The 55484-nt window shown below is 72.0% G+C and carries 54 protein-coding genes, 1 tRNA gene and 1 riboswitch (1 of these 56 running past the window's edge); of the genes, 28 read left to right on the top strand and 27 right to left on the bottom strand.

The features are described 5' to 3' along the window. Positions 1-75: 75 nt before the first annotated feature. Both ACFWWU_RS22345 and ACFWWU_RS22340 read left to right on the top strand, forming a co-directional pair. Entirely contained in the window at positions 76-969 is an 894-nt protein-coding gene (locus tag ACFWWU_RS22345) for a DUF5336 domain-containing protein (protein ID WP_384147576.1), read from the top strand. Positions 970-1084: 115 nt separating this feature from the next. Then, on the top strand, positions 1085-2095 hold the full coding sequence (locus ACFWWU_RS22340; RefSeq protein WP_384147575.1) for an LLM class F420-dependent oxidoreductase: 1011 nt from the start codon (positions 1085-1087) through the stop codon (positions 2093-2095). 2 nt (positions 2096-2097) lie between these two features. Here ACFWWU_RS22340 and ACFWWU_RS22335 read toward each other — a convergent pair whose 3' ends face one another. From ACFWWU_RS22335 to ACFWWU_RS22320, 4 genes are all read right to left on the bottom strand, one after another. Then, positions 2098-2643, bottom strand: coding sequence for a hypothetical protein (locus tag ACFWWU_RS22335; RefSeq protein WP_384147574.1), 546 nt, complete (start codon positions 2641-2643; stop codon positions 2098-2100). Positions 2644-2749: 106 nt separating this feature from the next. After that, a complete protein-coding gene (locus ACFWWU_RS22330) occupies positions 2750-3844 on the bottom strand; it encodes a prenyltransferase (protein ID WP_384147573.1) in 1095 nt (364 codons plus the stop codon). Next, a complete protein-coding gene (locus tag ACFWWU_RS22325) occupies positions 3841-4587 on the bottom strand; it encodes a class I SAM-dependent methyltransferase (RefSeq protein WP_384147572.1) in 747 nt (248 codons plus the stop codon). The genes ACFWWU_RS22330 and ACFWWU_RS22325 overlap by 4 nt, the downstream gene beginning before the upstream one ends. A gap of 73 nt (positions 4588-4660) precedes the next feature. Further along, entirely contained in the window at positions 4661-5995 is a 1335-nt protein-coding gene (locus ACFWWU_RS22320; RefSeq protein WP_384147571.1) for a glycosyltransferase family 4 protein, read from the bottom strand. Positions 5996-6233: 238 nt separating this feature from the next. Here ACFWWU_RS22320 and ACFWWU_RS22315 point away from each other — a divergent pair, with 238 nt between their 5' ends. Next, on the top strand, positions 6234-6872 hold the full coding sequence (locus ACFWWU_RS22315) for a TetR family transcriptional regulator (protein ID WP_384147570.1): 639 nt from the start codon (positions 6234-6236) through the stop codon (positions 6870-6872). 163 nt (positions 6873-7035) lie between these two features. Here the strand turns inward: ACFWWU_RS22315 and ACFWWU_RS22310 are convergent, their stop codons facing one another. The 4 genes from ACFWWU_RS22310 to ACFWWU_RS22295 all read right to left on the bottom strand — a co-directional run bounded on the left by ACFWWU_RS22310 (position 7036) and on the right by ACFWWU_RS22295 (position 10926). After that, positions 7036-7560 carry a hypothetical protein gene (locus ACFWWU_RS22310; protein WP_384147569.1) on the bottom strand — a complete coding sequence of 175 codons (525 nt, stop codon included), beginning with the start codon at positions 7558-7560 and terminating at the stop codon, positions 7036-7038. A 142-nt stretch (positions 7561-7702) separates the two neighbouring features. Next, positions 7703-7936, bottom strand: coding sequence for a ferredoxin (locus ACFWWU_RS22305; protein ID WP_329623745.1), 234 nt, complete (start codon positions 7934-7936; stop codon positions 7703-7705). After that, entirely contained in the window at positions 7936-9405 is a 1470-nt protein-coding gene (locus ACFWWU_RS22300; RefSeq protein ID WP_384147568.1) for an aldehyde dehydrogenase, read from the bottom strand. Before ACFWWU_RS22300 ends, ACFWWU_RS22305 begins: the two co-directional genes overlap by 1 nt. Before the next feature lie 285 nt (positions 9406-9690). Then, positions 9691-10926 (bottom strand): hypothetical protein, encoded by a 1236-nt coding sequence (locus tag ACFWWU_RS22295; RefSeq protein WP_384147567.1) that lies wholly within the window; start codon positions 10924-10926, stop codon positions 9691-9693. A gap of 254 nt (positions 10927-11180) precedes the next feature. Here ACFWWU_RS22295 and ACFWWU_RS22290 point away from each other — a divergent pair, with 254 nt between their 5' ends. The 8 genes from ACFWWU_RS22290 (at position 11181) to ACFWWU_RS22255 (ending at position 20398) form a co-directional block, all read left to right on the top strand. Continuing rightward, a complete protein-coding gene (locus ACFWWU_RS22290; RefSeq protein WP_384147566.1) occupies positions 11181-12218 on the top strand; it encodes an MBL fold metallo-hydrolase in 1038 nt (345 codons plus the stop codon). A gap of 282 nt (positions 12219-12500) precedes the next feature. Further along, a riboswitch (cobalamin riboswitch) is annotated at positions 12501-12578 on the top strand. 96 nt (positions 12579-12674) lie between these two features. Further along, complete coding sequence (locus ACFWWU_RS22285) at positions 12675-13928, top strand: prenyltransferase/squalene oxidase repeat-containing protein (protein ID WP_384147565.1); 1254 nt, start codon at positions 12675-12677, stop codon at positions 13926-13928. Continuing rightward, positions 13925-14650, top strand: coding sequence for an SCO2322 family protein (locus ACFWWU_RS22280; RefSeq protein ID WP_384147564.1), 726 nt, complete (start codon positions 13925-13927; stop codon positions 14648-14650). The genes ACFWWU_RS22285 and ACFWWU_RS22280 overlap by 4 nt, the downstream gene beginning before the upstream one ends. Continuing rightward, positions 14647-15777: an energy-coupling factor transporter transmembrane component T gene (locus ACFWWU_RS22275; RefSeq protein WP_384147563.1), complete on the top strand. Its 1131-nt coding sequence runs from the start codon at positions 14647-14649 to the stop codon at positions 15775-15777. The genes ACFWWU_RS22280 and ACFWWU_RS22275 overlap by 4 nt, the downstream gene beginning before the upstream one ends. Beyond that, positions 15774-17522, top strand: coding sequence for an ABC transporter ATP-binding protein (locus ACFWWU_RS22270; RefSeq protein WP_384147562.1), 1749 nt, complete (start codon positions 15774-15776; stop codon positions 17520-17522). The genes ACFWWU_RS22275 and ACFWWU_RS22270 overlap by 4 nt, the downstream gene beginning before the upstream one ends. Continuing rightward, the gene (locus ACFWWU_RS22265; protein WP_384147561.1) at positions 17519-18391 is read left to right on the top strand and encodes an ECF transporter S component; all 873 of its coding nucleotides are present in this window, start codon (positions 17519-17521) and stop codon (positions 18389-18391) included. The genes ACFWWU_RS22270 and ACFWWU_RS22265 overlap by 4 nt, the downstream gene beginning before the upstream one ends. A gap of 286 nt (positions 18392-18677) precedes the next feature. Next, positions 18678-19079 carry a transglycosylase SLT domain-containing protein gene (locus tag ACFWWU_RS22260; RefSeq protein ID WP_384147560.1) on the top strand — a complete coding sequence of 134 codons (402 nt, stop codon included), beginning with the start codon at positions 18678-18680 and terminating at the stop codon, positions 19077-19079. 173 nt (positions 19080-19252) lie between these two features. After that, positions 19253-20398 carry an NAD(P)H-dependent flavin oxidoreductase gene (locus tag ACFWWU_RS22255; RefSeq protein ID WP_384147559.1) on the top strand — a complete coding sequence of 382 codons (1146 nt, stop codon included), beginning with the start codon at positions 19253-19255 and terminating at the stop codon, positions 20396-20398. Between the two features lie 16 nt (positions 20399-20414). Here ACFWWU_RS22255 and ACFWWU_RS22250 read toward each other — a convergent pair whose 3' ends face one another. Further along, complete coding sequence (locus ACFWWU_RS22250) at positions 20415-21593, bottom strand: steroid 3-ketoacyl-CoA thiolase (RefSeq protein ID WP_384147558.1); 1179 nt, start codon at positions 21591-21593, stop codon at positions 20415-20417. Positions 21594-21834: 241 nt separating this feature from the next. Here ACFWWU_RS22250 and ACFWWU_RS22245 point away from each other — a divergent pair, with 241 nt between their 5' ends. The 3 genes from ACFWWU_RS22245 to ACFWWU_RS22235 all read left to right on the top strand — a co-directional run bounded on the left by ACFWWU_RS22245 (position 21835) and on the right by ACFWWU_RS22235 (position 25002). After that, entirely contained in the window at positions 21835-23082 is a 1248-nt protein-coding gene (locus ACFWWU_RS22245) for a cytochrome P450 (RefSeq protein WP_384147557.1), read from the top strand. Between the two features lie 136 nt (positions 23083-23218). Beyond that, the gene (locus ACFWWU_RS22240; protein ID WP_384147556.1) at positions 23219-24337 is read left to right on the top strand and encodes a DUF2330 domain-containing protein; all 1119 of its coding nucleotides are present in this window, start codon (positions 23219-23221) and stop codon (positions 24335-24337) included. Beyond that, on the top strand, positions 24334-25002 hold the full coding sequence (locus ACFWWU_RS22235; RefSeq protein ID WP_384147555.1) for an O-methyltransferase: 669 nt from the start codon (positions 24334-24336) through the stop codon (positions 25000-25002). Before ACFWWU_RS22240 ends, ACFWWU_RS22235 begins: the two co-directional genes overlap by 4 nt. Here the strand turns inward: ACFWWU_RS22235 and ACFWWU_RS22230 are convergent. Then, on the bottom strand, positions 24999-26177 hold the full coding sequence (locus ACFWWU_RS22230) for a serpin family protein (RefSeq protein WP_384147554.1): 1179 nt from the start codon (positions 26175-26177) through the stop codon (positions 24999-25001). The genes ACFWWU_RS22235 and ACFWWU_RS22230 overlap by 4 nt on opposite strands. A 155-nt stretch (positions 26178-26332) precedes the next feature. On the opposite strand from ACFWWU_RS22230, the gene ACFWWU_RS22225 reads away from it, so the two are divergent. Continuing rightward, positions 26333-26665: an antibiotic biosynthesis monooxygenase gene (locus tag ACFWWU_RS22225; protein ID WP_125748044.1), complete on the top strand. Its 333-nt coding sequence runs from the start codon at positions 26333-26335 to the stop codon at positions 26663-26665. Positions 26666-26694: 29 nt separating this feature from the next. Beyond that, positions 26695-27180: a GNAT family N-acetyltransferase gene (locus tag ACFWWU_RS22220; RefSeq protein WP_384147553.1), complete on the top strand. Its 486-nt coding sequence runs from the start codon at positions 26695-26697 to the stop codon at positions 27178-27180. A 33-nt stretch (positions 27181-27213) separates the two neighbouring features. Here the strand turns inward: ACFWWU_RS22220 and ACFWWU_RS22215 are convergent, their stop codons facing one another. Next, complete coding sequence (locus tag ACFWWU_RS22215) at positions 27214-28002, bottom strand: hypothetical protein (protein WP_384147552.1); 789 nt, start codon at positions 28000-28002, stop codon at positions 27214-27216. A gap of 108 nt (positions 28003-28110) precedes the next feature. Beyond that, positions 28111-30180, bottom strand: coding sequence for an MFS transporter (locus ACFWWU_RS22210; protein ID WP_384147551.1), 2070 nt, complete (start codon positions 30178-30180; stop codon positions 28111-28113). A gap of 759 nt (positions 30181-30939) precedes the next feature. On the opposite strand from ACFWWU_RS22210, the gene ACFWWU_RS22205 reads away from it, so the two are divergent. Next, positions 30940-31677, top strand: coding sequence for a peptidoglycan-binding protein (locus tag ACFWWU_RS22205; RefSeq protein WP_384147550.1), 738 nt, complete (start codon positions 30940-30942; stop codon positions 31675-31677). 144 nt (positions 31678-31821) lie between these two features. After that, positions 31822-32490: an HAD-IA family hydrolase gene (locus ACFWWU_RS22200; RefSeq protein ID WP_384147549.1), complete on the top strand. Its 669-nt coding sequence runs from the start codon at positions 31822-31824 to the stop codon at positions 32488-32490. 124 nt (positions 32491-32614) lie between these two features. Here ACFWWU_RS22200 and ACFWWU_RS22195 read toward each other — a convergent pair whose 3' ends face one another. After that, positions 32615-33394 carry an ABC transporter permease gene (locus tag ACFWWU_RS22195; protein WP_384147548.1) on the bottom strand — a complete coding sequence of 260 codons (780 nt, stop codon included), beginning with the start codon at positions 33392-33394 and terminating at the stop codon, positions 32615-32617. Positions 33395-33614: 220 nt separating this feature from the next. Between ACFWWU_RS22195 and ACFWWU_RS22190 the strand changes: the two genes are divergently transcribed. The 3 genes from ACFWWU_RS22190 (at position 33615) to ACFWWU_RS22180 (ending at position 35962) form a co-directional block, all read left to right on the top strand. After that, entirely contained in the window at positions 33615-34265 is a 651-nt protein-coding gene (locus ACFWWU_RS22190) for an HNH endonuclease family protein (RefSeq protein WP_384147547.1), read from the top strand. Between the two features lie 186 nt (positions 34266-34451). Beyond that, a complete protein-coding gene (locus ACFWWU_RS22185; protein ID WP_384147546.1) occupies positions 34452-34934 on the top strand; it encodes a DoxX family protein in 483 nt (160 codons plus the stop codon). A gap of 404 nt (positions 34935-35338) precedes the next feature. Further along, positions 35339-35962: a VTT domain-containing protein gene (locus ACFWWU_RS22180; protein WP_329625718.1), complete on the top strand. Its 624-nt coding sequence runs from the start codon at positions 35339-35341 to the stop codon at positions 35960-35962. Here ACFWWU_RS22180 and ACFWWU_RS22175 read toward each other — a convergent pair. Beyond that, positions 35922-36182 (bottom strand): DUF2277 domain-containing protein, encoded by a 261-nt coding sequence (locus ACFWWU_RS22175; protein WP_384147545.1) that lies wholly within the window; start codon positions 36180-36182, stop codon positions 35922-35924. The two genes, ACFWWU_RS22180 and ACFWWU_RS22175, sit on opposite strands and share 41 nt — an antisense overlap. 123 nt (positions 36183-36305) lie before the next feature. After that, a complete protein-coding gene (locus ACFWWU_RS22170; RefSeq protein WP_384147544.1) occupies positions 36306-36527 on the bottom strand; it encodes a hypothetical protein in 222 nt (73 codons plus the stop codon). Positions 36528-36725: 198 nt separating this feature from the next. Between ACFWWU_RS22170 and ACFWWU_RS22165 the strand changes: the two genes are divergently transcribed. Then, positions 36726-37484, top strand: a complete 759-nt coding sequence (locus ACFWWU_RS22165; RefSeq protein ID WP_384147543.1) for a GntR family transcriptional regulator — start codon at positions 36726-36728, stop codon at positions 37482-37484. Here ACFWWU_RS22165 and ACFWWU_RS22160 read toward each other — a convergent pair. Then, positions 37426-38235, bottom strand: coding sequence for an MBL fold metallo-hydrolase (locus ACFWWU_RS22160; RefSeq protein ID WP_384147542.1), 810 nt, complete (start codon positions 38233-38235; stop codon positions 37426-37428). The genes ACFWWU_RS22165 and ACFWWU_RS22160 overlap by 59 nt on opposite strands. Before the next feature lie 123 nt (positions 38236-38358). On the opposite strand from ACFWWU_RS22160, the gene ACFWWU_RS22155 reads away from it, so the two are divergent. After that, positions 38359-38808, top strand: coding sequence for a lamin tail domain-containing protein (locus ACFWWU_RS22155; RefSeq protein ID WP_384147541.1), 450 nt, complete (start codon positions 38359-38361; stop codon positions 38806-38808). Between the two features lie 57 nt (positions 38809-38865). Here ACFWWU_RS22155 and ACFWWU_RS22150 read toward each other — a convergent pair whose 3' ends face one another. Together ACFWWU_RS22150 and ACFWWU_RS22145 are read right to left on the bottom strand one after the other, a co-directional pair. After that, positions 38866-39399 carry a DUF4231 domain-containing protein gene (locus ACFWWU_RS22150; protein WP_384147540.1) on the bottom strand — a complete coding sequence of 178 codons (534 nt, stop codon included), beginning with the start codon at positions 39397-39399 and terminating at the stop codon, positions 38866-38868. Positions 39400-39589: 190 nt separating this feature from the next. After that, positions 39590-39664 (bottom strand) — tRNA-Val (locus ACFWWU_RS22145). 176 nt (positions 39665-39840) lie between these two features. On the opposite strand from ACFWWU_RS22145, the gene ACFWWU_RS22140 reads away from it, so the two are divergent. The 3 genes from ACFWWU_RS22140 to ACFWWU_RS22130 all read left to right on the top strand — a co-directional run bounded on the left by ACFWWU_RS22140 (position 39841) and on the right by ACFWWU_RS22130 (position 42650). Then, positions 39841-40596 (top strand): DUF4097 family beta strand repeat-containing protein, encoded by a 756-nt coding sequence (locus ACFWWU_RS22140; protein ID WP_384147539.1) that lies wholly within the window; start codon positions 39841-39843, stop codon positions 40594-40596. A gap of 129 nt (positions 40597-40725) precedes the next feature. Beyond that, the gene (locus tag ACFWWU_RS22135; protein WP_384147654.1) at positions 40726-42051 is read left to right on the top strand and encodes a hypothetical protein; all 1326 of its coding nucleotides are present in this window, start codon (positions 40726-40728) and stop codon (positions 42049-42051) included. A 377-nt stretch (positions 42052-42428) separates the two neighbouring features. Continuing rightward, positions 42429-42650: a zinc ribbon domain-containing protein gene (locus ACFWWU_RS22130; protein WP_384147538.1), complete on the top strand. Its 222-nt coding sequence runs from the start codon at positions 42429-42431 to the stop codon at positions 42648-42650. A gap of 18 nt (positions 42651-42668) precedes the next feature. Here the strand turns inward: ACFWWU_RS22130 and ACFWWU_RS22125 are convergent, their stop codons facing one another. From ACFWWU_RS22125 to ACFWWU_RS22115, 3 genes are read right to left on the bottom strand one after another with little or no spacing between them, the layout of a single operon-like run. Next, positions 42669-43502: an HAD family hydrolase gene (locus ACFWWU_RS22125; RefSeq protein ID WP_384147537.1), complete on the bottom strand. Its 834-nt coding sequence runs from the start codon at positions 43500-43502 to the stop codon at positions 42669-42671. Next, on the bottom strand, positions 43499-46213 hold the full coding sequence (locus ACFWWU_RS22120) for a phosphoribosyltransferase domain-containing protein (RefSeq protein WP_384147536.1): 2715 nt from the start codon (positions 46211-46213) through the stop codon (positions 43499-43501). Before ACFWWU_RS22120 ends, ACFWWU_RS22125 begins: the two co-directional genes overlap by 4 nt. An 18-nt stretch (positions 46214-46231) precedes the next feature. Further along, the gene (locus tag ACFWWU_RS22115) at positions 46232-47428 is read right to left on the bottom strand and encodes an HpcH/HpaI aldolase/citrate lyase family protein (protein ID WP_384147535.1); all 1197 of its coding nucleotides are present in this window, start codon (positions 47426-47428) and stop codon (positions 46232-46234) included. Positions 47429-47614: 186 nt separating this feature from the next. Here ACFWWU_RS22115 and ACFWWU_RS22110 point away from each other — a divergent pair, with 186 nt between their 5' ends. Then, the gene (locus tag ACFWWU_RS22110; RefSeq protein ID WP_384147534.1) at positions 47615-48505 is read left to right on the top strand and encodes a TerD family protein; all 891 of its coding nucleotides are present in this window, start codon (positions 47615-47617) and stop codon (positions 48503-48505) included. A gap of 129 nt (positions 48506-48634) precedes the next feature. Here ACFWWU_RS22110 and ACFWWU_RS22105 read toward each other — a convergent pair whose 3' ends face one another. From ACFWWU_RS22105 to ACFWWU_RS22080, 6 genes are all read right to left on the bottom strand, one after another. Beyond that, a complete protein-coding gene (locus ACFWWU_RS22105; protein ID WP_384147533.1) occupies positions 48635-49372 on the bottom strand; it encodes a Tellurium resistance in 738 nt (245 codons plus the stop codon). A gap of 108 nt (positions 49373-49480) precedes the next feature. Further along, positions 49481-50638, bottom strand: a complete 1158-nt coding sequence (locus ACFWWU_RS22100; protein ID WP_384147532.1) for a DUF475 domain-containing protein — start codon at positions 50636-50638, stop codon at positions 49481-49483. A 29-nt stretch (positions 50639-50667) separates the two neighbouring features. After that, positions 50668-51243, bottom strand: coding sequence for a TerD family protein (locus ACFWWU_RS22095; protein WP_384147531.1), 576 nt, complete (start codon positions 51241-51243; stop codon positions 50668-50670). A gap of 82 nt (positions 51244-51325) precedes the next feature. Continuing rightward, positions 51326-51901 (bottom strand): TerD family protein, encoded by a 576-nt coding sequence (locus ACFWWU_RS22090; RefSeq protein WP_317594642.1) that lies wholly within the window; start codon positions 51899-51901, stop codon positions 51326-51328. 136 nt (positions 51902-52037) lie between these two features. After that, on the bottom strand, positions 52038-52496 hold the full coding sequence (locus ACFWWU_RS22085; protein WP_384147530.1) for a peroxiredoxin: 459 nt from the start codon (positions 52494-52496) through the stop codon (positions 52038-52040). A 124-nt stretch (positions 52497-52620) separates the two neighbouring features. Next, entirely contained in the window at positions 52621-53043 is a 423-nt protein-coding gene (locus ACFWWU_RS22080; RefSeq protein WP_329623697.1) for a DUF3052 domain-containing protein, read from the bottom strand. Between the two features lie 438 nt (positions 53044-53481). Here ACFWWU_RS22080 and aceE point away from each other — a divergent pair, with 438 nt between their 5' ends. Continuing rightward, positions 53482-55484 carry the 5' portion of a pyruvate dehydrogenase (acetyl-transferring), homodimeric type gene (gene aceE, locus ACFWWU_RS22075; protein WP_384147529.1) on the top strand. It continues 730 nt past the right edge of the window, so 2003 of the gene's 2733 nt are visible here — the first part of the coding sequence; its start codon is at positions 53482-53484; its stop codon lies off the right edge, out of view.

Here is a 55484-nt window from a genome sequence, read left to right as displayed (position 1 = left end):
CGCCCCCGTGCCACGACCTTGAGCGCCACCCCGACGCGACGACGACGCGACGACGACCCGACGAAGGACTCTTACGTGAATATCCGCTCCCTCACCCGAGGCGATGGCGTGCTAATCGGTGCAGCGGTGGTGCTGTTCATCGCTTCTTTCCTGGACATCTCCGGCTGTGACGCCGCTCCGGCCATCTGCGACCAGGTGCCGTCCACGAACTCCTGGGAGGCCTCGCCCCTCGGCTGGGGCGCCTTCTTCCTCGGCATCGCCGGCGCCGCGCTGGTCGTCGCCTCCCGTGCCCTGCCGCAGCCGCGCAAGGTGGCCGGTCTGGAGCTGGGCCAGGTCGGTGCCGCCTTCACCATCGCGTCCGCCTGGACCCTGCTCATGTGGATCTTCGAGGCGAACAACGCCGGCGCCGGCCTGATCCTCGGCCTGATCGCCTCGCTCGTGGTCGCCGGTGCCGCCATCGCCGGTCCGATGGTGCCGGCCCTCAAGGCCCCGCTCGTGGGCGCGCCGCGTCCGCAGACCCCGCAGCCGTACGGCATGCAGCCCGGCCAGCCGGGTCAGCCGGGCGTCCCCGGTGGCTACGGCTACCCGGGTGCGCAGCAGCAGTTCGGCGGCCCGCAGGACCCGTCGCAGGGTGCCGGCCAGCCGTTCGGCGCGCAGGGCGCCCCGCAGTCGCACGCTCCCCAGCCGCACGCCCCGCAGCAGCCGGAGCCGCAGGCCGCCCAGGCCCAGGCCCCGGCCCCGCAGCCGCAGGGCGCGGCGCAGCCGGCCGCGGACTTCGCGCCGTTCTGGTTCGCGGTCCCGGTCGCCCGCGCGCTGTACGCGGAGGACGGCTCGCAGGCGCCGATCGCCGAACTGGCCCCCGGTACCTGGTACCTGGCGGTCGAGCAGCGCGGTCCGGCCCTGGTGGCCCAGACGCAGGACGGCCGCCGCGGCGTCCTCCAGGACACCACGGGCATCCAGCGCGGCTGATCCGCCCGGCACAGCACCTTCGACGGCCCCTCGACCGGAATCCCTTCCGGGCGGGGGGCCGTTGGCGTACAGTCCGGGAAAGCGATCTGACGGACCGTCAGAAGGGTTGCACGGCATGCGCCTCGGACTCGCCCTCGGCTACTGGGGCCGCGGCCCCTCCCCCGCCCACCTGGACCTCGCCCGTGAGGCCGAGCGGCTCGGGTACGACTCCGTGTGGACGGCGGAGGCCTGGGGCTCCGACGCGTTCACCGCGCTGACCTGGATCGCCGCGCACACCTCGCGGATCCGGCTCGGGACCGCCGTCGCGCAGATGGCCGCCCGCACCCCGACCGCGACCGCCATGCACGCGCTGACGCTCGACCACCTGTCCGGCGGGCGCATGATGCTCGGACTCGGCCTGTCCGGGCCGCAGGTCGTCGAGGGCTGGTACGGCCGCCCCTTCCCCCGCTCCCCGCTGACCGCCACCCGCGAGTACGTGGACGTGATCCGCCAGGTCCTGCGCCGCGAGGCGCCCGTCCGGCTCGACGGACGGCACCACTCCCACCCGTACACCGGCGAGGACGGCACCGGCCTCGGCAAGGCCCTCAAGCCGATCACCCACCCGCTCCGGCCGGACCTCCCGATCCTCCTGGGCGCCGAGGGCCCCAGAAACATCGCGCAGACCCTCACCATCGCGGACGGCTGGCTGCCCCTCTACTGGTCCCCGGAGCGCTGGGCCGAGGTGTACGCGCTCCCCGACCGCCTCCCGGAGGGCTTCCTGGTGGCCCCCATGGTCCGGGCGCAGCTCTGCGACGACGTGGCGGCCGGGCTGCTGCCCGTCAAGGCGATGCTCGGCTTCTACATCGGCGGCATGGGGCACGCCGCCCGCAACTTCCACGCCGACCTCATGGGGCGGATGGGGTACGCGAAGGAGGCCGGCCGCATCCAGGAGCTGTTCGCGGCGGGGCGGCGCGAGGAGGCGGTGCTCGCCGTACCGGACGCCTTCGCCGACGAGATCTCGCTCGTCGGCCCCCGGGAGCGGATCGCCGAGCGCCTCGACGCATGGCGGCGGGGCCCGGTGACGGACCTCCTGATCACCTCACCGGACCCCGCCACGCTCCGCGTACTCGCGGAACTCAACTCGTAGCGTCAACCGCCCAGTTCCGACGTGCTGGGCACCTTGTCGACCACCTCGGCGCCGGCGCTCTTGCCGGCGTCCTTGACGCTGTTGATGACGGACTCGAAGGCGCCGACGTCCGCGTCGCCGACCTCGCCCTTGCGGAGCTTCGTCCCGAGGTTCTTGAGCGACTCGATCCCGGCCGTGAGCGGCGCGACCGCCTTCGAGAGCAGCGGGTCGCCCTTGGCGTTGTTCACCGCCGCCTTGAGCCGGTTGTACGTGAACGCACCCGCGAGACCCGCCTTCACGAGGGCGAAGGTCCGCCCGTCCGCGCCCTTCGTGAACTTGCCCGCGCGGTACGGCTTCACGATCCACTGGTACGTGGCACCGGCGGCGAGGCCCGCGTTGGCCACGAACCGGGTCTTCGCCAGCTTCTGCTGCTCGAAGGTGCCGGTGCTCGTCGGCGTCGCCGCGCTGCTCGCGTTCTGCGTGTCGTCGCCGCCGCACGCCGCGGTGGTCAGCAGCAGGACGCAGGACAGCAGCAGCGCGACGACAGCGCGCGAAGGACTTCTGGGCACGACGGGACCTCCCTGGGGCTTGTGGCGCCAGCCTCACCCCGGTCCCCCACGTCCGCCACCCGGGCGACTCCGTACGGGTCCCGCGACCCGGTCCCCCGGTCCGTGGTCAGACCGACCCGCAGCAGTCCGGTTCGAGGCCCGTGGGGAGGCGTTCGCCACCGAAGACGGCCACCGTGGCCTCTTCCCCGCCGAGCGCCGCCACCGCGAGCAGCAGGGAGCCGGCGGTCCAGGCCGTCTGCTCCTCCGGCCACATGGCCTTGTCGCTTTCCGCGTCGCCCTCGAAGACGTACCCCGTCCAGTACATGCCGTTCGCCGCGCGCAGGTGCTGGATGTCCTGGAGGATCGTGAGGGCCCGGTCCGATTCGCCCATCGCCCAGAGGGTGAGGGCGAGTTCGCAGGACTCGCCGCCGGTGACCCAGGGGTTCGGGATCACGCACCGCACGCCGAGGCCGGGCACGACGAACGCGTCCCAGTCGGCGTCGATACGGGCCAGCGCGTCCGGTCCGGTGATCGCGCCGCCGAGGACCGGGTAGTACCAGTCCATCGAGTAGCGGGACTTGTCGAGGAAGCGCTCGGGGTGCCGGCGGATCGCGTGGCCGAGCGCGCCCGTCGCCAACTCCCAGTCGGGCTGCGGCTCTTCGCGGGCCTCGGCGATGGCGAGGGCGCAGCGCAGCGCCTGGTGGATGGAGGACGAGCCGGTGAGGAGCGCGTCGTTCACGGATTCGCCGGAGGGCTCGCGCTTCCAGCCGATCTGGCCGCCGGGCTGCTGGAGTCCGAGGACGAACTCGACGGCCGCGTAGACGACGGGCCACATCCGGTCGAGGAAGGCGTCGTCGCCGGTGGACAGGTAGTGGTGCCAGACGCCGACGGCGATGTACGCGACGAAGTTGGACTCCCGGCTCCGGTCGGTGACGTCGTCGGGGTCGCCGTCGTGGTAGGCCGCGTACCAGGAGCCGTCCGCGTTCTGGTGGCGGGCGAGCCACTCGTAGGCGCGGGCCGCGGCGGCGTGCTCGCCGGCCGCGTCGAGGGCCATGGCCGCCTCGGTGTGGTCCCACGGGTCGAGGTGGTGGCCGCGGAACCACGGTATGGCCCCGTCCTCGCGCTGGACCGCGAGTATCCCGGTGACGGTCTCGGCGGCCTGCTCGGCCGTGAGCACCCCGGACAGGACGAGGTGCTCGGCGATCCGCTCGGGGCTCGTCACTTGGCGGCGTCCGAGGCAGCGGCCTTCGGGAGGTGCGGCTTGGTCGCGTACGCCACGAAGCTCTTGCCCACGACCGGGTTGAGCAGCTGCTCGGTGACCCGGGTCAGGGCGGGCTTCTTCATGATGTCCCAGACCAGGAGCTTGTGGTAGGCGCGGACCGGCAGGGCCTTGTCGTTGTCGACGCCGAAGGCGCACTTCAGCCACCAGTACGGCGCGTGCAGGGCGTGCGCGTGGTGGGTGCCGTACGGCTTGAGGCCGGCCTGCCGGATCCTGTCGAGGAGCTCGTCGGCCTTGTAGATGCGGATGTGGCCGCCCTCGACCTCGTGGTACGCGTCGGAGAGCGCCCAGCAGATCTTCTCGGGGCCGTAGCGGGGCACGGTGATCGCGATCCGGCCGCCCGGCTTGAGGACGCGGACCATCTCGGCGAGCACGCCCTTGTCGTCCGGGATGTGCTCCATGACCTCGGAGATGATCACGACGTCGAAGGACTCGTCGGGGAACGGCAGGTTGAGGGCGTCGCCCTCCATCGCGGTGGCGGTCGCCCCGGCGGGGGCCTCCCCGGCCTCCTTCATCGCCGCGAACCACTTGGCGACCTCGCGGATCTCCTCGCCGTTCTGGTCGAGGGCCACGACCTGGGCGCCGCGCCGGTAGCACTCGAAGGCGTGCCGGCCCGCACCGCAGCCCAGGTCGAGCACGCGGTCGCCGGGGGCGAGCGGGAAGCGGGTGAAGTCGACGGTCAGCACGAGGGCCTGCCTTCGCGGTCGGGACGGGGGTGATGCGCGTACGTGTGGTGCGGGTGTCGCGCGAGCGGGACGGTCACCTGCGGACGCCCTGACGGGCGCCTTGCCTGGCCACGGCCTCGCGGTAGAGGTCGGCCGTGCCTTGGGCCGCGCGGGCCCAGGTGAAGCGCTCCAGGACCCGGACCCGGCCCGCGGCACCGAGGCGGGCCCGCAGCTCCGCGTCGCCGAGGACCCGCCCGAGCGCCGCGGCCAGCGCCCCCGCGTCGCCCGGCGGCACCGCGAGGCAGGTCTCGCCGTCGGCTCCCGCGACCTCGGGGATCGCGCCGCCGGTGGTGGCGACGAGCGCCGTCCCGGTGGCCATGGCCTCGGCGGCGGGCAGCGAGAAGCCCTCGTACAGTGAGGGCACGCAGGAGACCTGGGCGGAGCGCACGAGGTCGACGAGCTCGGCGTCGCTGATGCCCTTGACGAACTCGACGGCGCCGGCCAGCCCGTACCGCTCGATGGCCTGGGCGACGGGGCCGTCCTCGGCGCGCTTGCCGACGACGACGAGGTGGGCGTCGGGGTTCTCGGTACGGAGCTTGGCGAGCGCCTCGATCAGGTGGACGAGGCCCTTGAGGGGGACGTCGGCGCTGGAGGTGGTGACGATCCGGCCGGGGACCTCGGCGACGGCCGGGTCCGGGGACCAGAGCGTGGTGTCGGCGCCGATGTGGACGACCCGGATGCGGTCCTCGCGTACGCCGAGGTGCTCGACGATCTCCTGGCGGGAGGTGCCGGAGACGGTGAGGACGGACGGCATCCGGCGGGCGACGCGCTTCTGCATGCGGGTGAAGGCGTACCAGCGGCGGACGGAGGCGCGGCGCTTCCAGTCGGCGGCGGCGTCGAGTTCGAGCTGCCGGTCGACGGTGATGGGGTGGTGGATCGTGGTGACGAGCGGCGCGCCGAGGGCCCGGGGGCCGCCGAGGAGGCCGTAGCCGAGGGTCTGGTTGTCGTGGACGACGTCGAAGTCGCCGCGGCGGGCGGCGAGCATGCGCCGGGCCCGCAGGGAGAAGGTGAGCGGCTCGGGGAAGCCGCCGGTCCACATGGTGGCGACTTCGAGGCCGTCGATCCAGTCCCGGTACTCGTCGCGCTTCGGCGTCCGGAAGGGGTCCGGCGAGCGGTAGAGGTCGAGGCTGGCGATCTCGGTGAGCGGCACGCCCTCGTCCAGCGTGGGGTACGGCTGGGAGCCGACGACCTCGACGGTGTGGCCGAGGCGGGCGAGCTCACGGGAGAGGTGGCGGACGTAGACGCCCTGGCCGCCGCAGAAGGGGTTCCCCTTGTACGTGAGGAGAGCGATCCGCAACGGGCTGTCACCGTCCGCGGTGGCGCCCTGCCGGGGGCTTGCCGGGCTTGCCTCTATGGCTTCCGCGGTCATGCGCGACCCCCTTCGAGCGTGTTTCGCCGGAGCGTAACCGCTCGCGCTAATCTAGAACAAGTTACAGACTTGATCGTTCTCGATCTTCTTGCATGATCTTCCTGATCGCTCAAGGAGGACAGAATCTACCGGCAGGTAGCTCCCTGGTGAGAGCCGGAACAGGTGATTCGCGCCACGACGGCCGGACCGCGATACTCTCGCTCCCCACCTCCGCTCCCACCGCACGGAACGGGAACCCATGACCGCAGACAACAGGGCGGACCTCGGCCCTTCGGCGCCGGCCCTCACGGAGCGCCAGGAGGCGCGGCGGCGCCGCATCCTGGACGCCAGCGCGCAGCTCGCGGCGCGGGGCGGCTTCGACGCCGTACAGATGCGGGAGGTCGCCGAGGCGGCCGGGGTGGCCCTCGGCACGCTGTACCGCTACTTCCCGTCCAAGATCCACCTGCTGGTCGCGACGATGCAGGACCAGCTCCAGCACATGCACACCACGCTGCGGAAGCGGCCGCCCGCGGGCGCCGACCCGGCGGAGCGGGTCGCGGAGACCCTGATGCGGGCCTTCCGGGCGCTCCAGCGGGAACCGCAGCTCGCCGACGCGATGGTGCGGGCGCTGACCTTCGCGGACCGCGGGGTGAGCCCCGAGGTCGACACGGTCTCGCGGCTGACGACCGCGATCATCCTGGACGCGATGGGGGCGGAGCACCCGAGCCCGCAGCAGCTGTCGGCGGTGCGGGTCATCGAGCACACCTGGCACTCGGCGCTGATCACCTGGCTGTCCGGGCGCGCCTCGATCGCGCAGGTGAAGATCGACATCGAGACGGTCTGCCGACTGATCGAGCTGACGGCGCCGGGCGCGCCGACGCCGAGGACGGCCGGCTGAGAGCGTCCGCCCTCAGGCGCCGAGGACGGCCGACTGAGGATGTCCGCCCCCACCCCCGGCCGAGGCCGCGCCGGGGGCGGAGGCGGTCCCGCCTTTCCGGAAAGTCCCGCCTGAGCCGCGGCTCCCGCCCTCCGGGCAGCCGGCGCTACTTTCCGGACACGGCTCAGGGCTGCGCGGGCTTCTTGTTGTCGGCGGCGATCTTCGCCGCGCACTCCGGACCGCTGTCCGCGGCGATGAACATCACCATCTTCAGCGGGCCCTGGGCGTGGTTGCTGGCCTGGAGCGTCCAGCCGCTCTTCTGCAGGGACTTGATCACGGAGCCGCTCTGCTCGTGGCTCCGCAACTCCTTCCAGCCGCCGGCGGTCAGGGCCGCGACGGTGGCCCCGTAGGACTTCACCGGGTCCGCGGCCTTCTCGGCGTCGGCCGTCCAGCTGACCATGCAGTCCTTGAGCTCCGGCGCGATGTCCTCGCCCGAGGCGTCCTGCGTGAAGCCGGCCCCCGTCGCCGCGGCCTCGACCTCCTTGGTGACCGCGGCCCCGTCGAGCCGCTCGCCGCCCGACCCCGAACCGCCCGTGGCGGCCGAACCCGCGGACGACGAACCACCCTTGTCCGAACCGCCCTCGCTACCGCAACCAGCGACCAACAGCACCACACCGGCGGCCGCGGCCACCCACTTCGCCTTGCGCACAACACTCCCAAATACGCATGTACGAAGGCCCCTTGCCCCCGTGACCAAGGGCCTAGTTTTGCACAAGGGAACGACAGCACGTCACGATCCGGGCGCCGACGGGCCGACCACGAGCGCCACCTCCCGCCGGGCCGGGCCCGCTCTACTCCTCCGGCGGGAACACCGGTTCTCCTCCGTCCGCGAGGGCGATCAGGATGGCCTCCACCGGGCAGCCCTCGGCCGCCGCGAGCAGCGTCTCCCCCGCGTCCACCTCCGGTTCCACCGGATGGGACTGGCGGGCCGTGTCGAGACGGAAGGCGGTCGGGGCGTGGTTGACGCACATGCCGGAGCCGATGCAGACGCTCCGGTCGACCTCGACGTGCCAGCGGTCCCCCATCACTCCCCCGCCGGGGACTCGTACCCGCCGGGCAGGTGGATCATCTTGTGCTCCAGGTACTCGCCGAAGCCCTCGGGGCCGAACTCCCGTCCCAGACCGGAGTTCTTGTAGCCGCCGAAGGGGCCGAGCATGTCCAGGCTGAAGGTGTTGACGTTGAACGTGCCCGTGCGCACGGACCGGGCGAAGCCGATGCCGTGCTCCACGTCCCCGGTCCAGACGCTGCCGCTGAGCCCGAAGTCGGAGTCGTTGGCGATCCGCAGGGCCTCGGCCTCGTCCCCGTACGGCAGAAGGCAGATGACCGGGCCGAAGATCTCCTCGCGGGCGATCCGCATGGAGTTGTCGACGCCGCCGAAGAGCGTGGGCTCGACGTACCAGCCGCGGTCGAGGGAGGCCGGGCGCCCGCCGCCCGCGAGGACCTTGGCGCCCTCCGCCTGGCCGATGCCGATGTAGTCGAGGGAGCGCTGCTGCTGGCGCCGGGCGACGAGCGGGCCGACCTGGGTGGCGGGGTCGAGCGGGTCGCCGACGACGAGCGCGTCGGCCGCCGCCGCGAAGGCCTCGGCGATCTCCTCGTAGCGGGAGCGCGGGGCGAGGATACGGGTCTGGGCCACGCACGCCTGGCCGTTGTTCATCCAGGCGGCGGGGACGATCCCGGCGACGGCGGTGTCCAGGTCGGCGTCCGGCAGGATCACCGCGGCCGACTTGCCGCCGAGTTCGAGGGTGACGCGGGTGAGGTTGCGGGAGGCGACCTCCATCACCCGCTTGCCGGCCGCGACCGAGCCGGTGAAGGACACCTTGTCGACGCCGGGGTGGCCGACGAGGTACTCGCTGACCTCGCGGTCGGCGGGCAGGATGCTGAGCACGCCCTCCGGCAGCCCGGCCTCGGTGGCGATCTCGGCGAGGATGTACGAGTCGAGGGGCGACTCCGGCGAGGGCTTGAGGACCACCGTGCAGCCGGCGAGCAGCGCCGGCCCCAGCTTGGCGGCGGCGGTGAACTGCGGCACGTTCCACGGGATAACGGCCGCGACCACGCCCACCGGCTCGCGCCGGACGAGCAGCGGGCCGAGGACGCCGCCGCGCCGCTCCTCGAAGGCGAAGTCCCGGGCGACGGTGATTGCCGCGTCCCAGACCATCATCGCGCCGAGCGCCTGGGCGAGGACGGACCAGGAGTACGGGGAGCCGTTCTGCGAGCTGATGGAGCGGGCGATCTCCTCGTACCGGACGGCGATCGCGTCCTTGATGCGGGTGACCACGGCGATCCGCTCCTCGACCGTCATCCGCGGCCAGGGCCCCTCGTCGAAGGCCCGGCGGGCGGCGGCGACGGCCCGGTCGACATCGGCGGCGGAGGCGTGCGGGACGCGCCCGATGACCTCCTCGGTGTGCGGCGAGATCACCTCGATGACCGCATCGCCCAGCGGATCGGTCAACTCCCCACCGATGAACAGCTTTCCGTGCTCCACAAGCTCGGTCATGACCGCAGCCTCCCGGGGGGACGAGTATTCTGACGATGCCTCAGAACTGATACCAGTTCTAGTTATAGGGAGCAATGCAGCGGACGAAAAAGGCCCCCACCAGCCGCTTTGCTGCCGGTGGGGGCACCGCCATGCCCCAGGGCCGCTCCCGGGCCACCCCGGGCCGCTCCCAGGCCACCCGGGGGCCGCCCGGGCCGCTCCTGGGCCGTCAGCCGCCCCGCCGGCCCTCCGACCGCATGCCGTCGACGGCGTCCGCGTGCGACTCTCACCGCTCGGCATCAAGCACTAGGGATCCACTCTGTACTCGACGCTGTGCGTCACCCCGCGACTGCGTCGATAGGGGTCGATGCTCTCGACCTGCGCAGCAGCGTCTCCCTTACTCCACCAGGAAGTCGGCACGAATTCCGCCTCCAGGAGAGGCACGGGGATACCGTTCTTCGGGTCGTGGTGGCGAAACTTCACGCGCGCTACCGGACGGTCGCCGAGCAGGTCCCGAATGAGGCTTTCCTGAGGCAATTTCACTTCGAGGCATTCATCGAGCGCCCCGAAACCGGCTTTACATTCGGTGAACTTCCCCAAAGAGTTCGAACCGTGCATGATGAAATAGAGGAAAACAGTCAGTCGCACACTCTTCAGCGAGTCGTTCTTGACATCGAATACGAATGATGTCTCGTTTTTCTGCCCCGGGGTGAAGTGGCCTCCGTTGCGAATCAGGCGACCAACCTTGAGCAGCCCCCTATAGTGACGATTCTCCCTCCACGCCACATTTCCCGGCGCCGCAAGGACGACACTCGCCTCTTCTTTCGTGATGTAGCGAGCCGCAGCCACGTCATGTCCCGTGACGGTATACACGGCAGAAAGGACATCCAGTTCACCGGCACCCACATTCTCCAACGTCACGGTTCCGCGCATATGGGTGACGCCCTTGTAGTGCCGCAACTCGTGTAGCTGCGGCACGACGTTCACGCGCGGGCCTTCGTGTACAGGTCTATAGAACGTCAAGTACCAGAACTGAAGCAGGCCGACCAGCGGCAGAATCGACGCGACCAGCCCCCAGGTCACATTCAGCACGTGCGGCTGCCCGACAATGGAAATCACAGCAGCGATGGCCAGAACCATCAACAGCAATGCGACACCCAACACGAGAATGTCGAGGGCGTCAAGAAGGCCACTATTGAGCTCGATCCAGATCGGGATCAACAGGATCGGGATGGCGGACGCTTGGCCGGCGATAGCACTAGGGAAATCCCAGGGCCTGTAACCTGTCTGCGCGATTCCGATGGCACTCAAGCGCCCAAGCTTTTTCCGGACTTGGACGAAGGCGGCAGCATTGACGAACGCGGAAGCGAATCTCAGGATGCTCGTGGCCGCTTGCGCGGTTCCCACGAGAGCGAGGTCGACCAGTCCAGTGATCGAAAACACCATACAATCGATCAATAGGACCCATTTGAAGTGTCGCATGTCGAGAATCCAACTTGGGCGACTTGCTACCCAGCGAAGAGATCGCGTGATGGATGCCATACGGGCAGGCTAGGAGATCACCGCTCCTGAAACCCTCAAGGAGGGGTGCCTGGCGCGCCCTGGAGGCGCGTCGCCCTCCCTGCCCGCAGGACCTGAGCGGGAGACCGCGCCCTCGCTTGCCCTTCAGGGTCGACGGCGTGGGCGAGGCAGCCCCAACTCGGCTACCCCACGCGTCTCTGACGAGTCGTCAGTTCTCGGTATACTGGGCCATGGTCGAGCAGGCTCCCCGTACGGTCTTGGAGAGATGAGGGCACATGACCCAGGTGACCGAGCACGGCGGAGGCGTCTGGTCCCTGCGGGTCCCCATTCCGGACAATCCGCTCGGCCACACCCTGGTCCACGTCCTCGACACCGACCGCGGTCCGGTCCTCGTCGACACCGGGTGGGACGACCCCGCCTCCTGGCACGAACTCAGCGGCGGGCTCGACGCACTGGGGCTGTCGGTCCAGGAGGTACACGGGGTCGTCATCACCCATCACCACCCCGACCACCACGGCCTCTCCGGCCGGGTCCGGGAGGAGTCCGGGGCCTGGATCGCCATGCACGCCGCCGACACGGCCGTCGTCCGCCGCACCCGCGAGGCCGAACCCGGGACCTGGCTCGACTACATGACGCAGAAGCTGACCGCCGTCGGCGCCCCCGAGGAGCACGTCGCCCCGCTGCGGGCCGCCCGCGCGTCCGGCCGGATGCGGACCCTGCCGGGGCTGCGGTCCGCCCTCCCCGACCGGGAGATCGTCCCCGGCGAGCTCCTCGACCTGGCCGGCCGGCGGCTGCGCGCGATCTGGACCCCCGGCCACACCCCCGGCCACGTCTGCCTCCACCTGGAGGAGGAGCACCCCGCCGGGCTGCCGGGTCACGGCCGGCTGTTCTCCGGCGACCACCTGCTGCCCGGGATCTCCCCGCACATCGGGCTGTACGAGAACCCGGGCGAGATCCACGAGACCGACCCCCTCGGCGACTACCTCGACTCGCTCGAACGCATCGGCCGCCTCGGCGTCGCCGAGGTCCTCCCCGCCCACCAGTACGCGTTCGCCGACGCCGCCGGCCGCGTCGACGAGCTCCTCGTCCACCACGAGGAACGGCTCACCGGGCTCCTCACCCTGCTCGCCGCCCCGCTCACCCCCTGGCAGCTCGCCGAGCGGATGGAGTGGAACCGGCCCTGGGACGAGATCCCCCACGGCTCCCGGAACATCGCCGTCAGCGAGGCCGAGGCCCACGTCCGCCGCCTGGTGAAGCTGGGCCGCGCGGAGGCCGTGACGGGCACGGACCCGGTGACGTACGTCGCGGTGTGAGCCTCCACGGGCCGGGGATGGCGCCGGGGGTGAGCCCGCCATGGACCGGAAATGCCGCCGGGCATGAGCTCGCCACGCCCCGGAGAGGCCGCCGGGCATGAGCCCGCCCACGCCCCGGAGATGCCGCCGGGTGTCAGCCGTCCGCACCCGCCCGTGCCCGCCCGCACCCGCCCGTGCCCGCCCGCACCCGCCCGGACCCGGCAGGTGTGAGGCAGCTCGCACCCCCGGGGCCGGGCGCGTACGGGCCGGTAGAGTGAGCAGGTCGTCATCATGCCCGTACGGGGGGAAGCCGGTGCGAATCCGGCACTGACCCCGCAACCGTAAGCCGCCCCTTCCAGAGGGCGGCGAGTCGGAATGCCCCGTCCGGGACGTGACCGCCGGCACCGTCGAGGAATTACGGAGCCGGAGCCTGGTGCCCCTGAGGCGTGCCGGTGCCCGGCCGCAGGAGAGGGCCCCATGAACACCGTCCGCCGCGGCGCCGCCGCGCTCGCCGCCGCCGCAGTCGTACTCGGCACCGGAGCAGCCCTTCCGGCCGCCGCCGCACCCTCCCCGACCCCCTCGACCGGCGCCCTGGCGCCCGGTCTGTACGGCACGAAGGACCCGACGTACGACGGTGTGTGGCGCCAGTCGCTCGCCTTCCTCGCCCAGCGCGGCACCGGCTTCCAGCCCGCCGACCAGTCCGTGGACTGGCTCCTCGGCCAGCAGTGCGCCGACGGTTCCTTCAGCTCCTACCGCGCGGACGCGACGCGGCCCTGCGACGCGAAGACCCTGCGCGACACCAACGCCACCGCCCTCGCCGTCCAGGCGCTCGGCGCCGTCCGCCGCCAGGCCGCCGACCCGGAGAAGGTCGACAAGGCCGTCAAGTCCGGCCACGACTGGCTGCGGTCCGTGCAGAACAAGGACGGCGGCTGGGGCTACATCCCCGGCGGCGGCCCCAGCGACGCCAACTCCACCTCGGTCATCGTCGGCGCCCTCGCCGCGACCGGCGTCAGGCCCGGCTCCTTCACCTCCGCCGAGGGCCGCACCCCCTACGACGCGCTCCTCACCTTCGCGGTGCCCTGCTCCGACAAGGCCGGCGCCGGCGCCTTCGCGTACCAGCCCGACAAGACCGGCAAGCTGCTCGCCAACGCGGACGCCACCGCCGCGGCCACCCTCGCCGGGCTCGGCAAGAGCGTCGTCTCCACCAAGGCCTCCCCCGAGCAGGCCCCGACCTGCCAGGACCTGACGAAGCCGACCGTCGAGCGGGCCGCTCTCAACGGCGCCTCCTACCTGGCGAAGACCCTCGCGAAGACCGGCCACCTCACCGCCCCGCCGATGCCCGGCGCCACCGACACGACGGAGAAGCCGGACATCGGCAACACCGCCGACGCGGTCGTGGCGCTCGCCGCGGCCGGTGCCGCCAAGGAGGCCCAGCCCGCGCTCCAGTGGCTGGAGAAGAACTCCGCCGCCTGGGCGAAGGAGAGCGGCCCCGCCGCCTACGCGCAGCTGATCCTGGCGGCCCGCGCGACGGAGACCGACCCGCGCGAGTTCGGCGCGGCCGACCTGGTCGAGCAGCTCAACGCCCTGGGCCCGGCGCCCAAGAGCCCCGACACCTCCGCCGCGGCCACGAGCGACGACGAGGAATCCGGCTTCGACATCTGGTGGATCATCGGCATCGGCATGGTCGTCGGCGTCGGCATCGGCTTCCTCGTGAGCGGCCGCAAGAAGTGACGACTGTCAGGACGCCGGTCAGGAAGCCCGTCAGGACGACGGTCACCGCCGGACGCGCCGCCCGGATCGCGGGCGCCGCGGCCGGGGCGCTCCTCACGCTCACCGCCGTCGCCGCGGCCCCCGCGCAGGCCGCCGGCTACCGCTACTGGTCGTTCTGGGAGAGCGACGGCGGAAAGTCCTGGACGTACGCCACGCAGGGACCGGCGACCGCCCGCCCCGCCGACGGCGACGCGATCGGCTTCCGCTTCGCGCTCAGCCAGGGCACGAGCGACACCTCCAAGCCCTCCGCCGCCCCCGGCTTCGCGGCGATCTGCGCGGGGGTGGAGAAGAAGGACGGCAGCAAGCGGATCGCGGTCGTCGTCGACTTCGGCGGTCCGGAGGACGCCCCGCCCGGCGAGAAGCCGCCGCGGAAGCCGGTCACGACCGGCTGCGTAGAGGTCCGTGCGGACGCGACGGGCGCGGAGGCCCTGGCCGAGGTGGCGAAGCCGCTGCGGTACGACGGCGCGGCCATGCTGTGCGGGATCGCCGGGTATCCGGCGCGGGGCTGTGGCGAGCAGGTCGCGGAGGGCGGGGAGCAGCCGGCCCCGTCGTCGGCTTCCCCCGCCCCCGTACCGGAGCCGGGGGCCGAGGGGGGCGGCCCCTCCTTCGGCGTGCTCGCCGGCGGTGCGGCCGTGCTCGCGCTCGGCGGCGCCGCGATCTGGAAGGCCCGCCGTCGCGGATGAGCCCCGCCCGTAGCCGCCGGCCGTTCGCGGCCCCCGTGGCGAACCGGTCGAACGCCCTCCACGCCGGAGCCTGGTGGGTGTGGGCGCTCGGCCTGGCCGTCGCCGCCTCGCGCACCACCAACCCGCTGCTGCTCGGTCTGCTCGTCGGGGTCGCCGGGTACGTCGTGGCGGCCCGGCGTACCGACGCGCCCTGGGCGCGTTCGTACGGGGCGTTCGTGAAGCTCGGCCTGTTCGTCGTCTTCCTGCGGGTCGTCTTCTCGCTGCTGCTCGGCTCCCCGATCCCGGGGACGCACGTCCTGTTCACGCTGCCCGAGGTGCCGCTGCCCGACTGGGCGCAAGGGGTACGGATCGGGGGCCGGGTCACCGCCGAGCAGCTGGTCTTCGCCCTCTACGACGGCGCGAAACTGGCGACCCTGCTGATCTGCGTGGGCGCGGCGAACGCGCTGGCCAACCCGGCGCGGCTCCTCAAGTCACTGCCGGGAGCGCTGTACGAGGCCGGGGTCGCCGTCGTCGTGGCGATGACCTTCGCGCCGAACATGGTCGCCGACGTGGTCCGGCTGCGGACCGCCCGCCGTCTCCGGGGCCGCCCCACGGGCGGGGTCAGGGCGGTGCTCCAGATCGGTCTGCCGGTGCTCGAAGGAGCGCTTGAGCGGTCGATCGCGGTGGCGGCCTCGATGGACGCGCGGGGTTACGGCCGGACGGCCCAGGTCCCCGCGTCCGTACGCCGTACGACGAACGTGCTGACCCTGGGCGGGCTGCTCGGCGTCTGCGCCGGTTCGTACGGGCTGCTCGCGGCGCAGGGCGCGGTGTACGGGCTGCCGCTGCTGGCCGCCGGCCTCCTCGCGGCGATGGCGGGCCTCCGGCTCGGCGGGCTGCGGACCGTGCGGACCCGGTACCGGCCCGACCGCTGGGGCGTGCGGGCCTGGCTGGTCGCGGGCTCGGGGGTGGCGGTCGCGTCGCTGATGATCTGGGCGAACGCGTACGCACCGGAGGCGCTGCACCCGGGGGTCGTGCCCCTGGAGGCGCCGGAGCTGCCGCTCTGGCCGGCCCTCTCGATCCTGGTGGGCCTGGTCCCGGCGTTCGTGGCCCCCGTCCCCCCGGAGTCCGTTGGCAAGGAGAGCACGTGATCCGCTTCGAGAACGTCTCGGTGAGGTACGAGGACGAGGCCGGTCCCACACTGCGGGACCTGAACCTCACCGTCCCCGAGGGCGAGCTCGTCCTGCTCGTCGGCCCGTCCGGCGTCGGCAAGTCGACCCTGCTCGGGGCGGTCTCCGGCCTCGTCCCGCACTTCACGGGCGGCACGCTGACCGGCCGGGTGACGGTCGACGGCCGGGACACCCGCACGCATCCGCCGCGCGAGCTGGCGGACGTGGTGGGCACGGTCGGGCAGGACCCGTCGGCGCACTTCGTGACGGACACGGTCGAGGACGAGCTCGCGTACGGGATGGAGTCCCTGGGTCTGGCACCCGCCGTCATGCGGCGCCGGGTGGAGGAGACCCTCGACCTGCTGGGCCTCGCGGAGCTCCGCGACCGCCCGATCGCCACGCTCTCCGGCGGCCAGCGGCAGCGCGTCGCGATCGGCTCGGTCCTGACCCCGCACCCCAAGGTCCTCGTCCTCGACGAGCCGACGTCCGCGCTGGACCCGTCGGCGGCGGAGGACGTCCTGGCGGTGCTCCAGCGCCTGGTCCACGACCTGGGCACGACGGTCCTCCTGGCCGAGCACCGCCTGGAGCGGGTCGTCCAGTACGCGGACCAGGTCATCCTCCTGCCGGACGGCGTCATGGGCCCGCCGGCCGAGATCATGGCCGTCTCGCCGGTCCACCCGCCGGTGGTGGCGCTGGGCCGGTTGGCGGGCTGGGACCCGCTGCCGTTGACGGTGCGGGATGCTCGGCGGCGGTCGGGTGCGCTGAAGGAGCGGCTGGGGGAACGGGCGGAAGGCGGGGCCCCTGCGGGGCTTGTCCCGCACCCCGCCCCTTCCCGGGACCGGGGGCTGGATGATCCAGCTCGTCCGGCGTTTGAGGACCGGGGTCCGGGGCGGAGCTCCGGTTTCGGGAAGGGGCGGGGTGGGGTGATCCTCCCGTTCCTACGGCGCCGCACCCGCCCCACCGCCCCCACCACCGACACCCCCCTCGTCCTCGCGGACGCGCTCGGCGTGCGGCGTGGCCGCGTCGAAGCCCTCCGCCGCATCGACCTCCAGGTCACCGCCGGCGAGACCGTCGCGCTCATGGGGCGGAACGGCGCGGGCAAGTCCACCTTCCTCTCCACCCTCGTCGGCATGATCCCGCCGACCTCCGGCACGGTCCGCGTCGCCGGCCGCACCCCCCACACCACCGCCCCCCGCGACCTGATCCGCCAGGTCGGCCTCGTCCCGCAGGAGCCGAGGGACCTGCTGTACGCGGACACCGTCGCCGCCGAGTGCGCGGCGGCCGACGCGGACGCGGGCGCGGCGCCCGGGATCTGCCGGGCCCTGGTCTCCGAGCTGCTGCCGGGGGTCGCGGACGACACGCACCCCCGGGACCTGTCCGAGGGGCAGCGGCTCGCGCTCGCGCTGGCCGTGGTCCTGACCGGTCGCCCGCCGCTCCTCCTGCTCGACGAGCCGACGCGCGGTCTGGACTACGCGGCGAAGGCGCGGCTGGTCGCGCACCTGCGCGCCCTCGCTGCGGACGGTCACGCGATCATCCTCGCCACGCACGACGTGGAGCTGGCGGCGGAGCTGGCGCACCGGGTGGTGATCATCGCGGACGGCGAGGTGGTCGCGGACGGCCCGACCGCCGAGGTCGTCGTCTCCTCCCCCGCCTTCTCCCCGCAGGTCGCCAAGATCCTCGCCCCTCAGCACTGGCTCACGGTCGAACAGGTGGAGGCCGCGCTGTGAAGGACACGAGCGGCCGTCCCGTCCGGCTCGGCCCGCGCTCGGTCACCGCGCTGGTCCTGGTCTCCCTCATCGGGGTCGCCGCCTTCACCTGGCCGCTCTTCGCGGACGCCGGTTCGGCCGTCACCTCGCACGCCGGGGACGCGCCCTGGCTCTTCGCCGCCCTCCTGCCCCTCCTCGTCGCGGTCGTGATCGCGACGATCGCGGACTGCGGGATGGACGCGAAGGCCGTCGCGATGCTGGGGGTGCTCGCCGCCGTGGGGGCCGCGCTCCGCCCGCTCGGGGCGGGGACGGCGGGCCTTGAGCCGATGTTCTTCCTGATGGTGCTGAGCGGCCGGGTCCTCGGCCCGGGCTTCGGCTTCGTCCTCGGGGCGGTGACGATGTTCGCGTCGGCCCTGCTCACGGGCGGGGTGGGCCCCTGGATGCCGTTCCAGATGCTCTCGATGGGCTGGTTCACGATGGGCGCCGGGCTGCTTCCCGCCCCGCAGGGGCTCCGGGGCAGGGGTGAGCTGCTGATGCTCTCCGCGTACGGCTTCGTGGCGGCGTTCGCGTACGGAACGGTCATGAACCTCCAGGGCTGGGTCCTGCTCCAGGGCCTGAGCAGCGGGATCTCCTTCGAGCCGGGCGCCCCGCTCCACGAGAACCTGGTCCGCTTCCTCGCCTATGTCGTCGCCACCTCCCTCGGCTGGGACCTCGGCCGCGCCGCCCTCACCGTCGTCCTCACCCTCACCATCGGATCCACGCTCCTGAAGGCGCTCCGCCGTGCCACTCGCCGGGCGAACTTCGAGGCCCAGGTCACATTCGAAGGCCCGGAAAAGGGCTCTCGGGGTGAGCCGCCCCACAGGACCTACGTCACGTACGAGCGGACCTAGTAGCCAGACACACCCTCCCAAAACACCCCACAGCAGGGCATGACCTGCGGAAACGCCCCACACTCACCCCCCGGGACCTTCCGCCCGGGTCCGAACCTTCCTCGTACAGGGGGTCGTTGCGTCGGCGCTCCGGCCCTGGTTTTGTAGAGGACGTCGCCAGGCAGCCGGTGCTCACCACAGCGCCTCGGACGGCCGGTTCCCCCCAGTTCCCGGGTCTCCCGGGCTCTGGTTCCGGCTTGCCGAAATCGCCCGGCGCGGCCCTTGTTCCCGACGTTAGGTAGAAACGTTGATCAGCACGCTCACCACTCGTATCGCCGCCCGCAAGAAGACCTTCGCCGCCACCGCAGCCGTGCTGCTGGGCGCGTCGGGTGCGGTGCTCGGTACGACGGGCTCGGCTTCGGCCGCCAGCCCGCAGGAGCTCGCTCGTGACATCGTCCCCGCCTCGCAGTACGCGTCCTTCAGCAAGATCGTCACGCACGAGTCCGGCTGGAACCCCAGCGCGACCAACTCGTCCAGCGGCGCCTACGGCCTGGTCCAGGCCCTGCCGGCCTCGAAGATGTCCTCGGCCGGTTCCGACTGGAAGACCAACCCGGCCACGCAGATCAAGTGGGGCCTGAACTACATGAACGAGCGCTACGGCTCCCCGAACGCCGCTTGGGCGTTCTGGCAGGCCAACGGCTGGTACTAAGAGTCCCGCCGCCGCACAGCGCACCCGCAAGGCCCCGCCCTCCACTCGGAGGGGCGGGGCCTGCGGCGTTTTCCGAACCGGGAACCGCGTTTAGTAGACCGTTCGTCTAGCTTCGCCTAGTGTCCAGGGTGTCGGCGGACCCAGGATCCCGCCGCGACGCCGGAGGCCGCCCCATGTCCACGACCGCATCCACCGCCTCAGCCGCCACCGCACCCGATCCCCTCGGCGCCGGCCGCTTCGGCGAGCTCGTCGGCACCGCGCTCCCCGTCGTCCAGGGACCCTTCGGCGGCGGCCTGTCCTCCGTCGCGCTCGCGGCGGCCGTGTCCGACGGCGGCGGCCTCGGCTCGTACGGGGCGCACATCCTCGGCCCCGAGGAGATCACCGCGCTCGTGGCCCGGCTCCGTGCCGCCACCGACCGCCCGTTCGCCGTGAACCTCTGGGTCCCGCAGGAGGGCGAGGCCGAGGCCCTCGCCTCCGTCACGGATCCGGCGGATCCGGAGGCGATGACGGCACACGTCGAGCGCCTGCGGCCGTACTACGAGGAGCTGGGCGTACGGCCTCCGGACGCCGGGGACGTACGGGCACGGCCCGACTTCGACGAGCAGCTGGACGCCCTGCTCGCGGCGGCCCCGCCGGTGATCAGCCTGGTCATGGGCCTGCCGCCACGACGCCTCGTCGCCGAGGCCCGACGGCGCGGGATCGTCGTGGTGGGCACGGCGACGACCGTCGACGAGGCCGTGGCCCTGGAGCGGGCGGGCGCGGACGCGGTCGTCGCCTCCGGCAGCGACGCGGGCGGCCACCGGGGCGCCTTCCTCCGCCCGGTACGGGAGTCCCTGGTCGGCACCTTCTCCCTCGTCCCGCAGGTCGCGGACGCGGTGAGCGTCCCCGTGGTCGCGGCGGGCGGGATCGCCGACGGGCGCGGGATCGCCGCCGCGCTCGCCCTGGGCGCGGACGCCGTCCAGATCGGCACCGGCTTCCTCGCCGCGCGCGAGTCGGGGGCGAGCACGGCCCACCGGCGGACCCTCGGCACCCCGGAGGCCCGTACGACCGTGCTCACCCGGCTCTTCTCCGGTCGTACGGCCCGGGGCATCCCGAACGACTTCGTCCGGGACATGGCGGCCCACGAGGAGCACGTGCCGCCGTACCCGGTGCAGAACGCGCTGATGGGGCCGATCCGCCGGGCCGCCGCCGAACAGGGCCGGCCGGAGTTCGTGAACCTGTGGGCCGGGCAGGCGGCGGCCCTCGCCCAGGAGTCCCCGTCGGCGGGGGCGTACCTCGCCGGCCTGGTCGCGGACGCGGGGAAGCGGCTCCGGGCCTGACGGGGCGAGCCCGCGGCTACAACCGCTGAATGATCGTCCCGGTGGCCAGCGCGCCGCCCGCGCACATGGTGATGAGCGCGAACTCCTTGTCCGTGCGCTCCAGTTCGTGCAGGGCGGTGGTGATCAGCCGCGCGCCCGTCGCTCCCACCGGGTGACCGAGGGCGATGGCGCCGCCGTTGACGTTGACCTTCGCGAGACCGTCCAGGTCCCGGTCGAAGACCTGCGCCCAGCTCAACACCACCGATGCGAAGGCCTCGTTGATCTCGACGAGGTCGATGTCCTTCAGTGACATGCCGGCCTTGCCGAGCACCGCGCGGGTCGCGTCGACCGGTCCGTCGAGGTGGTAGTGCGGGTCGGCGCCGACGAGGGCCTGGGCGACGATCCGGGCGCGGGGGCGGAGCTTGAGGGCGCGGGCCATGCGCTTGGAGGCCCACATGATCGCGGAGGCGCCGTCGGAGATCTGGGAGGAGTTCCCGGCGGTGTGGACGGCGGTCGGCATGACGGGCTTGAGCCGGGCCAGGCCTTCCATGCTGGTGTCGCGCAGGCCCTCGTCCCGGTCGACGAGCCGCCACATGCCCTGCCCCGCGGCCTGCTCGGCCTCGGTGGTGGGGACCTGGACGGCGAAGGTCTCGCGCTTGTACCGCTCCTCGGCCCAGGCGGTCGCGGCCCGTTCCTGGGAGAGGAGGCCGAGGGAGTCGACGCGCTCGCGGGTGAGGCCGCGGCGGCGGGCGATGCGCTCGGCGGCCTCGAACTGGTTGGGCAGGTCGACGTTCCACTCGTCGGGGAACGGCTTGCCGGGGCCGTGCTTGGAACCGGAGCCGAGCGGGACGCGGGACATGGCCTCGACGCCGCAGCTGATCCCGATGTCGATGACGCCGGCCGCGACCATGTTGGCGACCATGTGGCTGGCCTGCTGCGAGGAGCCGCACTGACAGTCGACGGTGGTGGCGGCCGTCTCGTACGGCAGGCCCATGGCGAGCCAGGCGGTGCGCGCGGGGTTCATGGACTGCTCGCCGGCGTGGGTGACCGTACCGCCGACGATCTGTTCGACGCAGTCGGCGTGGATGCCGGTGCGGCCGAGGAGTTCACGGTAGGTCTCGCCCAGGAGGTAGGCGGGATGGAGGTTGGCGAGCGCGCCTCCGCGCTTGCCGATGGGGGTGCGTACGGCTTCGACGATGACGGGTTCCGCGGCCATGAGCTCGTCCTCTCCTCGACCGGTCGAGGTGTCCCGGCACCTCGTCCGGTCGGCGTCCCTGGGGAACTAGTACGCGTTCTAGTTCTGAGTGCAGTCTTATGACTGCTACCTCGGGTACGCAAGGGTCCGGGCCGCAACAGTTCTCGCTCCGCCTCTTGCTACTTGGCGAACTCGTTACTAACTTTCCCGGCAGTTTCTGATGGGCCATCAGATAATCATCGGATAATGGAGCGTGTTGCCGATGCCCTGCCCTCATCTCCCCGAAGGGTTCGACGCCACCGACCCCGACCTCCTCCGTACGCGCATACCCTTCCCGGAGTTCGCCGAACTGCGGAAGACCGCCCCCGTGTGGTGGTGCCCCCAGTCGGCCGGCATCACGGGGTTCCGGGACGAGGGGTACTGGGCCGTCACGCGGCACGCGGACGTCAAGTACGTCTCCACGCACCCGGAGTTGTTCTCCTCGAACCTCAACACCGCCGTGATCCGCTTCAACGAGAGCATCGCCCAGGAGCAGATCGACGTCCAGAAGCTGATCATGCTCAACATGGACCCGCCCGAGCACACCCGGGTCCGCCAGATCGTCCAGCGCGGCTTCACGCCCCGGGCGATCCGGAGCCTGGAGACGGCCCTGCGCGACCGCGCCCGCGCCATCGCCGAGGAGGCCCGGCAGGGCGCCGGGCCCGACGGCAGCTTCGACTTCGTCACCCAGGTCGCCGTCGAACTGCCCCTCCAGGCGATCGCCGAGCTCATCGGCGTCCCCCAGGAGGACCGCTCCCGGATCTTCGACTGGTCGAACAAGATGATCGCGTACGACGATCCCGAGTACGCCATCACCGAGGAGGTCGGCGCCGAGGCCGCCATGGAACTCATCGGATACGCGATGACCATGGCCGCCGCCCGCAAGGAGTGCCCGGCCGCCGACATCGTCAGCCAGCTCGTCGCCGCCGAGGGGCAGGGCAACCTCTCCTCCGACGAGTTCGGCCTCTTCGTCCTCCTCCTCGCCGTCGCCGGCAACGAGACCACGCGCAACGCCATCAGCCACGGCATGCACGCCTTCCTCACCCACCCCGACCAGTGGGAGCTCTTCAAGCGGGAACGGCCGGCGACCACCGCCGAGGAGATCGTGCGCTGGGCGACCCCCGTGGTCTCCTTCCAGCGGACCGCGACCCAGGACACCGAGATCGGCGGGCAGAAGATCAGCGCGGGCGACCGCGTCGGCATCTTCTACTCCTCCGCCAACAACGACCCCGAGGTCTTCACCGACCCCGAGCGCTTCGACATCACCCGCGACCCGAATCCGCACCTCGGCTTCGGCGGCGGCGGACCGCACTTCTGCCTCGGCAAGTCCCTCGCCATCAAGGAGATCGAGCTGATCTTCAACGCGATCGCGGACGTCCTGCCCGACCTCACGCTCGTGGGCGAACCCCGCCGGCTGCGGGCGGCCTGGCTGAACGGGGTGAAGGAACTCAGGGTCCGCGCGTCGGCGTGACGCGGGGCGGCCGGAGAAACGGAGGCGTAGCCGGGGCGCTCGGACCCGGGTGCTTCGGACCCGGGTGCTTCGGACCCGGGTGCTTCGGACCCGGGTGCTCGGGAACCGGATCTCCACCGGCCGCGTCCGACCTCACATGCGGGGGACACACAGCAAAAGCCTGACCAGCAGGGTCGTCGCCATCGTCGTCGCGCTGCTCGCGCTCCAACTCGGCCAGCTCGTCGCACCGGCGTACGCCTGCGGCTGCGGCGCCATGATCCCGGACAAGGCCGAACGCATCGGCGTCGACCGGGAGGAGTCGGCCGTCCACTGGGACGGCAGCACCGAGACCGTCGTCATGCGCTTCCGCGTCCACGGGAACGCCCGGCGGGCCGCCTGGATCATGCCGGTGCCCAGCCGGGCCGACGTGTCCCTCGGCGACCCGGCGCTCTTCGACGAACTCGACCGGCTCACCGAGCCCGAGCAGCGCGACCGCTTCTACTTCTGGCCGCGCGGGGACGACTGGCCGTTCTCCGGCGGTTACGGGGACGGCGCCGGCGCCGCCCCGCCCGGCAGCGCCCCCGGCGTCGGGGTCGTCGGCCGCGAGCGCCTCGGGCCCTTCGACGTGGCCCGGCTTACCGCCACCGATCCCGACGCCCTCGGCGGCTGGCTGCGCGCCAACGGCTTCGAGCTGCCCGAACGGCTCACCGCCGCCCTCCGGCCGTACGTGGAACGCACGTGGGAGTACGTCGCGGTCCGCCTCGCGCCCGAGGAGAAGAACACCGCCCTCTCCGGCGAACTCACCCCGCTGCGGATCACCTTCGCATCCCCCGAACTCGTCTACCCCATGAGGCTGTCCCGGCTCGCGACGAACGCCCAGACCCTCGGGCTGTCCGTCCTCGCCGACCACCGGATGGAGCCGCGCTCCGCCATCGGCGGCGACCGCCCGGAGGTCACCTTCGCCGGCCGGATCGACCGACCGGAAGGCGCGGTCGCGGCACTCACGGGCACCGGACGGCCGACCCACCTGACGGTCCTGGAGCAGAGGTTCCCCCACCCCGACCGCATCGACGACGACCACCACCTCCGCACGGTCGCCGACACCCCGTACCGCGAAGTCGTCTACAACGACCGCCTGTTGACGGTCGGCGGGGTCCCCGCATGGCTCGCGACGACCGGCGGCGGCGCCCTGCTCGCCACGGCGGCGACACTCCTCGCCGTACGGGCGTCAAGGCGCCGTCCGGACCCCACCCCAGGTGTACGTTCGACCGCATGACGAACCCTCAGTGGACCGACGTCGACCGCTACGTCACCGAGCTGCTCGCCCCTGCGGACGACGCGCTGACCGGCGCGCTCGCCGCGTCCACGGCGGCCGGCCTGCCCGAGATCGCGGTCGCCCCGAACCAGGGCAAGCTGCTGCACCTGCTCGCCGCGATGCAGGGCGCCCGGAACATCCTGGAGATCGGCACCCTCGGCGGCTACAGCACGATCTGGCTGGCGCGCGCCCTGCCCGCCGACGGCCGGCTGATCACCCTGGAGTACGACCCCGCCCACGCGGACGTCGCCCGCGCCAACATCGCCCGCGCCGGCCTCGACAAGCTCGTCGAGGTCAGGACGGGCGCGGCCCTGGAGAGTCTGCCGCGGCTTGAGGAGGAGGGGGCGGGCCCGTTCGACCTCGTCTTCGTCGACGCGGACAAGGTCAACAACCCGCGGTACGTGGAGTGGGCGCTGAAGCTGTCCCGCCCGGGCACGGTGATCATCGTCGACAACGTGGTGCGCGGCGGGAAGGTCGCCACCGCGCACCCGGACGACCCGGCGGTCACCGGCACCCGCGAGATGTTCGAGCTGGTGGCGCGCGAACCCCGGCTGGACGCGACCGCGTTCCAGACGGTCGGCACGAAGGGCCACGACGGCCTGCTGCTGGCCCGCGTGGTGGGTTAGGCCCCCGGCGCGCTCCGCCGCCACCCCACGAACAGCGGCACCTGCCCCGCCGCGTCGAGGACGACGACCCCGAAGGGCCGATCGAAGGCGATCCGCTCCACCACGGTGGGGCGGGGCGCGGCCGCGCTCCGGGTCATGGTCACCTGGGTGACGGCCGCCGCCTCGACGCCCTCCTCGGCGACCTCGACGACCGCCTCCTGGAGGACCTTGTCGATGTACATGTCGGCGGCGGAGATCCCGGAGAAGTCGGCCTCGGGCCGCAGCGCGAGACGGACTCCGAGGGCGTCGAGATCCGGGCGGACGTCGGTCCTCGTACGCAGCGTGAAGCGCGGCAACGCGAGATCGACCGAGTCGGCCGCGAGCGGTGTCCCCTCCGCGGCCCCGGCCCAGGCGGCGGGCAGCACGTCACCGGGACCGGCCCCTTCCCGCCCCAGCGCGAACCGCACCCGGCTGCCTCCGGCCCCGCCCCCGTCGCACGGCAGCTCGACGACGGTGACCCCGCCCACGGACCGGACCCACCCGGGGGGAATCCGCTGCCGCATGGTCGGTACGGGCCTGGTGTCGCCGTTCCCGTCGGTGAAGGGCTCGTCGCGGGTGAGGTGCGCGGGGAAGGCGGTCAGCCAGGAGGCCTTCAGGGCCAGGGCGTTGAGCAGGACGAGGTCCTCGGACCCGTCGAGGTCGAGCGGCAGGCGCGGAATCCGCCCATCCGTGGCGCCCCGCACCCACGCGTCGAGCGCGTCCTGGGCGTCGGGGGTCTCCCCCCACGACATGTCGTCCGTCGCTCCGAAGGCCGTGTCGGGCAGGGCGAGGCAGGCCGCTCCGGGCAGCACTCCGAACCCGACCCCGGGCAGCCCGCGCCGGAAGCCGTCGAGCACCGGCATCGTGCTCCACACCCCGGTCGCCACCGCGACCCCGTCCGTCCCGCCGAGCCACCGCCCGGCCTCGGTCACGGCCCGGGCCGCGGCTTCTCCCTCGACCCCGAGCAGCCCCGCCAGCTCCTCCCCGGTCCGCCCCCGTGCCCCGGAGGCGACGGCCCCGAGGGCCATCCACAACCCGACCGGTGACACGACGAAATCCCCGTCCCCGAGCCGGGGAAGCCAACGCGCCGCCAGCTCCCGTACCGCCACCGCACCCACACTGTCCATCGCGCCGTCCGCCGACTCGAACCCGACCATGCCAGCCCCCTGTTCGCCTGTTCGCCTGTCCCGCGTCTCTCACCGGCATCATGACCGCTACCCCGCCGGCGCCGCCGCACCCGGGGCCGTCCTCACGCCGTCCCGACGGGTCCGTGTAGGAGACTGCGGGCACGTACTGAACTGAGAGGTGTCGTGTGCCCAGTGTGGTGAAGATCAACGTCCTGACCGTTCCGGCCGAGCAGCGTGAGGTCCTGGAGCAGCGCTTCGCCTCCCGCGCCGGGGCCGTGGAGGGGTCCGACGGCTTCGAGTGGTTCGAGCTGCTGCGCCCGCTGGAGGGCACCGACCAGTACCTCGTCTACACCCGGTGGCGCAGCGAGGAGGACTTCCAGAACTGGATGAACGGCTCCATGAAGGCCGCGCACGGCGGTGGCGGTGCCGGTGAGGGTGGCGAGCGGCCGAAGCCCGCGGCTTCCGGTTCCACTCTCTGGTCGTTCGAGGTCGTGCAGCAGGCGTCCCCGAAGAACTGAGCTGCGTCCCGGGTCGTGCGCGCCGCACAATGGAGCGCATGACCTGGTACTTCTCCCCCGAGCGCGTCGACACCCCGGACGCCACCGCCCTGCGCCGCGACTACTACGACGATGTCGCAAGCCGGTACTGGAAGCGGCCCGCGACCGCCGCGGAGATCGACGAGGGGCTCACGAACGACGGGGTCGAACTGCTCACCCCGCCGACCGGGCGGTTCCTCGTCGCGCGGTACGAGGGCAAGCCGGCCGGCTGCGGCGGGGTCCTGATGCTCGACGCCGAACGCGCGGAGCTGACCCGGGTCTTCCTGCGCCACGCCTTCCGCGGCCTGGGCGGGGCCGGGGCCCTGCTCGGCGAGCTGGAGGACGCGGCGCGCGGCCTCGGCGCCCGCCGGATGGTCCTCAACACCCGCCTGGACCTGGTCGAGGCACGCGCCCTGTACACGCGGCACGGGTACGGGGAGATCCCGGCGTACTGCACGGGCCCGTACATGGACGTCTGGTACGGCAAGGGGCTCTGACCGCCGTGGGCGGCCGCCCCGGGTCCGGGACGGTCAGCGGGTCCAGACGACGACGTCGAAGACGCCGCTCGTGTCCGAGGCCTGCCCGGTCAGTTCCTTGACGGTCAGCCGGGCGAGCCGCCCGTCGTTGGTGCTCGCGCAGACGACCAGGCCCGTCTTCATCTTCATGTCCGTCGAGGTTCCCAGGGTGTCGATGACACCGGCGCAGTCCTCGTACGTGGGCGCCTTCGCGTCCTTCCACACCAGGGCCTTGACGCCGCTCTCGGGCCGCAGCATGCGGGCGGTGCCGAACGGGTAGACGGAGAGGTCGTTCTCCTCGTTGATCTCGGACTCGACGGGGGGTGCGGAGTCCAGATCCCTGGCGTCCGCGTACGTGATCGCCAGGGCGCCCTGCCACGCGACGGTGCCGGCCGGCTTCCCGGGCGGCGTCGTGGGCGGGGTGGTGGGCGGGGTCGTCGGCGCCGACGACTCCGCGGAACCCGCGGAACCCGTGGACTCCGGGCTCTGCGACGAGTCCGAGAGGGCGTCGCCGCCTCCCTGGTTCTCCTCGCCGGGCGTGGTGGTCGACGTCGCCGGGCCCTGTGCGACGGGCGGTGTGGGGTTCGCGTTGCCCTTGTTGCTGCTCACCAGGTACGTACCGACGACGCCGATGACCGCCGCCACGAGCGTGGCTCCCGCGCCGATCCAGGCCCCTCGGTGCGAGGCCGCGCGCGCCGGAGGGGCCGGCATCTGCGTACCGTACGCGCCGTTCGCCACGTACCCGCTGTGTGCGTCGTGCGCGCCGTTCACCCCGTACGGCTGACGTGGCTCTTCGCTGTTCATCCTGCCCATCCCCCTGTGATGCGATCGTCGAGGGAACAGCCTACTGAGGGGCCCTGAGCAGCCGTCATACAGGGCTCGTGGTCCCCGAGTTCGTACCCGCGGCCGGTCCTAGGCGTGGTGGTCGCGGGGCGGTTCGGGCGAGCGCGGCCGCTCCCCGTCCGAGCCGTTCAGCTCGGCCGTCAGCTCCTCCACCAGCTTCACGAGGTCGGTGGGCCGGTCCGGCCCCCACCAGTCGCCGAGGAGTTCCGCGAGCGACTCCTCCCGCGCCCTGTCGAGCTTCACCGCCGCCTCGACGCCCTCCTCGGTGAGGAACAGCTGGACGCCCTCCCGCGTGACGAGCCGTCGTTCCTCCACCTGCCGGGACGCCTCCGTGATCGCCCGCAGCGGTACGGGGGTGGTCTCGGCGAGCCGGGCGGGTTCGACGGTGCCGTGCCGGCGGATCCGCAGCAGCAGCCAGCTCGCGGCGGGCAGCAGGTCGAGCCCGGCGCGGGCGGTGATCTTCTCGTAGATCGCCTTGCGGCCCTCCCGGGAGCCGAGGACGGAGAGCGCGCGGGCGCACTCGTCGTACGAGGAGCGCTCGACGGGGTTCGAGGCGAGGGTCTGGCTCGTGTCGGGCGCCGTGACCGAGCCGCGCAGCTTGTCCTCCTTGAGGAACCAGGCGACGACGAAGGCGACGAGGACGACCGGCGCCGCGTACAGGAAGACGTCGGTGATGGACGTGGCGTACGCGTGGAGGACGGAGGGGCGGAGCTCGGGCGGGAGTTCGGCGATGGCGCGCGGGTCGGCGGCGACCCGCTCGGGGCCGATGCCGGGCGGGAGGTCCTCTCCGGCGCTCGCCGCGCTCGTGAACACGTCGTCGAGTTTGCGGGTGAGCCGGTTGGTGAAGAGGGTGCCGAAGACGGCGACGCCGAACGAGGCGCCGATGGAGCGGAAGAAGGTGGCGCCGGAGGTGGCGACGCCGAGGTCCCGGTAGGGGACGGCGTTCTGGACGACCAGGACGAGGACCTGCATGACGAGGCCGAGCCCGGCGCCGAAGACAAAGAAGTAGACGCTCATCTCCCAGGTGGAGGTGGTCTCCGTCATCTCGTTGAGGAGGAGCAGCCCGAGCGCCGTGAGCCCGGTGCCGGCGATCGGGAAGACCTTCCAGCGGCCGGTGCGGGAGACGATCTGGCCGGAGGCGGTCGAGGTGAGGAGCATGCCGAGGACCATGGGCAGCATGTGGACGCCGGACATCGTCGGGGTGACGCCCTGCACCACCTGGAGGAAGGTGGGGAGGTAGACCATCGCGCCGAACATCGCGAAGCCGATGACGAAGCTGATGGCCGAGACGAGGGTGAAGGTCCGGATCCGGAACAGCTTGAGGGGCAGGACGGGTTCGGCGGCCCGCTGCTCGACGTACACGAACCAGACGAGGAGTACGGCTCCGAGGACGGCGAGGCCGATGATCTGCGCCGAGCCCCAGGCCCAGGTGGTGCCGCCGAGGGAGGCCACCAGGACCAGGCAGGTGGCGACCGAGGCGATGAGGAAGGTGCCGAGGTAGTCGATGGCGTGCCGGGTGGAGCGCACCGGGATGTGGAGCACGGCGGCGATGACGAAGAGGGCGACGATGCCGATCGGCAGATTGATGTAGAAGACCCAGCGCCAGGAGAGGTGCTCGGTGAAGAGGCCGCCGAGCAGCGGGCCGAGGACGCTGGTGGCGCCGAAGACGGCGCCGAAGAGGCCCTGGTACTTGCCGCGCTCGCGCGGGGAGACGAGGTCGCCGACGATCGCCATCGACAGGACCATGAGGCCGCCGCCGCCGAGGCCCTGGACGGCGCGGAAGGCGATGAGCTGCGGCATGTTCTGGGCGATGCCGCAGAGGGCGGAGCCGATGAGGAAGAGGACGATGGCGGCCTGGAAGAGCTTCTTGCGGCCGTACTGGTCGCCGAGCTTGCCCCAGAGCGGGGTGGCCGCCGTGGACGCCAGCATGTAGGCCGTGACCACCCAGGAGAGGTGCTCCATGCCGCCGAGTTCGCTGACGATGGTCGGCAGGGCGGTGGAGACGATGGTCTGGTCGAGGGCGGCGAGCAGCATGCCGAGCAGCAGCGCGCCGATCGCGACGAGGACCGTGCGGTGGCTCTGCCCCTCCCCCGGCACGGGATCGCCGCCGAGCTGGGACGGGCTCGTTTCCTGGGCCATGGGCGGGTCTCCTCGGGCCTCTCCTCGGACAACTCCTCCATCCTGATCCGAATGTCCTGATATGGCCTGCTGGAGGGCGCCGCCGACGGCCGCCGTCCCTCCGCCGGACAGGGACGGGCTGCATAATCGCTCGCAGTTGTCTCGGGGAGGGGACCCATCATGACCGGACACATCTGTCCTGAATGCGGTGGACAAAGACCTGGCTGCGCGTGCGCCCAGGCGGAGCTGGCGGCGGCCGAGGACTTCGATCCGCTGCGGATCAGGCCGTACGTGACGCTGGACGCGACGGAGCCGTCGGGGGCTGGGGGGCCTGAGGGGTCTGGAGGGCTTGGGGGGTCTGGAGGGCCTGGAGGGCCTGGGGCGCTTGGGGGATCCGCGGGGCTTGGGGGGCTTGGGGGGCTTGGGGGACCCGCGGGGCCTGGTGGTCCAGGAGGTGCTGGAGGGCCTGGCGGGCATGGAGGGCCTGGCGGGCATGGAGGGCCTGGCGGGCATGGAGGTCCCGGCGGGGGCTACGCGGCGGAGGATCCGCCGACGGCCCGGCTGGCGGCGATCCGCCCGGACGACCCCACGACGCCGTACCCCGGCGCGCACTCCGGTGCGTACCCCGGCACGTACTCCGGTGGGTACTCCGGTGGGCACTCCGACACCCACTCCGGTGGGCACTCCGGCACCCACTCCGGCACCCACTCCGACGCGCGCCTCGATCCGGACCTCGATCCGGACCTCGCCCCGGACCCCGGGGGCGACCCCTCCGAGACGATGCCCCTGCTGCTGCACGGCATCGGCCGCATCGCCGACCCGGCGGACGGCCGCGAGCCGGGACGCGGGCGCCGACGCGGCATGATCGTCGCCGCGGTGGCCGCCGTCGCCGTGGTCGGCACCGCCGCCCTCGCGGCGGCCGTCCTCGGCGGCGGGGACGAGACCGACGACCGGGCGAGCGGCCCCGAGATCACCACCAGCGCGTCCCTGAACATCGCCGTCTCGGAGGCCCCGTCCCCGTCCCCCTCCGCCTCCTCCGAAAGCCCGGAGCCGAGCTCGTCCACCCCGTCGGCGCGCCCGACCACCGCCTCCGCCTCCCCGTCCGCCACCCCCACCCCCTCCGCCTCGCGGACGACCACGTCCCCCAGCATCACGACCGGCGCGGCCGCCCCTCCGGCCGCCACCACCCCGGCGGCCCCGACGACCACCTCGGCATCGGCACCGCCGCCCGAACCGACGACGGCGGCGCCGACGGCGACCCCTTCCTCGCAGGAGCCGGAGACCGAGGAGGCGGCGGTCACGCTGAGCCTCGGCTCGACAGGGTCCGAGGTGCGCGAGCTCCAGCGGCGACTGGCCGTCCTGTGGATCTACGACGGCAACTTCCACGGCAGGTACGACGACGAGGTACGGGAGGCGGTGGCCACCTACCAGCAGTGGCTCTACCCCCGGGAGGACCCGGAGGGCGTATACGGCCCCTCCACCCGCAGCCACCTGGAACGGGCCACTCCCGACTTCTGAACCCGGATCTCCGGCCCGGAACGCGAACCGGTTGGCCAAGACGCCCCCGGTTTTGTATCGTAGAAAAACAAAGTGGCCCCGCCCGTATTCCCTGACCGGCGGGCGGGACCGCTTCGTTCTCCGCACCCCTCTCTGGAGACCTTGATGGCTGCCACCACCCCGGCACAGCTCACCGCCCGCGCCCTCCTCCTCGACATGGACGGCACTCTCGTCAACTCGGACGCCGTCGTGGAGCGCTGCTGGCGCCGCTGGGCCGAGCGGCAGGCACTCGACGCGGACGCCGTCCTCAAGGTGGTCCACGGCCGCCAGGGGTACGCGACGATGGCCGTCCTCCTCCCGGACCGCCCGATGGAGGAGAACTACGCCGACAACCGGCTGATGCTCGCCGAGGAGACCGCCGACCTCGACGGTGTCGTGCCCGTCCCCGGCGCCCCCGCCTTCATGGCCGCGATCGCCGCGCTGCCGTACGCCCTGGTGACCTCGGCGGACGAGGCCCTCGCCCAGGCGCGGATGGGTGCGGCCGGTCTGGCGATACCGGAGACCCGGGTCACCGCCGAATGCGTCGGCGCGAGCAAGCCGGACCCCGAGGGCTTCCTCAAGGGTGCGGCGGAGCTGGGCTTCGCCCCGGCGGACTGCGTCGTCTTCGAGGACTCCGAGGCGGGCATCCAGGCGGGCCGCGCGGCCGGCATGCGGATCGTGGGCGTGGGCCCGCGAGCGGCGGCCTTCGCGCCCGACATCCACGTCGAGGACCTCACCCGACTGCGGGTCGAGGCCGCGCCGGACGGCACGATCACCCTCACCGCCCTGGCGTAGGCCCCCTCCACCGCCCTGGCGTAGGCCCCCTCCACCGCCCTGGCGTAGGCCCTCGACCGCCGCGGCGCAGGGCTCCCACCGCCACGGCGCAGGACTCCCCCACCCCCGCGGCACAGGACTCCCCTCACCGCCCCGGCGCAGAACTCGCCTCCGCACCCGCCTCCCGAGGCCGGGTGATCCGGCCGCGCGCGACCAGCTCCAGGGTGGTCGCGGCGGCCACCGCCTGCACCGCGAGCAGCGCGATGAGCACGAAGAGCTGGACGGCGCCCGCGTGCAGCGGTGACGCGCCGCCGAGCAGCATGCCCACGAAGGCCCCCGGCAGCGTGACGAGACCCACCGTGCGCGTCTGGTCCATGCCGGGGAGCAGGGCGTCCGCCGCCGCCTTCCGCGCCACTTCGAGCCGCGCCTCGCGCGCGACGAGCCCGATCGCCAGGCCCGCCTCCACCTCGCCCCGCCGCGTCTCCAGCTCGTCGAGCGCGCGCCGCCCCGCGAGGACGGTGGCCGTGAGCGCACCGCCGACGAGAATGCCGGTCACGGGCACGAGCGTGATCCCCTTCACCGGTACGAGTCCGGTGACGGCGAGCGCGAGGACCACCGGCACCACGGCGGCGGCGATCGGCACGCCCGCCCACCACCAGCCGCGCCCCGGCGCGGGCACGACCCGCCGCCCTGCCGTGCGTACCGCCACCGCGTACATGAGGAGCAGGAAGCAGAGCAGCAGCGGTACGGAGCGGACCACCCATCCGATCACGAGCGAGACGGCGATCAGCTGGACGGCGGCGCGCACGCCGGCGAAGAGGGTGTCGCGGGCCCGGCCGAGGTGCGCGAGGGCGACGACGCCGGCGGCGAGGGCGAGCAGGACGGCGAGTACCGCCCCAAAGGTGACGTTCACGTCCAGAAGCACACGGCCACAGTAGAGCTCTCGCGCAACGGAGTTCCGCCGGGCGGAATCTGGCACTCCATCAGCCACGTCACACCCCTTGATGTGACGTGCTCATGTCGCCACCCTGTTACCTGGCGCACCCCCCACGGAAACCTAGCGCCGCCACGATGACCGGGCCAGCGCCCGGCACCCCCGCGGGGACGGCTACCAGCCAAGGTCCCCCCATTTCAAGGGAGTTCACATGCCCGTCGGCATGATCTACGCGCGTCGACTCGCTGTACTCGCCACCTCCGCCACCCTCGCCGTCACCGGCCTCCTCGCCACGGCACCGGCCGCCCAGGCCGCCATGCCGACCCCCGTGAGCGCGGCCACCGCCCGGACCTACCTGGCCGCGCTCACGGTCAAGGCGGAAGGTTCCTCCACCGGCTACAGCCGGGATCTCTTCCCGCACTGGATCACCCAGTCCGGGGCGTGCAACACCCGCGAGACCGTCCTCAAGCGCGACGGCGTGAACGTCGTCACCGACTCCAGCTGCGCCTCCGTCAGCGGCAGTTGGTACTCCGAGTACGACGGCGCCACCTGGACCGTCGCCTCCGACCTCGACATCGACCACGTCGTCGCCCTGTCCGAGGCCTGGCGCTCGGGCGCGAACGCGTGGACGACCTCGCAGCGCCAGGCGTTCGCGAACGACCTGACCCGGCCCCAGCTCATAGCCGTCACCGACAACGTCAACCAGTCCAAGGGCGACCTGGACCCGGCGGAGTGGCTGCCCTCGCGCACGTCCTACCGCTGCACGTACGCCCGGGCGTGGGTGCACGTGAAGTACCACTGGAACCTCAGCATCGACTCCGCGGAGAAGAGCGCCCTGCAGTCCGTCCTGAACGGCTGCTGAGCAAACCCCCTGAACCACCGTCACCACAGCGGCCACCGGGGAGTGAGCCTCACCACACACTCCCCGGTGGCCGAATGTTGAACTTGCAAGTACTGGTGAGGGGTGCCTAACCTTGCGGCCTCGTCGGTTTCCGTCCCCCACACCCCGCCCTCCCCACGGACGGGGTCAGGCCGAAGGAGTTCCCCCATGAGCACCACCCCGAACAACCTCATCAGCTTCCTGAACCAGGGCCGGCCGTACGCGCTCGGTCTCTTCCGAATCGTCGTCGGCCTGCTCTTCGCCTGCCACGGCGCCGCGTCGCTCTTCGGCGTCCTCGGCGGCGCGATGGGCGGCGGCACCGTCCCGGCCGGGACCTGGCCGGGCTGGTACGCGGCCGTGATCCAGCTCGTCGGCGGCGTGCTGGTGATGGCCGGAGTCGGCACCCGGAGCGCCGCGTTCCTCGCCTCGGGCTCGATGGCGTACGCGTACTTCAAGGTCCACCAGCCGGAGGCCCTCTTCCCGCTCCAGAACAGCGGCGAGAGCGCGGCCCTGTTCTGCTGGGCCTTCGCCCTGCTCGTCTTCACCGGCCCGGGCGCGCTCGCCCTCGACGGGCTCTTCGGCGCCCGGACCGGCGCGGGCACGACGACCGGCCAGGAGAACGAGAAGCAGAGCGCGCCGATCGCGGCCTGAGTCCCCCGCAGACGGAAGGAGCCGGAAACCGCACGACGGTTTCCGGCCTTTCCCACACGCGAACACCCCCGGCCCGCACCCGACCCCGGCCGTAACCCGCCCCCGGCGCGGACCTCACCCCGGCCGCAACCCCGCCCCCCGGCGCGCACCCGCGCCCACCCGCCACAGCCCTGCACACGGCCGCGGCCGCAGGACCCGCCGACTAACCCCGCCACGGACCCCTCACACGACACCGGCACGGGCCCGCACACCGGCCCCTTGCCCCGCCCCCGGCGGAAGGCCCGGCATCTGCCCAGCATCGTCCCGGCATCCGCTCGGCACCCACCCGGCACCCACCCGGCATCTGCCCGGCACCCGCCCGGCAGGGGCTCCCCCACCCCCGCGTAGGCTCTGGCCCTGTGAATCTGCTCGACAGCCTCGGCTCGCTGCGGTCGTTGACCGCCGGCCCGTGGATCTACCCGGTGGTGGCGGCGTCGATCCTGCTCGACGTCTTCCTGCCCGTGCTGCCGAGCGGCTTCCTGGTGATCACCGCCGCCACGGCCGCGGCGACGGCCACCGCGGCCTCCCCCGACGTACCGTCGCTCCTCCCGCTGCTCCTCTGCGCGGCCACCGCGTCCGTGCTCGGCGACTTCCTGGCGTACCGCCTGGCCCGGCGGGGCGGCGCCAGGCTGGACAGGGCGATCGCCCGCTCGCGGCGCCTCTCCCTGGCGCAGGAACGTCTCGGCACCGCGCTGGCCCGGGGCGGCGGGCTGCTCGTGGTGCTCGCGCGCTTCGCCCCGGCGGGCCGCTCCGTGGTCTCCCTGGGCGCGGGCGCGGCCAAGCGGAGGATCAAGGACTTCCTGCCGTGGTCGGCGCTCGCGGGCGTGACCTGGGCCTCCTACAGCGTGGGGCTCGGCTGGCTGGGCGGGCAGTGGCTGGGCGCGACCTGGTTCAGCGCGGGGGTGTCGACCCTCGCGCTCTTCCTGGCGGGCGGCCTCGCCGCGTACCTCATACAGCGTCCGGCTGCGGCTCCCGCGCCGGTCTCGTAACGCCGGGGTGCGCCCCGCGCACCTCCAGGCCGGCGAGGAGTCTCGCGGTAGCCTCCGCGATCTCGTCCACGGCGCGGTCGAAGACCTCGCGGTTGTGGGCGGCGGGCGCGCGGAAGCCGGAGACCTTGCGGACGTACTGCAGGGCGGCGGCGCGGAAGTCCTCCTCGGTCGCCTCCTCGGGCAGCGCGGGCGGTCGGAGCGTCTTGATGCTGCGGCACATGCCTCCAGTGTGGCGCGCCCCACTGACAACCGCCGCTGACGCCGCCAAGCGACCGAGCACACGGCCACGGAGCGTCACAGCTCCCCGCCTCCCCCTCGCTCCAGGGCGAGGGGAGCCTCGCTGTCAGGACAGGCCGCGTCTGCTGCGCGCGTTGATCTCGGCGGCGCGGGCCCGCAGCTCGCGCAGGGGCGTGGCGAGCTGTACGTCGGCGGGCTCGGCCTGCCACTCGGCGCCGCCGTGGACGGCGCGGATCAGAAAGCGCCCGGAGACGCTCTCCATATAGAAACCGACCCGCCCGGTGGCGGTGTCGCGGACGAGGTCACCGACCTCTGGCAGTGGCTGCACGCGTCCCCTCCGTCCCGTCCGTACCGAATCCCGAATCCTGGGGACCACCTAGAGAAGCGGGGACACCCCGCCCTGTCAACGTATCTCTAGAGATGTCCCCCGATGGATGGATCGACCCGGCGGGACGGCGCACACGTGTGCACCCTGGCCGGGGGGTGCGCCGTAGGGTGTCCCGCAGATGAAGGGAGTGGTCCACCCGTGACTGACCAGGACAGTGCTCGTCGGCCCAAGTACCAGCGCATCGCCGACGAGTTGAGGACGGCGATCCAGTCAGGCGCCTTCGCGCCGGGCGACCGGCTCCCCGGCGAGAACGACCTCATGTCGACCTACGAGGTGGCCCGGATGACGGCACGCCAGGCCCTCTCCGTCCTGCGCAACGAGGGGCTGGCCGAGGCCCGCAAGGGTGCCGGGGTCTTCGTCCGGGTCTTCCGCCCGCTGCGCCGCCGGGGCATCCCGCGCCTCGCCGGGGACCTCTGGGGCAGCGGCCGCTCGGTCTGGTCGGCGGACGTGGAGGACCGGACCCTGGTGGTCGACCGGATCGAGGTGGCGGAGACGGCGGCCGGAGCGAGGGTCGCGGCGGCGCTGAACCTCGCGCCGGGTGCGCCGGTCTGCGTTCGCAGCCGCCGCTTCGTCCTGGACGCCAAGCCGGTCCTGCTGTCGGTCTCGTACCTCTCCGCGGAGCTGGTGCGCGGGACGCCGATCACGGAGCCGGACACGGGTCCGGGCGGCACCTACGCCCGGCTGACCGAGCTGGGGCACCGGCCGGTCCGCTTCCGCGAGGAGATCCGCTGCCGGATGCCCACGGCGGACGAGTCGGACCGGCTCGCCCTGGAGTTCGGCACTCCGGTGGTCCTGATCGGGCGCACGGCGTTCACGGCGCCGGGGGTCGCGGTGGAGCTCAACGAGATGACGCTCGACTCGTCGTCGTACGTCCTGGAGTACGACTTCGACGCGTGACCTCGAACCGCGCGCCGGGGTCGGCATGGGCGACCTCGCCGGAGAACTCGGCGGCGGCCAGCGCGACGGCCTCGGCGGGCTCGACGCCGGACCCCACATGGGTCACGACGAGCCGCCCGGCACCGGCCGCGGCGGCGCTCCGCCCGGCCTGTGCGGCGGAGTGGTGCCCGGACCCTTCCCCGTCGGCCTCGCAGACGAACAGATCGCACTCCCGGGCGAGTTCGACGAGCGAAGGGCAGGGCTCGCAGTCACCGGAGTAGACGAGAGAACCCCCGTTCTCGTCCTCGACGCGCAGGGCGAAGGCGTCGGGCCCCGCGTGTTCGACGCCCCGCGACCGCAACGTCAGCCCACCGAGGCGGGCGACATGCCCGTCGTACAACTCCTCGACGGCGAAGGCCTTCTCGACGGGACTGCGCTCGGGCCCGTTCGTCAGGAAGCCGGCGAGGCGGTCGGCGATCCCGACGGGCCCGAAGAGAGCCACCGGCACCGACACCTCAAGCCCCGCGTACAACAACGCGTAGTAGGCGGTGAGCAGATCGGCGCTGTGGTCGGCATGAAGATGCGAGATCCAGACGGCGTCGACGTCCCCGAGCGTGACGTATCGCTGGAGCTCCGCGAGGGTGCCGGTCCCGGCGTCCACCCACACACGGACGCCGCCGCCCTCGACGAGAAGGCCGGAACAGGGGTTGTCCGGCCGGGGGAAGGGGGTGGCGGACCCGAGGACGGTGACCCGCAGCGCATCAGGCTCCATGCCCTCACCCTAGAGCGCCGCCCCCACCGTGGCCGAATTGTGCGGAGGGGGTGAAGGGCGTGCGTATCCTGTGTGCTCGCCGGGCCCCATCGGCGGGTGCCCGGCAGAAACTGAGGGACATTCATGCTTCGTGCACGCACGCTCGCGGCCGTGACCGCGGCCGCCGCCTCCGGCGTTCTGCTGCTTCCTTCGCCGGCCCAGGCCGCCGGCTCGGTCCACCTGTACAAGATCTACTACGACAGCCCGGGCTCGGACCTCCGCTCGAACACGAGCCTCAACGGCGAGTACGTGCAGATACGCAACACGACGGGCGCCGCGGTGAACCTGCGGGGTTGGACGGTCACGGACGCCGCCAACCACAAGTACACCTTCGGCTCGTTCACCCTCGGCAAGGGCAAGATCGTGACGGTCCGCACGGGCCGCGGGACGAACTCGTCCGCGAACGTCTACCAGAACCGCGGCGCGTACGTCTGGAACAACGACAAGGACACGGCGACGCTGCGCAAGTCGAACGGCACGTGGGTCGACAACTGCTCGTACAACTCGACGCGGGTCGACTACAAGTGGTGCTGACCCCGCACCGCACCTGACGAACCGCGGGGCCCGGCGACCCCGGGCCCCGCGGCGGCCTCAGGAAGGCTCCGACTCCTGCCGAGCGGCCGGAACACCATGCTGCGCCACATCGGCATTGACCTGCCCACCAAGCGTCATCACATTCAACGTCGCCGAATTCTCGCCGGCGATGGCCCGCTCGACCCGGGCGACGAGCGCGGAGAACGCCTCCCGCTTCGACAGGCCGTGGTAAGGCCCCACCTTGGTCTCGAAGTAGACCCGCTCGTGCCCGAGCAGCTGCTCGGTCGACCGGTAGTTCTTCCACTGCTCGCGGTAGCGGTACACGCTCTCCAGCGACACGGCGGCGACGACCACGACGCTCAGCACGGTGGCCGTGGCCCGCGCGAACGCGAGGTCCACGTTCACGAACACCGGCACGAGCGCCCCACCGACGACGGACACGGTCCGCATCCGCAGATGCATCGCCTTCATCCGGGTCGCCTTCACGTCGTACCACTCCTGGTACTGCGCGAGCCGGGTCTCGACGTACCGCTCCGACGTCATCTCACCGCTCTGCACCACGGATTCGGGCGCGTCCCCCACCTCAGCCATGCCCGGAGTACACCCGCCCGGTCAGGCTCACGTCAACTCTTCACCCGCTCGCACGACGGCCGCCCGGACCGCACCCCACCCACAACGAAAGCACCCGGCCGCGCTGCCCGCTTCCTGGTGGGCCGGAGTCGATTCCAGAAAGACAAGACGCCAAAGGCCCCTCGCCATGATCGGCGAGGGGCCTTTTCCCTGGTGGGCGCGGACGGTTTCGAACCGCCGACATCTGCTTTGTAAGAGCAGCGCTCTACCCCTGAGCTACGCACCCGTGGAAGAGGCAACAGCCTACATGGCCGACGGGGCGTGGCCGAATCCGTTGGCTGGGGTGGGTGGCGGGCGGGGGGTAGCCCCACCCTTCGGACGGTGGGTCGCCGGATCGTGACGGGGGGTGGCGGGCTCGTACCGTCGACGGACCGACGTTTTCTCCTGGGGGTTCGACTCGCCATGAACACACGCCACCCGTTCCTCGCCGCCGGCGGGGTCCTCGTCGCTCTGTTCGCGCTCAGTGCCTGTGGGACGGCCGATGCCGGTGAGGCGCCGGTCGAGAAGAGGACGTTCGCGTTCGACGGGGGCGCGCTCACCGTCGACTCCGACGACGCCGACCTCGTCATCACGTCCGCCGACGTCGACGACGTCCTCGTCGAGCGGCAGGTCGACGGGTGGGTGTTCATGGGGTCGGGGCCCGACGCGAGTTGGAAGCTGGAGGGCGGGCGGCTCACGCTCCGCGTCGACTGCGACGCCGTCGCCTCCCACTGTTCCGCCGTGCACCGCGTCCAGGTGCCGCGCGATGTCGCCGTCACCGTCGAGAACAAGAACGGGGACGTCACCGCGGAGGGCTTCGCCACGCCCTTGAAGGTGCGGTCCGACGACGGGGACGTACGGGTGGCCGCGAGCACCGGGGCCCTCGACCTCGGCACCAAGGACGGCGACCTCGCCGTCGAGGGCGGCAGCAGCGCCCAGGTCCTCGCCCGGTCCGACGACGGCGACATCCGGATCGCCCTCGGGGCCGTGCCCCGCCGCGTCGACGTGGTCACCAAGGACGGCGACATCGACGTCACCCTGCCCACGGCCGAGTACGAGGCCACCGGCGCCAGCGCGGACGGCGACGTCCGCGTCGACGTACCGCGCCGCGACGGAAGCGAGCACTCCGTGAGCGTTCGCAGCGACGACGGTGACATCGTCGTACGAACGGCGAACTGACCGGCCCGTGTGTTCGTCCTTACCGGGTGGGAGAATGAACCGGACCGGAGACGGCGGACACAGCACGGGGAGAGGTACGTGGCGGCGAGCGACGGCAGGACGCCCCCTGGGGGCAGTGCGACGCGCAGGATTCCGTCCACCTTCCGGCTGGCCCTCGCGCTGCCGCTGCTGGTCGGGGCGCTGCTGCCGCAGGCCTTCGCCGGGGGCGGTACGCGTCGCTGGTTCGGCGGGCGCGGGGAGGGCCAGCGGGCCGAGGCGCAGGCCGCCAAGGACGCCGCCGCGGCCGCCTTCTACGAGCTCGACACCGCCCAGCGCGGGCTGCGGATCTCCATCGAGACGATCACCGCTGTCGACAGCTCGCCCGACGCGCGCCACGCGGTGGAGGGCTTCGAGGCCCTCGGGCGCCGGATCGACGAGGTCAGCCACCTCTACATCAGCGCCGTCGACGCCCATGACCTCGACCGTGACGAGCTCGACGCCGCCACCGCCGGGCGCGCCCGCACCGAACTGAGCGCCGCCAAGGACGAGCTGGACCGGGTGAAGGGTGAGCTCGACCGGTTCGAGCAGGGCCTTGCGCCGCTCCTCGACCGCGCCGAGACCCAGCTCGCCCGGCTCGCCCCCGCCGTCGAGCGGGCCCGTCAGGCGCTGCGCGGCGCGAGCGGCGCACTCGACGCCGTACGGGACGGAGGGCTGCGCGCCGACGACCTCGCGCTGCGGCTCGCCCAGCTCGGGCCCGAACTGACCCGGCTCAACGAAGGCGCCGGACGCCACGGCATCGCCGAGACCCTCCAGCGCGCCGACCGCGTCCTGCGGGACGCCGAGGCCGTACGCGCCGAGGCCGAGCGGCTGCCGCAGCGCGCCGCCGAGATCGACCGGCGGCTCGTCTCCCTCCGTACCCGTACCGAAGCGCTGACCACCCGTTCCGAGGGCGTCGAGCCGGTCCTCTCGGAGCTGCGGCGACGGTTCTCCGCCGCCTGCTGGCAGGACCTCCAGCACGTACCCGAGCAGGCCGCCGAAACGCTCCGGCAGGCCGAGCAGCGGCTCACCGAGGCCGCGAAGGCCCGCGCGGAGCAGCGCTGGCCCGACGCGACCTCCCTGCTCTCCACCGTCCGCGCGCTCCTCGACTCGACCGACGAGGCCGTATCGGCGGCCGGGGACCGGCTGCGCCGCCTGAACGCCGTCGCGAAGGACCCGAAGGCGGAGACCGACCGCGCCCGGTTCGCGGTACGGGACGCCCAGCGGCTGGCGATGGCGGGGCGCAACACCCCCGACCCGCGACACGCCCGCCCCCTCGACGAGGCCGTCGCCCGGCTCGACCGGGCCGTCGGCACGCTGGAGGGCCGCCACCCGGACTACTGGCACTTCCTGACCGAGCTGGAGGCCGTCCGCGCCGACGCCGCCCGCGTCGTCGAGCAGATCCGAGAGGATCGCGGCACCGCCGCCGCCGGTCATTGAGTCGCCTGTGCGGTCTCGGTCGCCGAGCCCCCGCCACCTGTCGATGAGCCCCCGCCGGTCGGTCGCCGAGCCCGCGCGGTCAGTCGTTGGTCCAGCGCGGTCCGTCGCTGGACCGACGTGGTCAGTCGCTGGACCAGCGCGGTCCGTCGCTGGACCGACGTGGTCAGTCGCTGGGCCCGCCGCCGGCTGAGCCCCCGCGGTCCGTCCCTGAGTTCCCACGGTCGGTCGCTGGACCATCGCGGTCCGCCGCTGTGCCCGCGCCGCCGGGTCACTGAGCCCCCGCCGCCGGCGAGTGAGCCAGGCCCGCGGCGGGCGCGCCGAACCCGCAGGGCTTTGGGGCACTGCCCTCCGCGCCCGCCCGCCGCTAGCCTGTCCCCATGCCTCGTTACGAATTCCGCTGCCGCACCTGCGGCGACACCTTCGAGCTCAGCCGTCCCATGGCCGAGTCCTCCGCCCCCGCCGCCTGTCCCGCCGGGCACGACGACACCGTGAAGCTGCTCTCGGCCGTGGCCGTCGGCGGTAGCAGCACCGCCGCCCCCACGCAGGGCGCGGGCGGCGGCGGTGGCGGTGGCTGTTGCGGTGGGGGCTGCTGCGGCTGACCCCCGCCGAGGAGGCGGCTAGGCGGCCGCCGCCGCGCGCAAGCGGCGGAGGATCTCCTCCCCCGCCGCGACCCCGCGTTCCACGAGGACGTCGAGGTGGGGGGCGGTCCACTCGCTCTCGGCGAGTTCGCCGTGGCCGGGGCGCCATGCCCGGTCCGCGGCCATCAACAGGTCGGCGTCGAGGAGCGAGTCCCCCGCCGCCAGGGTCAGCGTGGCGCCGATGCGGCGGGCGACCTCGCGGACGGCCGCGCTCTTGGTGAGCGGCTTCGGCACCGCGTACACCTTGCGGCCCTGGAGCGAGACGGTCCAGCCGCGCTCCCCCGCCCACGCGCCGAAGCGGCCCAGCCACTCCACGGGGAGCCGCTCGCGCTCGACGACGAGGTAGGCGAAGAGGTCCTCGGCCACCCGGTGCTTGCGGACCCACGACAGGTCCGTGGTGGCGGTGAGGTAGGCGCGGATCTCGGAGAGCGGCGCGCACTCCTCGGCCAGCCGGTTCACCACCGTCGCGTGCCAGTCGCGGTCGGAGACGCCGTCGACGAGGATGTGCCCACCGTTCGCGCAGATCGCGTACTTCGGTGTGGCCCCCGGGAGTTGGATGCGCTGGTACTGCTTGCGCGTCCGAGTCGTCGTGGGGACGAAGACGGTCTCGTCGGCCAGCCGCGCGAGGAGGCCGGCCGCGTCCTCGGTCATGTAGGAGAGCGGCTTCGACTCGTGGACCTCGACGCAGAGGAGCCGGGGCGCCTGGGCGTCGGGCATGCCGAGGGCGAGGGCCGCGCTCGAGTAGATGAGGGTGCGGTCGAGGTCGCTCGCGACCAGGGTCGTGCCCGGGGCCGGGTTCAGTGGCGTACTCACTGGGACACCACCGCCTTGCCGTCGGCGCCCGTCGCGCCCCTCGTGTACTGAGGGTGAATCAGACCGACGCAGGTGTACGGGAGTTCGTCGACCTCCTCGACGGGCACACCGCGCTGCTCGGCGAGCAGGCGGACGTGCGCGAGGTCGGCGCCTGCACCCCGCTTGGCGAGGATCTTCCAGGGGACGCGGCGCAGCAGGACGCGGGTGGTCTCGCCGACGCCGGGCTTGACCAGGTTGACGTCGTGGATGCCGTACTCCTCGCTGATCCGCTCGACGGCGGCCCAGCCCTCCCAGGTGGGGGTGCGGTCGGCGGCGAGGAGTTCCTTGACGTCCACGTCGACGGTCTCGGCGACCTCGTCGAAGTGGGCGGCGACGGCGTCGAGGAAGGCGCCGGAGACATCGGAACCGGCCAGCTCGCGGTAGAACTTGGCGCCGTGGAAGTCGTTCGGTCCGACGAGGTCGGAGCGGAGCACGGTGCGGGATATCAGGCCGGAGACCGTGGAGTTGAGGCAGGCGGAGGGGATGAGGAAGTCCTCGCGGGTGCCGTACGTGCGGACGCAGGAGCCGGGGTCGGCGAGCACCGCGATCTCCGGGTCGAAGCCCGGGACACCGTCCGCGCTCGCCTCGAACTCCTTGATCGCCTCGGCGAGTTCGCGGGTGATGGCGCCCTTGCCGGTCCAGCCGTCGACGAACACGACGTCGGCGGGGTCGTGGTGGGCGGCGAGCCAGCGCAGCGCGTTGGCGTCGATGCCGCGGCCGCGCACGATGGAGACGGCGTAGTGCGGGAGGTCGAGGCCGTGGCGGGCCTGCGCCCAGCGGCGCATGAGGACGCCGACGGGGGTGCCGGCCCGCGCGAGCGAGACGAGTACGGGGTCGCGGCCGGGGCGCTCGGCGAGGACGGTCTCGGTGACGGTGCCGACCGCGCGGGCTATTCGGGCGGCGGAACCCTCCAGGGCGGAGTGGAAGAGGTCCTGGTAGCGGGCGCTGGGCTGGTATTCGACGGGGAGCGATTCGGCGTAGTGCGCGCCGCCGCTCTGGATGGCTTCCTCGCGTTCCTCGGTGGGCGCCTCCAGCTCGACGTCCGAGAGGTCCTGGAGCAGCCAGCCGACCTCCTCGGGTGCGTACGAGGAGAAGGCGGGGCCGCGGAGGGGCTCGGGCAGCATGGAGCTCCTTTCGGGAGCTTCGGAGACCGTGGGCGTGTACGAGGGGACGACCGTGAGCACGACGCGCGGGACGTGTGCGGCGAGCTGGGCGAGCAGGCCGTCCGGGGCGTGCAGCTCCGGGGTGTCGGCGGCGGAGTCGACGACGAGGACGACGGCGTCGAAGCCCGCGCCCGCCACGTTGTAGGCGTAGCGCTCGCCGGGGCCGTCGGCCGGGTCGTCGTGGGCAGGGAAGACGAGCCGGGTGCGTATCGCGTAGCCGGGGTCGTCGACGGCGAGGACCGGTGAGCGGGTGGTGGTGGAGTAGCGGACGTCGTGCCCGGCGTCCTCCAGGGCGCCGGCGAGGCGCAGCGGCGCGTACATCAGCTCCTCGAAGCCGAGAACGAGAACGCGGGGGGCGCAGGGGCCGCCGGGGGCGCCAGGGGCCAGGCGGGTGACGGTGTCGCTCCCGGCGGCGGGTGCTTGCGGTGTCTCCAGGGCCTGCCCGAGGCGGGCGGCCAGGCCGGGCAGGGCCGCTTCCAGGCGGTCGCGCTGCTCGGGCGTGAACCCGTGCCGCCCGCCGTCGGGCAGTCCCGCGGGCCAGTCGAGCGCCACCCGTACGGGATCGGGCATCGTCCCGCCGACGGCCGCCGGCGCCGCGGGCACGGTCTCGGGCCCCGCGGGCACGGTCTCGGGCCCCGCGGGCACGGTCTCGGGCGCCGGGGACTCGGCCTCCGACCCTGCCCCGGGCGCCAGGGGCTCGGCCTCCGGCCCCGCCTGCCCGATAGCCGGCCCCACGTGCGCGGCCTCCGGCCCCGCCTGCCCGGTCGTCCCCGCGCCCGCCTGCCCGGTCGTCCCCGCGGCCGCGTGCGCGGACTCGTGTTCCGCCACCAGTGCGCGGCCCTTCTCCAGGACCCCCTCGGGGAGGCGTACGGTCCCGGCGGCCGCGGCGATCAGGTCGACACGGGCGCCGATCTCCTCCGCGAAGGCGTCCAGGCGGCCGAGGTCGGCGGCGGAGCGCATGTCGACGAGGGCCACGACGACGTACCGCTCGCGCGGGTAGCGGGCGTGCAGGTCCCGGATCGTGTTGAGGACGGTGTTGCCGGTGGAGAACTCGTCGTCGACGAGGACCAGCGGCCCGCCGCAGGCGAGGAGCTTGGGGTCCTCGGGCAGCAGGAGGTGCGAGGTCGCGTGCGAGTGGGACTCCTCGAAGCCGCCCGCGCGGGCGACCCCGGCCACCGGCCGCCGGGTGGAGTGGAGGTACGGGGCGAGGCCGAGGCCGTCGGCGACGGCGTGGCCCAGGGCCGTGGCGGTCTCCGCGTAGCCGAGGACGACCGAGCGTCCCGCCTCCTCGTCGCCGAGGAGCTCGCGGACGCGTACGCCGAGGCCGAGGCCGGAGCCGTACACGACGGAGGGCCGCTGCGGCACGTGCTTGCCGAGCACGCTGGAGACGAGCAGGTGCGCCCGTTTGGGGTTACGACGCAGTGCGAGGCCCAGCAGGGCCGGTAGCTCCTCGCCGCCGATCAGTTCGACGCCCAGTCGCTCCGCGACCCACGTTCCGGTCCACACCACGTCGTCGACGTCCTTTCGTCAGCCGGCAAGTCCGGCGGTGAGCAGATCCACGAAGCCGACGTCTTCCTTCGCGACGCCGAAGACCTCGGCGCGCAGGAGGATGCGTTCGGCCCACGCGCGATGCGGCTTCACTTCGTTCATCTTGTTCGTATACGCGGAGCGCAGCACCCCGCCGCCGCCCTGTTCGGGCCGCAGGATGTCCTGGGCGTCGCTCCACTCCTCGTGGCTGACCACGGAGAGCGCGTGCACCGGCACCACGTGGGTGGGGTGGATGCAGGTCTTGCCGAGCAGGCCGTTCGCGCGGTCGAGCTCGATCTCGCGCAGCAGTCCGTCGAGGTCGTGCTCGATGAGGGCGGTGCGCAGGTCCTCGGCCCGGCCCTCCAGGAAGGGGCTGCGGCGCAGCTGCGGCTTGAACATGCGCTCGCCGGGTCGGAAGTACTCCCAGACGGGCCCGGTGACGGTGAAGCCGGTGCCGTCGGAGCGGCCGAGGACGTTGACGACGTCGGCGATGACGTTGGCGACGATCTTGACGTCGTAGGCGGTCATGTCGGGCGAGCGGCGCAGGCCGTAGGCGGAGCAGAAGTCGGTGACGCCGAGGCGCAGGGCGAGGACGCGGTCGCGGTACTTGCCGGTGATCGAGGCGATGCCGGCGAGGGTCTCGGCCCGGGTCTCCAGGTGGAGGAGCTCGGGGGACTCCAGGACGGGCATGGCGAAGAGGCGCCTGCCGCTCGTCCGCTCGGCCAGGGTGAGCGCTTCGAGGAAGGCGCGGCCGCGGGTCTCGGTGAATTTGGGCAGTACGAATCCGGACAGCAGCCGGACCGTTTCCCCCAGCCGGGCGACGAGGTCGGTGATCTGGCGCGGATCGCGGACCCGGATGAAGAGCAGGGGTACGTCCGTGGCGGTGCCCGTGGCGGTGTCGGCGTCCGTCACGGTCCCGGCGGCGAGGTCGGCGAACTGCCGGACGAGGTTGGTCTCGCCCTCCTCGACGTCGGCGTCGCTGATGGAGTCCTCCAGGCAGAGCACCATGGAGACCACTCCGCGCGCCGCCTGTTTGCGGATGTCGTCGGCCAGCCGCGGCCGGGTGGCCGGGCTGTAGAGCGTGGCACCGAGGGCCACGGCGAGCGTGCGCGCGGGCGAGTCGGCCGTGAACTCGGCCGGCTCGCTGTGGAACAACCCGGTCCGCGTTGCGGACGGGATGTGCCCGAAATGACGCATGTAAGTCTCCCGTCTGCCCCTCTGGGCCCTGACGACATGTGGCCGGTAATAGTACGTAGGTGCGGGTGTCCGTAGTTCCCCTCGTGCATGAAATTCAGGTAACTCGTCAGCATCCGTCATACCGTCCCGGTATCGGTGGCGCCCCCGCGTTGTCCGCGGGTCGGGCGGGAGGGCAGGATTGCGGTCATGACGCACGCGATGCTGAAGGGCTCCAACGTCCCTCTCGACACCGCGGCCGTACGGGCCGTGCTCTGCTGGACCCCGGGCCCCGGGGTCCCCGACGTGGACGCCTCGGCCCTGCTCCTGGGTGCCGACGGGCGCGTGCGGTCCGACGAGGACTTCGTGTTCTACAACCAGCCTCGCCATCCCTCGGGGTGCGTGCGGCGGCTGCCGAAGAAGCGGGTGGCCCAGGGGCTGACGGACACCGTGGAGGCCGATCTGGCCAACCTGGCGGCCTCGGTCGACCGGGTGGTCGTCGCGGCCTCCTCCGACGGCGGAACCTTCCGGTCCGTCTCCGACCTGCGGATTCTGCTGTACGACGCGACGGCCGGACCGGAAGGCGAGCCGCTGGCGCTGTTCGACGTGACGGCGGAGACCGGCGAGGAGACGGCGGTCATCTGCGGCGAGCTGTACCGGCGCGGCGACGGCTGGAAGTTCCGCGCGGTGGGGCAGGGCTATCCGACGGGCCTCGTCGGCCTCGCCACGGACTTCGGCATCTCGGTCGACGAGGACGCCGAGGAGGCGGCCCAGGAAGCCGCCCAGGAGGCCGCTCAGAGGCTCCAGGACCTCCCCGAGGCCCAGGAGGGCGCGACCGGCGCCCCGGCCCCGGATTTCCCCGTCGCCGGGTCCCCGGATCTCGACGCGACCGTGGTCCACGCCCCCGTACCGCCGCAGCCGACGGCGCCGCCCGTGCCGGACCGGGCGCCCGCCTACGGGTACCCGCAGCCGCCGGTGAACGCCCCGGCCCCGAACCCGGCTCCCGCCTACGGCTACCCGCAGCCCGTCCACCGGCCGGATCCGCACGCGGCTCCGGAGTTCCGGATGCCGCCCATGGGCCCCCAGTTCGTCAGGCCCTGAGAACCGGGGGATTCCTAAGGCCCCGGGGTCCCCTGAGACCGTGGTGGAGATCCCTGAGCACTCAGGGATCCCCGAGCCATTGGGGGTCCCTGAGACCGTCGGGGTCCCTGAGACCGTGGGGAGCACCGGTCACGCCTTGGTCTTGTAGCCGCGTCCCCACTGGAGTCCCCAGCCGTACAGCCGGTCCAGCTCGGCCTGGAAGCCGTAGACGAACCGCACCTCGCGGCGGACCGTGAGGTCGCCCTTGACGTTGTCCACGGAGAAGACCGCGCAGGAGCGGGCCTGCGGGGCGCGCTCGTCGAGGTCGATCTCGATCCTGGGGCCGTTGCTGGGATAGAGCGTGATCTTGGCGTGCGTACGGTCGAAGGCCGGCGTCTGGTCGTAGATGTACACGAAGAACAGCAGGCGTTTGATCTCGTCCCGCTGGTCCAGGTTGACGAAGATCGTCTCCCCGGAGGAGCCGCCGAAGCGGTCGTCGCCGCTGAGCTTCACGTACGGGGCGCCGTTCAGGTCGCCGAAGAAGCCGCCGAGCGGCTGCACCACGCCCTTGCTGCCGTCGGTGAGCTCGTAGAGGCAGCCCAGGTCCAGGTCGACGTTGACCATGCCCTGGGTATGCGCCTGGACGACCTCGGGCTTGAAGAACTGGGAGGGGTTGCGGAGCAGCCGACCGCTCTGGCGCGAGCGCCCTTCGAGGTCGGAGGTCCGCATCCGCCAGGAGAGGTTCACCCGGAGGTTGCCGGTCGCGGCGCCCTGCTTGGTCAGCGAGACCGACGGGCGCCGCTTCGTCAGGTCGATCGTGTTCGACGCGGTGCCGCCCATGTCGAACTGCGCCGCTCGCCCCGGAAACAGGTTGTCCCAGAAGGCCATGACGCCCCCACCCCCCACTGATCGCACACTCGTCATCGCGCACATGCCTGCGGGGCGGCCGGGTGCACCGACCGCCCCGCAGTGAAGCGTTCCTCGTTACCGGGGGTGTCACACCCCGGAGGACACCTCGGTCTTCTCTCCCGAACCGCCCTTGCCGCCCGCGCCGCCCTCGGCCGCCGCGAGCCGCTTGTTGCGGCGGACGGAGGACCAGAAGGACCAGCCGATGAGGGCGACGCCGATGCCGCCGGTGACGATCTCGGGGATCTGGTAGCGGATGGAGATCATGAGGATCGCGGCCAGGGCGCCGATCGCGTAGTGGGCGCCGTGCTCCAGGTAGACGTAGTCGTCGAGGGTGCCCTGACGGACCAGGTAGACCGTCAGCGAACGGACGTACATGGCGCCGACGCCGAGGCCGAGCGCCATCAGGACGATGTCGTTGGTGATGGCGAAGGCGCCGATGACGCCGTCGAAGGAGAAGGAGGCGTCGAGGACCTCCAGGTAGAGGAACATGAAGAAGGCGGCCTTGCCGGCCAGCTGGACGGCGGAGACCTTCTTGCCGCTGCGCTTGGCCTCTTCCTCCGCCTCGTGCTCGCGCTCCTCTTCCTCCTCCAGCTTGTTCTCGAAGTAGCTGGAGAGACCGCCGACGACGAGGTACGTGATGAGACCGAAGACGCCCGAGAGCAGGACCGTCGACGCCGCGTCGATGTGCGTACCACCGTGCTGGTGGGCATGGGTCGCGAAGGTCATGGCGCTGATCGCCAGGACGATGAGGGCGATGCAGACCGACAGCATGTCGATCTTGCCGAGCTTGGCCAGCGGGCGCTCCAGCCAGCCGAGCCACTTGATGTCACGGTCCTCGAAGATGAAGTCGAGGAAGATCATCAGCAGGAACATGCCACCGAAGGCCGCGATCGACGGGTGCGCGTCGGTCACGAGCTGCTCGTAGCGCTCGGCGTCGTTGAGAGCGAGATCGACGGCCTCGATGGGGCCGATCTTGGCGCTGATCGCGACGATCACGACGGGGAAGACCAGTCGCATGCCGAAGACGGCGATGAGCACACCGATGGTGAGGAAGATCTTCTGCCAGAAGGCATTCATCTTCTTCAGGATTCCGGCGTTGACCACCGCGTTGTCGAAGGACAGCGAGATCTCGAGGACGCAGAGGATCGCGACGATCCCGAATGCCTCCCACCCCCCGTAGAGCATCGCTGCGACCAGACCGAGCGCAGTGATCGCGAACGACCAGCCGAAGGTTTTCAGAACCACTGTCTACCCCATCGTGAAATTACATGGCTTTACGAAACGTTGACCCCGAAGTCTAGAGCGATGCCCCGCAGCCCGGACGCGTACCCCTGACCGACCGCTCTGAACTTCCATTCGCCGTTGTAGCGGTAGAGCTCGCCGAAGATCATCGCGGTCTCGCTCGAGGCGTCCTCGGAGAGGTCGTAGCGGGCGAGTTCCTGACCGTCCAGCTGGTTCACGACCCGGATGAAAGCGTTGCTGACCTGACCGAAGCTCTGCCCGCGGTTGTCGGCGTCATGGATCGAGACCGGGAAGACGATCTTGTCGCAGTGGGCCGGGACCTGGGTGAGGTCCACGATGAGGGACTCGTCGTCCCCGTCACCCTCGCCCGTGAGGTTGTCGCCGGTGTGCTCGACGGAGCCTTCGGGGCTGCGGAGCTGGTTGTAGAAGACGAAGTACTCGTCCCCCAGCACGCGGCCGGCCTGGCACAGCAGGGCGCTGGCGTCGAGATCGAAGGGGGCTCCGGTGGTGGAACGCGCGTCCCAGCCGAGCCCGACGAGGACCTTGGTGAGGTTGGGAGCGGCCTTGGTGAGGGAGACATTGCCCCCCTTGGCGAGTGTGACACCCATGCTGTGGTTCCTCCCCGGTGGTGATGAGGCACGTCCGGCGCCGCACGGAAGGTGCGGCGCCGGACGGTTCGATCGGTTCGGCTCAGACGTTGACGCCGAAGTCCGCCGCGATACCGCGCAGACCCGAGGCATACCCCTGACCGACGGCGCGGAACTTCCACTCCGCGCCGTGGCGGTACAGCTCGCCGAAGACCATGGCGGTCTCGGTCGAGGCGTCCTCGGAGAGGTCGTAGCGGGCGATCTCGGCGCCGCCGGCCTGGTTCACGACGCGGATGAACGCGTTGCGCACCTGGCCGAAGGACTGCTGGCGGTTCTCGGCGTCGTAGATCGAGACCGGGAAGACGATCTTGGTCACGTCGGCCGGCACGGTCGCCAGGCTGACCTTGACCTGCTCGTCGTCGCCCTCGCCCTCGCCGGTGAGGTTGTCACCGGTGTGCTCGACCGAGCCGTCGGCGCTCTTCAGGTTGTTGAAGAAGACGAAGTCCTGGTCGTTGCGGACCTTGCCCTCTTCGCTCACCAGGATGGCGCTGGCGTCGAGGTCGAAGTCCGTACCGGTGGTGGTACGGACGTCCCAGCCCAGACCGACGGTCACGGCGGTGAGGCCAGGGGCCTCCTTGGTCAGCGAGACGTTGCCGCCCTTGCTGAGGCTGACTCCCACGAGTCCCTCCATACGTTTTCAGGGGCAGCGCCCCAGTCGTGCGTTGGCATCGGATCAACGAGTGGATCCTAGTGACCGGTTCCCGGTCGAAACAGTCGATTCGCCCGGCGAATCCGAGGTGTCGGCCGGGGCCGGCTCAGATGGCGTCGAGCGCCTTGACGTACTCGCCGAGGTCGCGGGCGTCCGGAAGGGCGTTCACGACGGTCCAGCGGACGACGCCCGCCTTGTCGATGATGAAGGTGCCGCGCACCGCGCAGCCCTTCTCCTCGTCGAAGACGCCGTAGGCCCGGGAGGCCTCGCCGTGCTTCCAGAAGTCGGAGAGCAGCGGGAAGTCCAGGTCCTCCTGGTCGGCGAAGACGCGCAGGGTGTGGATCGAGTCGTTGGACACGGCGAGGAGCTGGGTGTCGTCGTTGACGAACTTCGGGAGGTTGTCCCGCAGCTCGCGCAGCTCGCCCGTGCAGACGCCGGTGAAGGCGAAGGGGTAGAACAGCAGCACCACGGTCTTCTCGCCGCGGAACCCCGAGAGCTTCACGGTGCGTCCGTGGTTGTCCTTCAGCTCGAATTCCGGGGCCTCGGTGCCGACCTCGATCGCCATCGCCCATGCATCCCTTCGCCGGAACCCGGCCCAGATCTTGGGCCGAATCGGTGAGGCCCAGCCTACGGCCTGTGCGCGAAAGCCCCCGCCGACGAACCGGCGGGGGCTTCTCGCTACATGGTGATCAGCGCTTGGGGGCCACCAGACGGGCGCCCGCCCAGTCCTTGGCGACGCTGATGCTCTTGGTCTGGGAGAGACCAGCAGTCTGCGCGGCATCGTTGATATCGCTCGGCTCGATGTAGCCGTCACGGCCGGTCTTCGGCGTCAGCAGCCAGATCACGCCGCCGTCCTCCAGAAGACCGATGGCGTCCACCAGTGCGTCGGTGAGATCACCGTCCTCGTCGCGGAACCAGATGACAACGGCGTCGGCGACGTCGTCGTACTCCTCGTCCACGAGCTCGGCGCCGATGATGGACTCGATGCCTTCACGGAGATCCTGGTCGACGTCGTCGTCGTAGCCGATCTCCTGGACCACCTGGCCAGGCTCGAACCCCAGCCTCGCTGCCGGGTTGGTCCGCTCCTCCGCGTGGTCCGCGGTCGCGCTCACGGCTTGCCTCCTGCTCATTCGGTAAATGCTGTGGGCCACGCGTATGCGCGTGACGCTGGCCGTAGTCCACACGTGCCGGGGCTCATCGCGCAAGTACTGGGCCCCGGAGACCGCCGAAACGGTGACGTTTGGGGCCGTCTCGCCCCAACTTCCGGCACGCTCCGACCGCCCTCCGTGATCAGTCCCACATGATTCATCCCGGTTTACGGACTTCTGAGTTTTCAGTCTGCCGAACGCCTGGACGAAACGCATGCGCGGGTTGAGCGTAAGGTTGCGATTTGAACACATCCGAACACGTGGAGGACACCGCGGACACCGCTGGGCACCTCGTTGGGGTTACCCCTCGGTAAATGTGACGTCTGGCGTCGACGGGGTACACGATGGACATCCCGACCACTCCGTGGCCCCGTGGGCACCACCGAACAGCGAAGGAAGAGCGTGGCTCCCGGATCCGATCGCAACCCGATCATCATTGGCGGCCTTCCCAGCCAGGTCCCGGATTTCGACCCGGAAGAGACCCAGGAATGGCTCGACTCCCTCGACGCTGCCGTCGACGAGCGGGGCCGGGAGCGGGCCCGCTACCTCATGCTCCGCCTGATCGAGCGGGCACGCGAGAGGCGCGTGGCCGTGCCCGAGATGCGCAGCTCGGACTACGTCAACACGATCGCCACCAAGGACGAGCCGTTCTTCCCCGGCAATGAGGAGATCGAGCGCAAGGTCCTCAACGCCACGCGGTGGAACGCGGCCGTGATGGTCTCGCGCGCGCAGCGGCCGGGCATCGGCGTCGGCGGTCACATCGCCACGTTCGCCTCCTCGGCCTCCCTCTACGACGTCGGCTTCAACCACTTCTTCCGCGGCAAGGACGAGGGCGACGGCGGCGACCAGATCTTCTTCCAGGGGCACGCCTCCCCCGGCATCTACGCCCGCGCCTACCTCCTGGACCGGCTGAACGACACCCAGCTCGACGGCTTCCGCCAGGAGAAGTCGAAGTTCCCGAACGGCCTTTCGTCGTACCCGCACCCCCGGCTTATGCCGGACTTCTGGGAGTTCCCGACCGTGTCGATGGGCCTCGGCCCGCTCGGCGCGATCTATCAGGCCCGGATGAACCGGTACATGGAGGCGCGCGGCATCGCGGACACCTCCAAGTCGCACGTCTGGGCGTTCCTCGGCGACGGCGAGATGGACGAGGTCGAGTCGGTCGGCCAGCTCTCCATCGCCGCCCGTGAGGGCCTGGACAACCTGACCTTCGTCGTCAACTGCAACCTCCAGCGGCTCGACGGCCCGGTCCGCGGCAACGGCAAGATCATCCAGGAACTGGAGTCGATCTTCCGGGGCAACGGCTGGAACGTCATCAAGCTGATCTGGGACCGCTCCTGGGACCCGCTGCTCGCGCAGGACCGCGACGGCATCCTGGTCAACAAGTTCAACACCACCCCGGACGGCCAGTTCCAGACGTACGCCACGGAGACCGGCGGCTACATCCGCGACCACTTCTTCGGCGACGACCACCGGCTGCGGGCGATGGTCGAGTCCATGTCGGACAAGCAGATCCTGCACCTGGGCCGCGGCGGCCACGACCACAAGAAGATCTACGCGGCCTACGCGGCGGCGAAGGCGCACGCGGGCCAGCCGACGGTGATCCTCGCCCAGACCGTCAAGGGCTGGACGCTGGGCCCGAACTTCGAGGGCCGCAACGCGACCCACCAGATGAAGAAGCTGACGGTCGACGACCTGAAGCGCTTCCGCGACCGGCTGCACATCCCGGTGACGGACCGGCAGTTGGAGGACGGCCTGCCGCCGTACTACCACCCGGGCCGGAACTCCGAGGAGATCCAGTACATGCACGACCGGCGCAGCGCGCTCGGCGGGTACGTGCCGACCCGTGTCGTGAGGGCGAAGCCGCTGGTCCTCCCCGACGACAAGACCTACGCGGCGGCCAAGAAGGGCTCGGGTCAGCAGTCGATCGCCACCACCATGGCCTTCGTCCGCATCCTGAAGGACCTCATGCGGGACAAGGAGATCGGCAAGCGCTTCGTGCTGATCGCCCCCGACGAGTACCGCACCTTCGGCATGGACGCCTTCTTCCCGAGCGCCAAGATCTACAACCCGCTGGGCCAGCAGTACGAGGCGGTGGACCGCGAACTCCTCCTCGCCTACAAGGAGTCGCCGACCGGCCAGATGCTGCACGACGGCATCTCCGAGGCCGGCTGCACGGCCTCGCTGATCGCCGCGGGCTCGGCGTACGCCACGCACGGCGAACCGCTGATCCCGGTGTACGTCTTCTACTCGATGTTCGGTTTCCAGCGGACCGGCGACCAGTTCTGGCAGATGGCGGACCAGCTGGCGCGCGGCTTCGTGCTCGGCGCCACCGCCGGCCGCACGACGCTGACCGGCGAGGGCCTCCAGCACGCGGACGGCCATTCTCATCTGCTCGCCTCGAC

Source organism: Streptomyces sp. NPDC058650 (genome assembly GCF_042717315.1).
Taxonomy (GTDB): Bacteria; Actinomycetota; Actinomycetes; order Streptomycetales; family Streptomycetaceae; genus Streptomyces.
The sequence above is the reverse complement of the archived record's forward strand: the minus strand, read 5'-3'. Positions and strand labels throughout refer to the sequence as shown.

Bases quoted from the DNA above. Each gene is read 5' to 3' on its own strand.
- ACFWWU_RS22340 (WP_384147575.1), top strand. From the start codon at position 1,085: ATGCGCCTCGGACTCGCCCTCGGCTACTGGGGCCGCGGCCCCTCCCCC.
- ACFWWU_RS22320 (WP_384147571.1), bottom strand. From the start codon at position 5,995: ATGACCGCGGAAGCCATAGAGGCAAGCCCGGCAAGCCCCCGGCAGGGC.
- ACFWWU_RS22315 (WP_384147570.1), top strand. From the start codon at position 6,234: ATGACCGCAGACAACAGGGCGGACCTCGGCCCTTCGGCGCCGGCCCTC.
- ACFWWU_RS22305 (WP_329623745.1), bottom strand. From the start codon at position 7,936: ATGGGGGACCGCTGGCACGTCGAGGTCGACCGGAGCGTCTGCATCGGC.
- ACFWWU_RS22300 (WP_384147568.1), bottom strand. From the start codon at position 9,405: ATGACCGAGCTTGTGGAGCACGGAAAGCTGTTCATCGGTGGGGAGTTG.
- ACFWWU_RS22295 (WP_384147567.1), bottom strand. From the start codon at position 10,926: ATGGCATCCATCACGCGATCTCTTCGCTGGGTAGCAAGTCGCCCAAGT.
- ACFWWU_RS22290 (WP_384147566.1), top strand. From the start codon at position 11,181: ATGACCCAGGTGACCGAGCACGGCGGAGGCGTCTGGTCCCTGCGGGTC.
- ACFWWU_RS22285 (WP_384147565.1), top strand. From the start codon at position 12,675: ATGAACACCGTCCGCCGCGGCGCCGCCGCGCTCGCCGCCGCCGCAGTC.
- ACFWWU_RS22275 (WP_384147563.1), top strand. From the start codon at position 14,647: ATGAGCCCCGCCCGTAGCCGCCGGCCGTTCGCGGCCCCCGTGGCGAAC.
- ACFWWU_RS22255 (WP_384147559.1), top strand. From the start codon at position 19,253: ATGTCCACGACCGCATCCACCGCCTCAGCCGCCACCGCACCCGATCCC.
- ACFWWU_RS22250 (WP_384147558.1), bottom strand. From the start codon at position 21,593: ATGGCCGCGGAACCCGTCATCGTCGAAGCCGTACGCACCCCCATCGGC.
- ACFWWU_RS22245 (WP_384147557.1), top strand. From the start codon at position 21,835: ATGCCCTGCCCTCATCTCCCCGAAGGGTTCGACGCCACCGACCCCGAC.
- ACFWWU_RS22240 (WP_384147556.1), top strand. From the start codon at position 23,219: ATGCGGGGGACACACAGCAAAAGCCTGACCAGCAGGGTCGTCGCCATC.
- ACFWWU_RS22235 (WP_384147555.1), top strand. From the start codon at position 24,334: ATGACGAACCCTCAGTGGACCGACGTCGACCGCTACGTCACCGAGCTG.
- ACFWWU_RS22230 (WP_384147554.1), bottom strand. From the start codon at position 26,177: ATGGTCGGGTTCGAGTCGGCGGACGGCGCGATGGACAGTGTGGGTGCG.
- ACFWWU_RS22220 (WP_384147553.1), top strand. From the start codon at position 26,695: ATGGAGCGCATGACCTGGTACTTCTCCCCCGAGCGCGTCGACACCCCG.
- ACFWWU_RS22215 (WP_384147552.1), bottom strand. From the start codon at position 28,002: ATGAACAGCGAAGAGCCACGTCAGCCGTACGGGGTGAACGGCGCGCAC.
- ACFWWU_RS22210 (WP_384147551.1), bottom strand. From the start codon at position 30,180: ATGGCCCAGGAAACGAGCCCGTCCCAGCTCGGCGGCGATCCCGTGCCG.
- ACFWWU_RS22205 (WP_384147550.1), top strand. From the start codon at position 30,940: ATGCCCCTGCTGCTGCACGGCATCGGCCGCATCGCCGACCCGGCGGAC.
- ACFWWU_RS22200 (WP_384147549.1), top strand. From the start codon at position 31,822: ATGGCTGCCACCACCCCGGCACAGCTCACCGCCCGCGCCCTCCTCCTC.
- ACFWWU_RS22190 (WP_384147547.1), top strand. From the start codon at position 33,615: ATGCCCGTCGGCATGATCTACGCGCGTCGACTCGCTGTACTCGCCACC.
- ACFWWU_RS22185 (WP_384147546.1), top strand. From the start codon at position 34,452: ATGAGCACCACCCCGAACAACCTCATCAGCTTCCTGAACCAGGGCCGG.
- ACFWWU_RS22175 (WP_384147545.1), bottom strand. From the start codon at position 36,182: ATGTGCCGCAGCATCAAGACGCTCCGACCGCCCGCGCTGCCCGAGGAG.
- ACFWWU_RS22160 (WP_384147542.1), bottom strand. From the start codon at position 38,235: ATGGAGCCTGATGCGCTGCGGGTCACCGTCCTCGGGTCCGCCACCCCC.
- ACFWWU_RS22155 (WP_384147541.1), top strand. From the start codon at position 38,359: ATGCTTCGTGCACGCACGCTCGCGGCCGTGACCGCGGCCGCCGCCTCC.
- ACFWWU_RS22150 (WP_384147540.1), bottom strand. From the start codon at position 39,399: ATGGCTGAGGTGGGGGACGCGCCCGAATCCGTGGTGCAGAGCGGTGAG.
- ACFWWU_RS22140 (WP_384147539.1), top strand. From the start codon at position 39,841: ATGAACACACGCCACCCGTTCCTCGCCGCCGGCGGGGTCCTCGTCGCT.
- ACFWWU_RS22130 (WP_384147538.1), top strand. From the start codon at position 42,429: ATGCCTCGTTACGAATTCCGCTGCCGCACCTGCGGCGACACCTTCGAG.
- ACFWWU_RS22115 (WP_384147535.1), bottom strand. From the start codon at position 47,428: ATGCGTCATTTCGGGCACATCCCGTCCGCAACGCGGACCGGGTTGTTC.
- ACFWWU_RS22110 (WP_384147534.1), top strand. From the start codon at position 47,615: ATGACGCACGCGATGCTGAAGGGCTCCAACGTCCCTCTCGACACCGCG.
- ACFWWU_RS22105 (WP_384147533.1), bottom strand. From the start codon at position 49,372: ATGGCCTTCTGGGACAACCTGTTTCCGGGGCGAGCGGCGCAGTTCGAC.
- ACFWWU_RS22095 (WP_384147531.1), bottom strand. From the start codon at position 51,243: ATGGGTGTCACACTCGCCAAGGGGGGCAATGTCTCCCTCACCAAGGCC.
- ACFWWU_RS22085 (WP_384147530.1), bottom strand. From the start codon at position 52,496: ATGGCGATCGAGGTCGGCACCGAGGCCCCGGAATTCGAGCTGAAGGAC.